The sequence below is a fragment of the Bradyrhizobium sp. genome, from assembly GCF_036735945.1.
Classification (GTDB): Bacteria; Pseudomonadota; Alphaproteobacteria; order Rhizobiales; family Xanthobacteraceae; genus Bradyrhizobium.
The window spans coordinates 1-56009 of the sequence record NZ_DAINNI010000016.1; the positions used below are offsets into that span (position 1 = coordinate 1).

59 protein-coding genes (1 of these 59 running past the window's edge) are annotated in these 56009 nt (G+C 64.1%); 40 read left to right on the forward strand and 19 right to left on the reverse strand.

All coding sequences use genetic code 11. The features are described 5' to 3' along the window. The 11 genes from narH to V7E26_RS08225 all read left to right on the forward strand — a co-directional run. Positions 1-1490 (forward strand): nitrate reductase subunit beta (gene narH, locus V7E26_RS08175; protein ID WP_324414938.1); only part of this gene is annotated, 1490 nt, incomplete at its 5' end. Further along, positions 1490-2197: a nitrate reductase molybdenum cofactor assembly chaperone gene (gene narJ, locus V7E26_RS08180; RefSeq protein WP_324414939.1), complete on the forward strand. Its 708-nt coding sequence runs from the start codon at positions 1490-1492 to the stop codon at positions 2195-2197. The genes narH and narJ, both read left to right, overlap by 1 nt. A gap of 10 nt (positions 2198-2207) precedes the next feature. Next, the gene (narI, locus tag V7E26_RS08185; protein ID WP_324414940.1) at positions 2208-2921 is read left to right on the forward strand and encodes a respiratory nitrate reductase subunit gamma; all 714 of its coding nucleotides are present in this window, start codon (positions 2208-2210) and stop codon (positions 2919-2921) included. Positions 2922-2924: 3 nt separating this feature from the next. Beyond that, on the forward strand, positions 2925-3749 hold the full coding sequence (locus V7E26_RS08190; RefSeq protein WP_324414941.1) for a peptidylprolyl isomerase: 825 nt from the start codon (positions 2925-2927) through the stop codon (positions 3747-3749). 9 nt (positions 3750-3758) lie between these two features. Then, entirely contained in the window at positions 3759-4097 is a 339-nt protein-coding gene (locus V7E26_RS08195) for a hypothetical protein (RefSeq protein WP_324414942.1), read from the forward strand. 50 nt (positions 4098-4147) lie between these two features. Continuing rightward, positions 4148-4876: a carbonic anhydrase gene (locus V7E26_RS08200; protein WP_324414943.1), complete on the forward strand. Its 729-nt coding sequence runs from the start codon at positions 4148-4150 to the stop codon at positions 4874-4876. A gap of 1 nt (position 4877) precedes the next feature. Continuing rightward, entirely contained in the window at positions 4878-5417 is a 540-nt protein-coding gene (gene mog / locus V7E26_RS08205; RefSeq protein ID WP_324414944.1) for a molybdopterin adenylyltransferase, read from the forward strand. Positions 5418-5445: 28 nt separating this feature from the next. Continuing rightward, positions 5446-5976 carry a DUF2478 domain-containing protein gene (locus V7E26_RS08210; RefSeq protein ID WP_324414945.1) on the forward strand — a complete coding sequence of 177 codons (531 nt, stop codon included), beginning with the start codon at positions 5446-5448 and terminating at the stop codon, positions 5974-5976. A gap of 38 nt (positions 5977-6014) precedes the next feature. Further along, positions 6015-7286 carry a molybdopterin molybdotransferase MoeA gene (locus V7E26_RS08215; protein ID WP_442893366.1) on the forward strand — a complete coding sequence of 424 codons (1272 nt, stop codon included), beginning with the start codon at positions 6015-6017 and terminating at the stop codon, positions 7284-7286. A 131-nt stretch (positions 7287-7417) separates the two neighbouring features. Next, entirely contained in the window at positions 7418-8350 is a 933-nt protein-coding gene (locus V7E26_RS08220) for an FkbM family methyltransferase (RefSeq protein ID WP_324414946.1), read from the forward strand. Between the two features lie 195 nt (positions 8351-8545). After that, a complete protein-coding gene (locus V7E26_RS08225; protein WP_324414947.1) occupies positions 8546-8767 on the forward strand; it encodes a hypothetical protein in 222 nt (73 codons plus the stop codon). An 11-nt stretch (positions 8768-8778) separates the two neighbouring features. On the opposite strand, the gene V7E26_RS08230 is transcribed toward V7E26_RS08225, so the two are convergent. The 3 genes from V7E26_RS08230 to V7E26_RS08240 all read right to left on the reverse strand — a co-directional run bounded on the left by V7E26_RS08230 (position 8779) and on the right by V7E26_RS08240 (position 12015). Next, positions 8779-9438, reverse strand: a complete 660-nt coding sequence (locus V7E26_RS08230) for an HAD family hydrolase (RefSeq protein WP_324414948.1) — start codon at positions 9436-9438, stop codon at positions 8779-8781. Positions 9439-9442: 4 nt separating this feature from the next. After that, positions 9443-10858 carry a hypothetical protein gene (locus V7E26_RS08235; protein ID WP_324414949.1) on the reverse strand — a complete coding sequence of 472 codons (1416 nt, stop codon included), beginning with the start codon at positions 10856-10858 and terminating at the stop codon, positions 9443-9445. Positions 10859-10956: 98 nt separating this feature from the next. Next, entirely contained in the window at positions 10957-12015 is a 1059-nt protein-coding gene (locus V7E26_RS08240; protein ID WP_324414950.1) for a GTP cyclohydrolase II, read from the reverse strand. Between the two features lie 303 nt (positions 12016-12318). Between V7E26_RS08240 and V7E26_RS08245 the strand changes: the two genes are divergently transcribed. Then, on the forward strand, positions 12319-13038 hold the full coding sequence (locus tag V7E26_RS08245) for a RibD family protein (protein ID WP_324414951.1): 720 nt from the start codon (positions 12319-12321) through the stop codon (positions 13036-13038). Here V7E26_RS08245 and V7E26_RS08250 read toward each other — a convergent pair. Genes V7E26_RS08250 through V7E26_RS08265 form a run of 4 tightly spaced genes read right to left on the reverse strand, consistent with a single transcriptional unit; the run spans position 12999 to position 16311 of the window. Beyond that, positions 12999-13808 (reverse strand): class I SAM-dependent methyltransferase, encoded by an 810-nt coding sequence (locus tag V7E26_RS08250; RefSeq protein ID WP_324414952.1) that lies wholly within the window; start codon positions 13806-13808, stop codon positions 12999-13001. The genes V7E26_RS08245 and V7E26_RS08250 overlap by 40 nt on opposite strands. Further along, positions 13805-14854, reverse strand: coding sequence for a glycosyltransferase family 4 protein (locus tag V7E26_RS08255; protein ID WP_324414953.1), 1050 nt, complete (start codon positions 14852-14854; stop codon positions 13805-13807). The genes V7E26_RS08250 and V7E26_RS08255 overlap by 4 nt, the downstream gene beginning before the upstream one ends. Then, positions 14851-15252 (reverse strand): 6-pyruvoyl trahydropterin synthase family protein, encoded by a 402-nt coding sequence (locus V7E26_RS08260; RefSeq protein ID WP_324414954.1) that lies wholly within the window; start codon positions 15250-15252, stop codon positions 14851-14853. Before V7E26_RS08260 ends, V7E26_RS08255 begins: the two co-directional genes overlap by 4 nt. Positions 15253-15261: 9 nt before the next feature. Beyond that, on the reverse strand, positions 15262-16311 hold the full coding sequence (locus V7E26_RS08265) for a zinc-dependent alcohol dehydrogenase (RefSeq protein ID WP_324414955.1): 1050 nt from the start codon (positions 16309-16311) through the stop codon (positions 15262-15264). Between the two features lie 57 nt (positions 16312-16368). On the opposite strand from V7E26_RS08265, the gene mdoH reads away from it, so the two are divergent. The 3 genes from mdoH (at position 16369) to V7E26_RS08280 (ending at position 20218) form a co-directional block, all read left to right on the forward strand. Then, positions 16369-18150, forward strand: a complete 1782-nt coding sequence (mdoH, locus tag V7E26_RS08270) for a glucans biosynthesis glucosyltransferase MdoH (protein ID WP_324414956.1) — start codon at positions 16369-16371, stop codon at positions 18148-18150. Positions 18151-18276: 126 nt separating this feature from the next. Next, a complete protein-coding gene (locus tag V7E26_RS08275) occupies positions 18277-18897 on the forward strand; it encodes an FkbM family methyltransferase (RefSeq protein WP_324414957.1) in 621 nt (206 codons plus the stop codon). Continuing rightward, positions 18881-20218 (forward strand): hypothetical protein, encoded by a 1338-nt coding sequence (locus tag V7E26_RS08280; protein ID WP_324414958.1) that lies wholly within the window; start codon positions 18881-18883, stop codon positions 20216-20218. The genes V7E26_RS08275 and V7E26_RS08280 overlap by 17 nt, the downstream gene beginning before the upstream one ends. Positions 20219-20223: 5 nt before the next feature. On the opposite strand, the gene V7E26_RS08285 is transcribed toward V7E26_RS08280, so the two are convergent. Continuing rightward, on the reverse strand, positions 20224-20745 hold the full coding sequence (locus V7E26_RS08285; protein ID WP_324414959.1) for a c-type cytochrome: 522 nt from the start codon (positions 20743-20745) through the stop codon (positions 20224-20226). 166 nt (positions 20746-20911) lie between these two features. Between V7E26_RS08285 and V7E26_RS08290 the strand changes: the two genes are divergently transcribed. Next, on the forward strand, positions 20912-22624 hold the full coding sequence (locus V7E26_RS08290) for a sulfatase-like hydrolase/transferase (protein WP_324414960.1): 1713 nt from the start codon (positions 20912-20914) through the stop codon (positions 22622-22624). 76 nt (positions 22625-22700) lie between these two features. Here V7E26_RS08290 and V7E26_RS08295 read toward each other — a convergent pair whose 3' ends face one another. Further along, on the reverse strand, positions 22701-23657 hold the full coding sequence (locus V7E26_RS08295) for a LysR family transcriptional regulator (protein ID WP_324414961.1): 957 nt from the start codon (positions 23655-23657) through the stop codon (positions 22701-22703). Positions 23658-23714: 57 nt separating this feature from the next. On the opposite strand from V7E26_RS08295, the gene V7E26_RS08300 reads away from it, so the two are divergent. The 7 genes from V7E26_RS08300 to cbbX all read left to right on the forward strand — a co-directional run bounded on the left by V7E26_RS08300 (position 23715) and on the right by cbbX (position 31818). After that, on the forward strand, positions 23715-24848 hold the full coding sequence (locus V7E26_RS08300) for a class 1 fructose-bisphosphatase (RefSeq protein WP_324414962.1): 1134 nt from the start codon (positions 23715-23717) through the stop codon (positions 24846-24848). Between the two features lie 9 nt (positions 24849-24857). After that, positions 24858-25733, forward strand: a complete 876-nt coding sequence (locus V7E26_RS08305; protein ID WP_324414963.1) for a phosphoribulokinase — start codon at positions 24858-24860, stop codon at positions 25731-25733. Further along, entirely contained in the window at positions 25730-27772 is a 2043-nt protein-coding gene (tkt, locus tag V7E26_RS08310) for a transketolase (protein WP_324414964.1), read from the forward strand. Before V7E26_RS08305 ends, tkt begins: the two co-directional genes overlap by 4 nt. Positions 27773-27784: 12 nt before the next feature. Next, positions 27785-28867, forward strand: coding sequence for a class II fructose-bisphosphate aldolase (gene fba, locus V7E26_RS08315; RefSeq protein ID WP_324414965.1), 1083 nt, complete (start codon positions 27785-27787; stop codon positions 28865-28867). Positions 28868-28895: 28 nt separating this feature from the next. Further along, positions 28896-30356: a form I ribulose bisphosphate carboxylase large subunit gene (locus tag V7E26_RS08320; protein WP_324414966.1), complete on the forward strand. Its 1461-nt coding sequence runs from the start codon at positions 28896-28898 to the stop codon at positions 30354-30356. A 22-nt stretch (positions 30357-30378) separates the two neighbouring features. Then, entirely contained in the window at positions 30379-30807 is a 429-nt protein-coding gene (locus V7E26_RS08325) for a ribulose bisphosphate carboxylase small subunit (RefSeq protein WP_324414967.1), read from the forward strand. A gap of 93 nt (positions 30808-30900) precedes the next feature. After that, positions 30901-31818: a CbbX protein gene (gene cbbX / locus V7E26_RS08330; protein WP_324414968.1), complete on the forward strand. Its 918-nt coding sequence runs from the start codon at positions 30901-30903 to the stop codon at positions 31816-31818. Positions 31819-31935: 117 nt separating this feature from the next. On the opposite strand, the gene V7E26_RS08335 is transcribed toward cbbX, so the two are convergent. The 3 genes from V7E26_RS08335 to V7E26_RS08345 are packed head-to-tail and all read right to left on the reverse strand — an operon-like array spanning position 31936 to position 34514. Then, complete coding sequence (locus V7E26_RS08335; RefSeq protein WP_324414969.1) at positions 31936-32640, reverse strand: DUF1045 domain-containing protein; 705 nt, start codon at positions 32638-32640, stop codon at positions 31936-31938. A 21-nt stretch (positions 32641-32661) separates the two neighbouring features. Continuing rightward, positions 32662-33852 carry an alpha-D-ribose 1-methylphosphonate 5-triphosphate diphosphatase gene (locus tag V7E26_RS08340; RefSeq protein WP_324414970.1) on the reverse strand — a complete coding sequence of 397 codons (1191 nt, stop codon included), beginning with the start codon at positions 33850-33852 and terminating at the stop codon, positions 32662-32664. Next, positions 33849-34514, reverse strand: coding sequence for a transferase hexapeptide repeat family protein (locus V7E26_RS08345; protein WP_324415023.1), 666 nt, complete (start codon positions 34512-34514; stop codon positions 33849-33851). The genes V7E26_RS08340 and V7E26_RS08345 overlap by 4 nt, the downstream gene beginning before the upstream one ends. Positions 34515-34690: 176 nt before the next feature. On the opposite strand from V7E26_RS08345, the gene phnC reads away from it, so the two are divergent. The 4 genes from phnC (at position 34691) to phnE (V7E26_RS08365) (ending at position 38314) form a co-directional block, all read left to right on the forward strand. After that, positions 34691-35506: a phosphonate ABC transporter ATP-binding protein gene (gene phnC / locus V7E26_RS08350; protein ID WP_324414971.1), complete on the forward strand. Its 816-nt coding sequence runs from the start codon at positions 34691-34693 to the stop codon at positions 35504-35506. Between the two features lie 72 nt (positions 35507-35578). Further along, positions 35579-36517 carry a phosphonate ABC transporter substrate-binding protein gene (gene phnD, locus V7E26_RS08355; protein WP_324414972.1) on the forward strand — a complete coding sequence of 313 codons (939 nt, stop codon included), beginning with the start codon at positions 35579-35581 and terminating at the stop codon, positions 36515-36517. 67 nt (positions 36518-36584) lie between these two features. After that, entirely contained in the window at positions 36585-37469 is an 885-nt protein-coding gene (gene phnE / locus V7E26_RS08360; RefSeq protein WP_324414973.1) for a phosphonate ABC transporter, permease protein PhnE, read from the forward strand. Beyond that, a complete protein-coding gene (gene phnE / locus V7E26_RS08365; protein WP_324414974.1) occupies positions 37466-38314 on the forward strand; it encodes a phosphonate ABC transporter, permease protein PhnE in 849 nt (282 codons plus the stop codon). Before phnE (V7E26_RS08360) ends, phnE (V7E26_RS08365) begins: the two co-directional genes overlap by 4 nt. A gap of 4 nt (positions 38315-38318) precedes the next feature. Here phnE (V7E26_RS08365) and phnF read toward each other — a convergent pair whose 3' ends face one another. Next, entirely contained in the window at positions 38319-39047 is a 729-nt protein-coding gene (gene phnF, locus V7E26_RS08370) for a phosphonate metabolism transcriptional regulator PhnF (RefSeq protein ID WP_324414975.1), read from the reverse strand. A 114-nt stretch (positions 39048-39161) separates the two neighbouring features. Between phnF and phnG the strand changes: the two genes are divergently transcribed. The 11 genes from phnG to V7E26_RS08425 all read left to right on the forward strand — a co-directional run bounded on the left by phnG (position 39162) and on the right by V7E26_RS08425 (position 47405). Continuing rightward, positions 39162-39617, forward strand: a complete 456-nt coding sequence (gene phnG, locus V7E26_RS08375; RefSeq protein ID WP_324414976.1) for a phosphonate C-P lyase system protein PhnG — start codon at positions 39162-39164, stop codon at positions 39615-39617. 3 nt (positions 39618-39620) lie between these two features. Then, positions 39621-40226, forward strand: a complete 606-nt coding sequence (gene phnH, locus V7E26_RS08380; protein ID WP_324414977.1) for a phosphonate C-P lyase system protein PhnH — start codon at positions 39621-39623, stop codon at positions 40224-40226. Between the two features lie 3 nt (positions 40227-40229). Next, the gene (locus V7E26_RS08385; protein WP_324414978.1) at positions 40230-41333 is read left to right on the forward strand and encodes a carbon-phosphorus lyase complex subunit PhnI; all 1104 of its coding nucleotides are present in this window, start codon (positions 40230-40232) and stop codon (positions 41331-41333) included. Continuing rightward, the gene (locus V7E26_RS08390) at positions 41330-42214 is read left to right on the forward strand and encodes an alpha-D-ribose 1-methylphosphonate 5-phosphate C-P-lyase PhnJ (RefSeq protein WP_324414979.1); all 885 of its coding nucleotides are present in this window, start codon (positions 41330-41332) and stop codon (positions 42212-42214) included. The genes V7E26_RS08385 and V7E26_RS08390 overlap by 4 nt, the downstream gene beginning before the upstream one ends. Beyond that, positions 42207-43001 carry a phosphonate C-P lyase system protein PhnK gene (phnK, locus tag V7E26_RS08395; RefSeq protein WP_324414980.1) on the forward strand — a complete coding sequence of 265 codons (795 nt, stop codon included), beginning with the start codon at positions 42207-42209 and terminating at the stop codon, positions 42999-43001. The genes V7E26_RS08390 and phnK overlap by 8 nt, the downstream gene beginning before the upstream one ends. Before the next feature lie 8 nt (positions 43002-43009). Continuing rightward, the gene (gene phnL / locus V7E26_RS08400; protein ID WP_324414981.1) at positions 43010-43708 is read left to right on the forward strand and encodes a phosphonate C-P lyase system protein PhnL; all 699 of its coding nucleotides are present in this window, start codon (positions 43010-43012) and stop codon (positions 43706-43708) included. A gap of 13 nt (positions 43709-43721) precedes the next feature. Continuing rightward, entirely contained in the window at positions 43722-44879 is a 1158-nt protein-coding gene (locus tag V7E26_RS08405; protein WP_324414982.1) for an alpha-D-ribose 1-methylphosphonate 5-triphosphate diphosphatase, read from the forward strand. Next, positions 44876-45457: a phosphonate metabolism protein/1,5-bisphosphokinase (PRPP-forming) PhnN gene (gene phnN / locus V7E26_RS08410; protein WP_324414983.1), complete on the forward strand. Its 582-nt coding sequence runs from the start codon at positions 44876-44878 to the stop codon at positions 45455-45457. Before V7E26_RS08405 ends, phnN begins: the two co-directional genes overlap by 4 nt. 19 nt (positions 45458-45476) lie before the next feature. Further along, positions 45477-46088, forward strand: a complete 612-nt coding sequence (locus V7E26_RS08415) for a pyridoxamine 5'-phosphate oxidase family protein (RefSeq protein WP_324414984.1) — start codon at positions 45477-45479, stop codon at positions 46086-46088. Between the two features lie 180 nt (positions 46089-46268). Continuing rightward, a complete protein-coding gene (locus V7E26_RS08420) occupies positions 46269-47036 on the forward strand; it encodes an SDR family oxidoreductase (RefSeq protein ID WP_324414985.1) in 768 nt (255 codons plus the stop codon). A gap of 150 nt (positions 47037-47186) precedes the next feature. Next, positions 47187-47405, forward strand: coding sequence for a hypothetical protein (locus tag V7E26_RS08425; RefSeq protein WP_324414986.1), 219 nt, complete (start codon positions 47187-47189; stop codon positions 47403-47405). Here V7E26_RS08425 and V7E26_RS08430 read toward each other — a convergent pair. Next, positions 47402-48310 (reverse strand): LysR family transcriptional regulator, encoded by a 909-nt coding sequence (locus V7E26_RS08430; RefSeq protein ID WP_324414987.1) that lies wholly within the window; start codon positions 48308-48310, stop codon positions 47402-47404. The two genes, V7E26_RS08425 and V7E26_RS08430, sit on opposite strands and share 4 nt — an antisense overlap. 85 nt (positions 48311-48395) lie before the next feature. On the opposite strand from V7E26_RS08430, the gene V7E26_RS08435 reads away from it, so the two are divergent. Continuing rightward, complete coding sequence (locus V7E26_RS08435) at positions 48396-49457, forward strand: YeiH family protein (protein ID WP_324414988.1); 1062 nt, start codon at positions 48396-48398, stop codon at positions 49455-49457. Between the two features lie 26 nt (positions 49458-49483). Here V7E26_RS08435 and V7E26_RS08440 read toward each other — a convergent pair whose 3' ends face one another. Next, positions 49484-50326, reverse strand: coding sequence for a nitroreductase family protein (locus tag V7E26_RS08440; protein WP_324414989.1), 843 nt, complete (start codon positions 50324-50326; stop codon positions 49484-49486). A 176-nt stretch (positions 50327-50502) separates the two neighbouring features. On the opposite strand from V7E26_RS08440, the gene acdA reads away from it, so the two are divergent. Further along, positions 50503-51714: a 3-sulfinopropanoyl-CoA desulfinase gene (gene acdA, locus V7E26_RS08445; protein WP_324414990.1), complete on the forward strand. Its 1212-nt coding sequence runs from the start codon at positions 50503-50505 to the stop codon at positions 51712-51714. A gap of 6 nt (positions 51715-51720) precedes the next feature. Here the strand turns inward: acdA and hemN are convergent, their stop codons facing one another. The 4 genes from hemN to V7E26_RS08465 form a co-directional block, all read right to left on the reverse strand. After that, complete coding sequence (gene hemN, locus V7E26_RS08450; protein ID WP_324415024.1) at positions 51721-53073, reverse strand: oxygen-independent coproporphyrinogen III oxidase; 1353 nt, start codon at positions 53071-53073, stop codon at positions 51721-51723. Positions 53074-53172: 99 nt separating this feature from the next. Next, positions 53173-54036, reverse strand: coding sequence for a formylglycine-generating enzyme family protein (locus tag V7E26_RS08455; RefSeq protein ID WP_324414991.1), 864 nt, complete (start codon positions 54034-54036; stop codon positions 53173-53175). Between the two features lie 64 nt (positions 54037-54100). Further along, on the reverse strand, positions 54101-55228 hold the full coding sequence (nirK, locus tag V7E26_RS08460) for a copper-containing nitrite reductase (RefSeq protein ID WP_324414992.1): 1128 nt from the start codon (positions 55226-55228) through the stop codon (positions 54101-54103). Between the two features lie 220 nt (positions 55229-55448). Then, positions 55449-56009: the 3' portion of a Crp/Fnr family transcriptional regulator gene (locus V7E26_RS08465; protein WP_324414993.1), read on the reverse strand. 132 nt of this gene lie beyond the right edge of the window; the window shows 561 of its 693 coding nt (coding positions 133-693); its start codon lies off the right edge, out of view; the stop codon is at positions 55449-55451.

Genomic DNA, 56009 nt, shown 5'->3' on the forward strand with positions numbered 1-56009 from the left:
TGAACCTCGACAAGTGCATCGGGTGTCACACCTGCAGCGTCACCTGCAAGAACGTGTGGACCAGCCGCGAAGGCATGGAATACGCGTGGTTCAACAATGTCGAGACCAAGCCCGGCATCGGCTATCCCAAGGATTGGGAAAACCAGGCGCGCTGGAAGGGTGGCTGGAAACGCAAGCGCAGCGGCAAGATCGAGCCGCGCATCGGCGGCAAGTGGCGGGTGCTGGCGAACATCTTCGCCAACCCTGACCTGCCTGAAATCGACGATTACTACGAGCCGTTCACCTTCGACTACGCGCATCTGCAGCAGGCCAAGGAAATGCCGGCGATGCCGACTGCGCGGCCGCGCTCGCTGGTGTCGGGCGAACGGATCGAGAAGATCGAATGGGGGCCGAACTGGGAAGAAATTCTTGGCGGCGAATTCGCCAAGCGCTCCCAGGACTATAATTTCGAGGGCGTGCAGAAGGATATCTACGGGCAGTTCGAAAATACCTTCATGATGTATCTGCCGCGGCTGTGCGAGCACTGCCTCAATCCGGCCTGTGTCGCGGCCTGCCCGTCGGGCGCGATCTACAAGCGCGAGGAGGATGGCATCGTTCTGATCGACCAGGACAAGTGCCGCGGCTGGCGCATGTGCGTCTCCGGCTGCCCCTACAAGAAAATCTATTACAACTGGTCTTCGGGCAAATCCGAGAAATGCATCTTCTGCTATCCGCGCATCGAGGCCGGCCAGCCGACGGTGTGCTCGGAGACATGCGTCGGGCGCATTCGCTATCTCGGCGTGGTGCTCTACGATGCCGATCGGATCGCGGAAGCCGCGAGCAAGCCTGACGAGCGTGATCTCTATCAGGCGCAACTCGATGTCTTCCTTGATCCAAATGATCCCAAGGTGATTGCGGAGGCAGAGCGCCAGGGCATTCCGCATGCATGGCTCGAATCCGCCAAGGCTTCGCCAATCTGGAAGATGGCGATGGAGTGGAAGGTGGCGTTCCCGCTTCATCCGGAATACCGCACGCTGCCGATGGTTTGGTACGTGCCGCCGCTGTCGCCGATCACCTCCGCCGCATCCGCCGGCAAGATCGGGCTCGACGGTGAAATGCCGGACGTCAAGTCGCTGCGCATCCCGATGAAATATCTCGCCAACCTGCTCACCGCGGGCGACGAGAAGCCGGTGACGCTGGCGCTGGAACGCATGCTGGCGATGCGCGCCTACATGCGGGCCAAGACCATCGACGGAGTGGTCGACGAGGTGATAGCCCGGCGGGTCGGCCTCAAGCCCGCGCAGATCGACGAGATGTACCAGGTCATGGCGATCGCCAATTACGAGGACCGGTTCGTCATTCCGACAGCGCACCGCGAACTCGGCGCCGACGCGTACGACCTGCGCGGCTCCTGCGGCTTCACCTTCGGCAATGGCTGCTCCGGCGGCGAAAGCGAGACCAATTTGTTCGGTTCGCCGCGCAAGGCCAAGAACCCGATGGAGATCGCGTGATGAAGACGTTCAAGGTGCTGTCGGCGCTGCTGAGCTATCCGAGCCAGGGATTGATCGATGCGGCGCCCGATTTCCTGGCGATTCTCGATGCCGAGAAGGTGGTGCCCGCGGCCTGCCGCGGGGCGCTCGACCTCCTGGTCGAGGAAATCGCGGTCGGCGAACTCTACGATCTCCAGGAACGCTATGGCCTGCTGTTCGACCGCAGCAAGACGCTGGCGCTGCATCTGTTCGAGCACGTCCATGGCGAAAGCCGCGACCGCGGCCAGGCGATGGTCGATCTCAAGGCGATGTACGAGAAGGCCGACCTGTTCATCGCGGCGAACGAATTGCCCGATTACGCGCCGCTGTTTCTCGAGTTTCTCTCGACCCGGACGCTCGCTGAGGCGCGCGAACTTCTGGGCCAGACCGCTCATATCTTCGCGGCGCTCGCCGAACGGCTCGAACGACGGAAATCGAACTACAAGGCGGTGTTCGACGCGCTCGTCGCCGTCGCGGCGGCGGCTCCGTCGCGCGAGATCGTCGAAGAGCTGTTGAAAGGCGCCGACCCCGATCCGATGGATCTCGAAGCGCTCGATGCTGCCTGGGAAGAGGAGGAGGTGCGGTTCGGTCCGGGCAGTCAGGGACAGAGCGCCTGCGGCCATGAGGGCCTGATCGCAAAACTTCGTCATGCCAGGCGCGCCGTCGATCCGGCGCCGCGCCCGCAGTGAGGAGACAGCCATGCAAACGCTCAATTCAATCGTCTTCGGCTGGTATCCCTATCTGTGCCTGACCGTATTCCTGTTTGGCAGCCTGGTGCGGTTCGACCGCGAGCAATATACGTGGCGGACCGGATCCAGCCAGTTGCTGCGGCGGCGGCAACTGGTCTGGGGCTCCAACCTGTTTCATGTTGGCATTCTCTTCATCTTCCTCGGCCATTTCGTCGGCTTGCTGACGCCGATCCGGGTGTTCGACATGCTCGGCGTTTCGCATGGCTTCAAGCAGATGCTGGCGATCGTCGCCGGCGGAACCGCGGGCCTGATGTGCCTGGTCGGCATCGCGCTGCTGACGCACCGCCGCCTGTTCGATCCGCGCATACGCGCCAATTCCTCGTTCGGCGACACCGCGATCCTGCTGTTGCTGTTCGCGCAACTGCTGCTGGGACTTGCAACCATCCCGGTGTCGATGGGCCATCTCGATGGCCATGAAATGGTGAAGTTCATGAACTGGGCGCAGGGCATCCTGACGCTGCAGCCGGGCGTCGCCGCCGATATTCTCGACGTGCATCCGATCTTCAAGGCCCACCTCGTGCTCGGCATGACGCTGTTCCTCGTCTTTCCGTTCACGCGGCTGGTCCACATCTGGAGCGCGCCGGTGTGGTATCTCGGCCGGCGGGGCTATCAGGTGGTGCGAAGCCGCGATGGCTCGCTCACGCCCATTCAACCGGCGGAGTAGATCATGGATTGCTCGCTGACCAGTACGCTGCCGAAGCCCAGGACCATCAGCGTCAACGGCAAGGTCATCCCGCGCGAGGTGATTGCCCGCGAGGTGCAGAACCATCCGGCTGAAAAGCCGATCACGGCATGGCAGGCCGCGGCCCAGGCGCTGGTGGTGCGTGAACTCCTGCTGCAGGAATCGGCGCGGCTCGGCATTGAAGCAGAGCCGCTCCGCGATGCCGAAGGGCGTTCCGAGACCGACGAGGAAGCGGCGATGCGGGCGCTGATCGAGCGCGAGGTCGCGACCCCCGAGCCGGACGACGCGGCCTGCCTCAGGTTTTACGAGCAGAACCGCCAGCGCTTCCGTTCGGGCGACCTGTACGAGGCGGCGCATATCCTGATCGCCGCGCATCCCGACGATGTCGTGGCCCGCGGCGCGGCTCGCCGGACAGCCGAGAATATTCTGGCCGCGGTCAGCGCAGATCCGGCGCTGTTTGCCGAATTCGCCCGCAGCCAATCGGCGTGCAAGACCTCGGCGCAGGAGGGGGGGCGGCTCGGTCAGTTGACGCGCGGCCAGACGGTCGCCGAGTTCGAGGCAGCCTTGCAGCGGATGCGGCCGGGCGAATTCGCCATTGTGGAGACGCGCTACGGCTTCCATGTCATCCGGCTCGATCAGCACGCGCCTGGGCAACTGCTTCCGTTCGAACTCGCGCGCGACCGTATCGCGGACTATCTCACGACCAGCGTCCAGCATCGCGCCCTGGCGCAGTATGTCTCGGTGCTGGCCGGCCGGGCCGAGATAACGGGCATTGCGCTCGCCGCCACGGCGTCGCCGCTCTTGCAATAGGGGTTGAAGATGCAACTCGGCGACATCATCCGCAGTTTCAGCGAGGACGCCGCTGCCAGCGAGGCGCTGCTCGCCTGTGACGACATCGTGCTGTTCGCGCGCGTCGGCGACGCGGCCAATCGATATCAGGAGACCGTCGGCGAATATGCGTCCGGCGCGGTCAGGCGCTTTGCCAATCTTGCCGGCAGCGAGGACTGGCTCGGGCTGATGAATGTCGTCGAGCGTACCGACGATCCCGGAACCGGTTGCCTCGTCTACATGGTCAACTGGTCGCTAAAGAAGGACGAGGCGCCCGAGCCGCCGGCCCATGCCGGCTGCACCTGCGGTGGAGGGGGAAGTTGCGCGTGAGTCTCGCTGCTGTGATTTTCGCCACCACCGGCTCCAGATCGTGACATTGAATGATCGACGAGTTGTTCGACCGCAATGTGGCCTGGGCGACGGGCAAGACCCGTAGCGACCCCGATTACTTTCGCCGTCTCGCCGAGCAGCAGGCGCCGCGCTATCTCTGGCTCGGCTGTTCCGACAGCCGCGTTCCCGCCAACGACATCGTGGGGCTCGATCCCGGCGAGGTGTTCGTGCACCGCAATGTCGGCAACGTCGTTCATACCGGTGACATGAACCTGCTGTCGGTGCTGGAATTCGCGGTCGACACGCTGCAGGTGAAGCACGTCATCGTGTGCGGCCATTATGGCTGCGGCGGCATCCGCAGGGCATTCGAGCCACCGGGGGGCGGCGGTCTGGTCGATCACTGGCTGGCGCCGGTGCGGGAGATGTGCCGGCGCTGCGCGCCGGAGCTGGCGCGACTTCCCAACGATGCAGCCAGGATGGACCGCGTCTGCGAATTGAACGTCGAGCTTCAGCTGCGGCGGATCGCGGCCACACCGATCTTGCGCAGTGCCTGGCAGCGTCAGCAATCCGTCATGGTCCACGGCTGGATCTATGGCCTGGGCGACGGGCTGCTGCGCGATCTCGGTCTGAAGCTATCATCGCTCGACGACGCGGAGGGCCTCGCCCGCGAAAACGACTACGCGGGCCTTCGCGAACCGATCACAATGGTCCGCCGCCACGCCGAGGAAGCATTCGGGAGGCTGTCGATGCTGGAACCGCAGATTCTGGAGGAGGGTTAAGGTGCCGGACGATCTGCAGGCGCGCATTGGCGTGCTGACGATATCCGACCGCGCCAGCCGCGGCGAATATGAGGATATCAGCGGCAAGGCCATCCATGATTTTCTTGGCCGGGTGGTGCGCTCGAATTGGACCGCGGTTGTCAGGCTCGTCCCTGACGGCACCGAAAGCGTGGCGCAGGCCCTGACCGGGATGGCCGATGACGAGGGATGCGACCTGATCCTGACCACCGGTGGCACCGGTCCGGCGCCGCGTGACCTGACGCCGGAAGCAACGCGGATGGTGATCGCGCGCGAACTGGAAGGCTTTGGCGAGCTGATGCGCCGCATCAGCCTCGAACAGGTGCCGACCGCGATTCTCTCGCGGCAGACCGCCGGAATCCGCGGCAAATGCCTGATCGTCAACCTGCCGGGACGTCCCTCGGCGATCGATGTCTGCCTGAACGCGGTCTTTCCGGCAATTCCCTACTGCCTCGATCTGATCGGGGCGCGACGAATAGAGGTGAATTCAGATGTATGCGCCGCATTCCGTCCCGCCGCATAGCGCAAGCCTGCGGCCTGGGCAGGCCCTGGTGGCGATCGTGTACGCCAACGAGGCCTATCCGCAATCAACCTTCGAAGCCATCGTGGAGCATTGCCGCGGGCGCGGGCTTCGGGCAGCCGGCGTGCTGCAGCACCCGGTTTGCTCGGATGCGGCAGGTCACTGCGACGTGGCGCTGGAAGAACTCACGACCGGCCGGCGGACCGATCTGTTCGAAGACCGTGGCCCGGGCGCGGGAGGATGCCGGCTTGACGTGGCGGCGCTCGCCGAGGTCAACGCGCAGGTGGCGCGTTCGCTCGATGCCGCTCCGGAATTGCTGATCCTGAACAAGTTCGGCAAGGTGGAAGCCGAAGGCCGCGGGCTGCTCGATCTGATTGCCATCGCGATCGATCGCGGTATTCCCGTCGTGATCGGGGTCCCGATCCGTAACCTGGAGGCATGGCGCAATTTTTCCGGCGGTCTGTCGGCCGAGTTCTCCAGCGATCCGTCCGAGACCATGGATTGGCTCAACAGAACGTTTCCGGTTGCGATAGCACAAAGTCCGGAGCCGGCGTCCTGCTAGAGACCAGCCAAGAGCCTGCGAGACAGCGTGGAGGCAAAATGCCGGCGCAGCTACAAGCACCACGGATCGACGATCGCGTCGCCCCTTCAATGGAAGACCTCGTTTCAGTCGAGCGGGCGCTCGCCATCGGCCTGGCTCGCGCGCGACCCATCGTGGAAACGGAACGGGTGGACCTGTGCGACGTAACCGGCCGGATTCTCGCCCAGACGATAAGGGCGGATGCACCGCTGCCACGTTTCGATTATAGCGCGATGGACGGATATGCGCTCGACACGTCAAGCCTGTCTGCCGGTATTCCGACCTTGCTGAAGGTGACTGGCAGCATCGCAGCCGGCCCAACGATCGGAAGTCCCGCGCTGCAGAGCGGATGCGCCGTTCGTATCCTGACGGGCGCGCCGATTCCCGCCGGCGCTGATGCTGTCGTCGCTCAGGAAGACGTACGTCGCGAAGGCGACAGCATCATTCTCTCTCGTGCACTGCGACCGGCCGACAATATCAGGCGGCGAGGTGAGGACGTCAGCGAAGGCGACAGCCTGATCGAAGCCGGCACGGCGATGGGGCCGTTGCAGGCGGGCGTTGCCGCCGCCTGCGGCTATCCCGGCGTTCGCGTCTTCCGCAAGCTTCGCGTGACGATGTTTACTACCGGCTCCGAACTTCGGCAGCTCGGCGAAAGCATCCGGCCCGGCGAGATCTATGACGCAAACCGCTTCATCCTGCGCAGCCTGCTCGGCAGGCCGTGGATCGAGATCGTCGACCTCGGAAGCTGCGTGGACCAGCCGTCCAAATTGCGGGCTATCTTCCAGTCGGCAGCCGCGCGTGCCGACGTGATCGTCAGCGCCGGCGGCATATCCGTCGGCGACGAGGACCACGTGGTGGAGGCGTTCCAGCGCTGCGGTGGAAAGCTGTGGGTTCGCAAGGTCGCCATCAAGCCGGGCAAACCGCTCGTTCTCGGCAAATTGGCCGATTCGACCTACATCGGACTTCCCGGCAATCCGGGCGCGCTGTTCACGACGTTCAAGGTGATTGTCGATCGCATTTTGGAAGTTTGCGCCGGGATCAGGCCTGCGGGCGATCGTGAGTGCACGGCGATCGCGAATTTCGACTGGAAAGGCCGGCCCGGCCGCACGACCTATCTGCCCGCTACTCTCTCGGGCGTCGAGAGCGGCTTGCCGCTGATCGAACTGTTGCCGGATGCCAATTCCGGGAAACTGTATCAGCTCAGCCGCGCCGGAGGATTCGTCGTCATCGCGCCGGAAATGGTATCCATCGAACGCGGCGCGAAGATACGCTGGCAGCCGTTTACAGCTTAGGAGTCGTGCCGATCACCAGGGCACCGGCTGTGTTCATTTGCTTGCCGCCTTGATGCACCAGGCGAATTAGGTAACTCTCCCATTGCACTCCAGAACGGGTGGCGTGTCGCGGCGGCCGGGAGGAAGCGCGGATGGAGCTATCCTACTCACAGAATCTCGAGGACTATCATCTTTCGCTCGCGTTTGCGGGACAGGCGACCGGGACCTATGTCGATATCGGCGCCGGGCACCCGATCGCCGACAATGTGTCTTTTTGGTTCTATGAACGCGGCTGGCGCGGCGTAGTCGTCGAGCCGCAGGCCAAACTTGCGGTGCTTTATCCTCAGCTGCGTCCCCGTGACATCGTGGTTTCCGGCCTGATCGGACGAGAGTCGGGCGAAACGGACTTTCATGTCGTCGACCGTCTGCACGGGCTTTCGACGACGATGGAAGGGGTTGCGCAAGCGGCGCAAGCGTTTGGTGTCGACTATCAGACCATTCGCACGCCAATGATGACGCTCGCGAGGCTTTGCGAAACTCATGATCTCGGCGCAATCGATTTCCTGAAAATCGATGTCGAAGGTGCCGAGGTCGACGTGCTGTTCGGCGGCGATTGGGAGCGCTTTCGGCCCAAGGTTATTGTCGCAGAAGCGGTCGCGCCGATGACGTCGGAGCCATCATGGCAGGATTGGGAACCGTTTCTGCTTGCCCAGGGATATCGCTTCGTGCTGTTCGACACGCTCAACCGCTTTTATGTAGCGGAAGAGCACCCTGACATCATCGGGCGATTCCCGACCGAGCGAGCTCCGTGGCACGCGGTTCGTCACATGTATGAGATCGGTCGTGCGCCCGAGAATGAGCAGCATCCCGATCACGCGCTGGCGCGAGATCTGGCGCGCGGCTTCTGGGCGAGCCTGCCTTACCTTGATGCAAACCTCATTGCATCCATCCTTGGGCGGGCTCGCCAGCTTGAAAAGCCCGATGACCGGGCGATGCTTGCTGCGATGGCCGAAAGCGAACAATTCCGTGCCGCGCTCGGACGCATCGCCTGCGGCTACGACGGCGGACAGATCATCGAGGAATGAAGCCGCGCGTTCCCAATCGGTCCGCTCGGGCTGCGCCGTTCAGAACTTTCGGTCCATAGGGGACATGCGCCTTTGATGGCCATAGGCCGGTGGGAGGAGAGTCCATTGGCCCAATAAAGTTTGCGGCTTCCAGAAACCGTCCCGGCCCGCTGTTCGTACATTGCGTATATCCGGCCAACCGGGACGCAGTCGACCGTGAGCAAGGCATCTCAAGCCGATCGCCTGAGCGATCAGATCAAGGCAAGTCGCGAGAAGGCGGGGCGCCTTCCCGCTGGTCCTGAAAGAGACGACCTCCTGCGCAAGGTCGAACAGGACGAATTGGCTCTGCGCGTGATTCAGTGGGTTACCTCGTCGGGTGATCTACCGCCGCCATCGGGCTTGATTCCGATGACGCGACATCCATTGCGGAGGAAATGACGGGAAATGGACTATCCGCTGAGGGTATCGCGAATGGCAGTTCTCAGATCATCCACGGTCCTCGTCACCTGACGTGCGCCAGCCGCCGTCAGGCGCTCGGCGCCGTGGTGTCCCCAACCGACGCCTATTGACCTCAGTTGTGCAGCCTCGGCCATCTGCATATCGAAGGTGGTGTCGCCAATGAAAATCGCATCTTTCGCCTGCATGCCGGTCGCGGCGAGCGCCTGAAGAAGCATCGCGGGATGCGGCTTGGAGGGCGCCGTGTCTGCCGCCTGAATGGTTCGAAAGAAATCAGCCCATCGCAGCGTCTGCAGGGCTGGCGCGATGGTGTCTGACCGGTGCCCGGTCGCGATCGCCATCACGATGTCAGTAGTTCGGCTCAATTCATGGAGAAGGTCGTCGACGCCGTCGAACGGTCGTTCGGCAAAGGCTGGATCGGCCCTCAATGTTGGCAAGAGGAGGTCATAGGCTCTGACCATATCGGGAATGGGAGCGGCCGGGCCGGCGAGTTCAGCCAAGATGACATCGAGTGATTTACCAACCAGCGACAGGCTGTGGGCCGGCGAGGGAACGGGCAGTCCAAACTCGGAAAATACGATCCGGTGGCTCTCAAGGATCAATGGGCGGCTGTCCACCAGCGTGCCGTCGAAATCGAAGATGATCAGTTTCAAGGTTTTACTTCCGACGAGTTTGTGCCGGCCGATGCAGGCATGAATAGGTCCGGATCAATTCCCGGGTGTGCGAGGGAACGACAAGCTGCCGTTCCGTGCTGTGCGTTGCGGTGGCACAGGATAGCCAGAAGTAATTGCCGGTCGGATCGATGACCAGCCTGTTCGGCCGGAAGTTCGAGAGGATCGCCGACAGATATGGAATGGTCGAGAACCATTCCAGCGGGGCAAGATCCGGCGGCCCCCGCCTTGACGAGACAAAGCGGGGATCGCCAAGCGCCGGATCGGAGTCCTGGCTCATGGCGAGGGTGGCGATCGCGTCCCGGTAGCGAGACCAGGCCGTGACGAATTTCGCGGTCTCGACGACGTGGATCAAGGTCACGGCAATCAGGATCGAGGCGAGCGCGCACATCCTGCGCGGCGTCGAGATGAGGCCTTGCCGAAACCTGGCCAGCGGATTCGCGACCAGTCCTTCCCGGGTGATGGCGGCCAAGGCAGCCATGATGCCGAGCAGAGGGGTGGCTATGACCAGGGCAGTCCGCATATAGTAGCGGCTATTGGCATGCACCGAATGGTCGAAGCGAAGCCAGTAAATGCAGAGCAAGGCGAGCAATACCGACAGCGCAAGGATGCAAGCCCGCTTCGGAAGCCAGACGGAGATCGGCCCCAGCAGTGCGGCATAGACAATGATGGCCGCCAGCAACTCGAAAACGATTTCCACCCTGAAGATGGCGGGATCGAAGAAATGCAGGGCCGCCCGCATGAAGGCGTCCGCATAGTATTCGTCCGGCGGGAAAAGGATCTTCGAGGTGACGGCCAGGATGGCAATCACGAACAGAATGGCGACCCCGCGCCGGAATGGCATGCTCCGCAAGCCGCGTGGCGCCAGCGTTGCAAGTACGGCGAGCAGCAGGACGAAGGCCCCTTCGTGGGCGAAAGCGAGTAGGAGCCATGCTGCGAATACCGATATTGCCCCAGTAATGGTCGATCTCGCGTAGTGACTGAGCGCCAGCGTGGGCCAGAATATCGCGTGGGCGAGCCACATTTCGGTGGGGAAGCCGAAGATCAGCGGGCAGAGCAGGGCCGTCGAGCCGCATGCGTAGAGGAAGATTACGCGGCCGGGCGAGCGATCGGCCGCGTAGGTCGCCGCCAGGCCAGCCAGTGGAGCGAGGTAAAACAGAAATCCATAGGCGACGATGCCGGCCCAGGGATTGCCCGTGATGGCGACGACGGTTTCGGCCGGCAAGAGTGTCAGCAGATAAACGGAGGTGCGGCCCGAAATGTTATGCCAGTGGAATGCCCAGACATCCCGGACTGCGACGGCGTAGGAAAACATCGCCCCATCGCCATAGAGTTCAAGCTGACTGGAGAGCGCGATGACAACGAATGCAAGGGACCAGCACAGGCCGGCTACGATGATCATGCGCCGAAGCGAGTCGTCCTGTCGACGCAGCGCCATACCCGGCGTCTCAGCGACTGTCTGTATCGGTGACGATGCAGCCCGATCGGAAGAGCATTGCGTCAGGACGTCTCCTTGGACGATGCCTTGAGTGTGACAAGCTTATGTCCGGAGCGTACCGCCTTCGTCGTCAGGTAACGCTTGTTGTGAGGCGTGACGGGAGCCTCGAGCGGGACGCGAGCCGTGATCTCGATGCCGGCCTGCGTCAACCCATCGAGCTTGGCCGGATTGTTGGTGAGCAGCACGATCCGTGGGTAGTTGAGGGTCCGCAACATGGACGCGGCAATGCCATAATCCCGTTCGTCATCCTCGAAGCCCAGCGTGGTGTTGGCATCGCGCGTATCGAGGCCGCCATCCTGCAGGCGGTAGGCACGCATCTTGTTCGCCAGGCCGATGCCGCGCCCTTCCTGCGCGAGGTACAAGATGACGCCGCCGCCGAGGCTTTCCAGGCGGGCAAGCGCCAGTTGAAGCTGGTCGCCGCAATCGCAGCGGCGGGAGCCGAACACGTCTCCGGTCAGGCATGCCGAGTGAAGCCGAACCGGCACGGCCTTGGATTCGTCGGGCTTGCCGACGATGATTGCCACCTGGTCCACGCCGAGCACGTCCCGAAACACGACAAATCGCGCTGACGTTCCCGACGCCAGCGGAACAGTCGCCTCGCTGGCTACGGCCAGCCTGCCCGTTGCGTCCGCGACAAACCGGTGAACAGCGTCAGCGTCGATGGCGGAAATTGACTGGATGACGTCACTGTCGATTGTCCTCGCGGGTGCTGCGAGGATCGCCGGCAAGCCGCGAACCAGCTTGATGAGCCGGATGGCCGCCGTCGCGGCATAGCTCGCAGCCTCGGCTTCCGCGGTGAAACGGCTCTTGTTGCCCGCAGCAAGCACGACAACGCCGCTCGCATCAAGGGTAGGGGCAAGCGACAGCGCCATCGGCGTCGCGGTCTCGATACCAATGGCCCGCGCCCGCTGCTGGGTGACGATCAACTTCACTGTCTCAGGACTACACAACATCGAGAATTCGCGCAGTCTCTGATCGTCGAGTTCTTCGACCGGAAGAGCAATCAGGTCTTCGCCGGGCGCGCGAACACGAACGGGCCTTCGCGCCTGCAGTTCGCCCAAGGCACGGCTTACTTCCAGATGCTCTCGGCTGCCGAATATGGCTGAAACGGCTGGCATTGGCGCGGCGCTCATTCGGGGGACCTTGATTTTCTAGACGCGTTCGTGAAACACCAAAAAGCCCCGATCATTCCGCTAGAAATCAGATGGATTTTTGGGATCGAGTGGCCGATAGTAGCATTGATATCAGGCGAACCCCTCAATTTGATTTGCTCCGTGCAGCTAGGCAATTTCCCCACCCGAAAACTCGCGCCTCCCGACGAATGGGAGAGCTTCGTCGACCTCTTTCGTAGGGGACAGCAACCCATGCCGCAAGGCTGGGCGGATTTGTTTGGCCCGTTGCGGAACGGGACGGTCGACGACCTCGTTATGGTCGGACAACTCGGCCAGTCGCTCGATGGCCGGGTGGCGACGGCGACCGGCCATTCGAAGTACATCAACTGTCCCGCGGGCATCGAGCATCTGCACCGCCTGCGTTCGCTCGTCGACATCGTCGTGGTCGGCGTGGGAACGGCGATTGCCGATAATCCGCAACTGACAGTCCGACAGGTTCCGGGACCTCAACCCGCGCGAGCCGTGATCGATCCGAAGGGACGTCTCGGCCCCGCCGCGAAATTGTTCGCCGAGGATGGCGCTCGCCGCCTGCTGATCACCACGGAAGGCACGCCGGTGACGGCGCCTGCCGGCGTGGAGATCATCACCCTGCCTTCGCAGGACGGCAACATTGCGCCGTGCGATATCGCTTCGGCGCTGAGGCGGGCGGGAATGCGCCGCATGCTGATCGAGGGCGGGGCGGACACGCTGTCGCGCTTCATCGCGGCCCGGTGTCTCGACCGCCTCCATGTAACGGTCGCACCCGTCATGCTGGGTGCCGGAGGACCGGGCATCGACCTGCCGCCGCTCGAGCGTGCGGACCAGGCTCACCGGATGCCGACCCGCGTGCACCAGATCGAGGACGATGTGCTGTTCGATTGCGACCTGTCGGGTCAGCGCATCGTGCTCGGCATGGCCAGGAAGTCGACGTGACCCACGCGCATGGTTGAAGCGCGGCGGTCTACCACCGCCTTCCGCCTCGCCAGCCAATCATCGATCTCCCGGCTCGGCAGGGATGCCATTTCGCGCGCGGCGCTGGCCCATCCATCAAGCAATTCGATCTGGATCTCCCGATCGGCTGCCCCGATCACCCAATCGGATTCGCCCTGCAGCACCGAATATCCGAGCGCCTCAAACCGGGAAATCGCGACAACCGCGCCCGAAGGGCCCAGTGCCGGCCCAAAACCCTTGTCGGTAAGCTGATGGGCATTCACGGCACCCGTAACAACTGCATCGGCCGGGTCTGACGGCGAAAGCTCGATCCGTCCGTCATAGGTGAGGCTCGCATAGACCGGCAACGCGCGCGCCGCTGCATGGCGAGCGAAACGTTCGAGCCAAGGCTCGGAGACGAGATCGAGCAGCGCCGAGATCGTCACGAGATCGCTCGGCTGCTCCAGCGCGGCTTCGAACTCCTTGTTGAGGTCAAGCTGAACGGCGTTCAGGCGGGCGTTCTCTGAAGCATTTCCACTGTAAGCGGCGTCGAGCAGGCGAGGGTCGTTGTCGACGAGGTCCCAGTGCTGCCGTGCCGGCAAATGCGGGCCGAGCGTTCGCAGCGTGGACCCCGCGCCGCAGGCGAGGTCGACGAGGCGTACCTCGCTCTTCGATTTCAGCAGCGAGATTACAGCGGCGAGCACTTGGGGATTGCGGGCACGCTGGTCGTAGCTTTCCCGCAAAGTCAGCCATTCGACGGAGAAGCCGCTCATGCCAGCCTCTCCAGCGTGGCGGCAAAGATGGCCGCGGAGTCCTGCCAGGTCGGCAGCGTCCGCGCGGCCGCCAATGCCGCTGCGGAAAGTCGGCGGCGCTCGTCGGTGTCGACGATGACTCTACGCAGGGCTGCCGCAAGCGCGGCGATATCGTCGGGTGCCACCAGCAATCCAGCGCCTTGTGGAATCGTATCCGGTATTGCTCCGGCCGTCGTCCCGATCACGGGCAGGCCGTGCGATAATGCCTCGGCGTAGGCCATGCCGTACCCTTCGAAGCGCGAGGCGAGAACGAACAGGTCGGCCTTGCCATAGAGCGTGGCGAGGTGGGAATGAGCGACGGCGCCAGTCGTTTCGATGTGGCCAGTGAGCCGGTGTCGCGAGATGAGGTCCTGGAGTTTGGCGGCTTCGCTCGGATCCCGCGTGAGGTCGCCGACGATGGTCAGCCGCCACGGGATGTCAGCGAGCATCGCAAGGGCGGAGACGAGGATATCGAACCCCTTGCGCGGCACCACCGAGCCGACCGACAGGAGATGAGGAATGTCGTTTGGCTCTCGCGCCGACAGCGGCACAGGATCGTTTCCAGGTCTTGCAACCGTAATGCGCTCGGCCGGCACGCCATAATCGGAGGCGACAAGTTTCGCCGTCGCGGGGCTCGTCACGACGACTTCGCGCACTTCGGCAAGGGCAGCCCGTTCGCTGCGGCGAAGAGCGTCGGCGCGCTCGGTCGTCAATCCGGATTCGAGCGCCAGCGGATGATGCACCAGCGCGACCAGCGGATGTCGGCTCGCGAGCTCGGCGGCAATGTCAGGCAGCACGCCGAGCGCCAGACCATCCAGCACGATCGGCCGGCCTGCCGGTATCGCAGCCAAGAGCGCTCGCGCAGCCGCGCGGGTCGCCTCGTCAGGCGCGGGAAATCCCTCGCCGATGTCGAGATAGTCGACTTCCCAGCCCAGATGCCGGAGCTCGGCGATGATCCGCCGGTCGTAAGCGTAGCCGCCTGTCGGCGTGTCGAGACTTCCCGGCACCGCGAAGACGACGCGCTTCACCACAAGGGCGCCTCATAGGACGCACGCGCGACATGCGATTCGGAGAGCGTGATCCGCAACGCCTTGAGCTCGCGTCCGGGGCGACCGAGTTCTCCGGCACGGGCGGCCCTGGCGAGGCCGTCGTAGATATGCTTGGACAGGAACTCCGTGGTGGTGTTCTGGCCCTTGAATTCGGGGATGTCGTCGAGATTGCGATAGTTCAGGGGGCCGAGCATCGCCTTCAGCGCATCGTGCGCGCGGCCGATGTCGATGACGATTCCATTGGCGTCGAGCTCATCGGCGATGAAGGCGGCATCGATGACAAAAGTTGCTCCGTGCAGGGCCTGCGCAGGCCCGAAAACCGGGCCCCGGAAGGAATGCGCGATCATGATGTGGTCTCGAACTTCGACGGTGAACAAGGCAACTCCTTAGGGATAGGCGATGGGTTGACAGAGCGTGGCGCTTTCAGGCGCAAGGATCTCCGGCAGGCGTTTCGGTACATCGCCGAAGGCAACCGCCGGCGCAAGCAATGCGTCCAGACAGGAATCGGCGAGCAAGCCAAGGGCAGCAGAGAGACGGCGATTGTAATTCCAGCGCGGACGGTGCGACGGGGCGACGCTTCCGACCTGGCTCGATATCAACCGCAGCCGACGGCTGTGAAAGGCACCACCGAGAAGCGCGGTCACCGGCCGATCGCCATACCAGCTCATCTCAAGCACGGTCGCTTCATCTCCGGCCAGTTCCAGCGCAGTGCCCAGCCCGTCGGGCGAGCCGCTGGCATGCACCACGAGATCGCAATCCCGCGCTGCTCTCGCAGGTTCTGCAAAATCAACACCGAGCGCGGCGGCTAATTCCGCCCGGGCCGGATTGATGTCGACGAGGGTAACCTCGGCGCCGGGCAACCGCCCGCTGAGATAGGCAACGAGGGAGCCGACGACGCCGCCCCCCACGATCGCGATGCGATCGGCCGGACCCGGTGCAGCGTCCCAGACACCGTTGAGCGCCGTCTCCATATTGGCCGCCAGCACGGCGCGACGAGGCGGTACCTCCTCAGGCAGCACGACCACAGAGGCTGCGGGGATGTTGAATGCGGTCTGATGCGGGTGGAGCGCGAAGACATGCCTGCCGCGCAGGGGCCCGCCGCCGTTCTCCACCAGCCCGACAGCGGCATAGCCATATTTGACAGGGAAGGGGAAATCGCCGGCCATGAACGGCGCGCGCATCCTGCCGAATTCGCTCTCGGGGACTTTTCCAGCGAAGACCAGCGATTCGGTGCCGCGGCTGATGGCGCTAAAGAGCGTTTTCACGCGCAGTTCGTCACCTTCAGGCGGAGCCAGAGCCTCCTGCCGGATTTCGGCCTTACCTGCTCCGCAATACCAAAGGGAAAAGGCAGTATCGGCGCTCGCGCTGGCGGCCATTTCCTTCAATCTCGGGCTGGAATTACCGACGGTCTGTCGTGTTATAAGGGTAATCTGCACCAGCCGGTGCTGAATGAGAAGCCGTAACCTGTCCCGCCAGCCGCACCTGCTCCGAAAATGAACGAGACTGACGCCGTCGGAAAGATCATGTTCGCGAGGTGGGCGGCGTTTGCCGTCCTGTTTGCCGTGACCATGGCCGGATCGCTGGTTCTTGCCGCGCTGGCGCTGTCGCCCGGGGGCCTTGGCTTCGCCGATATCGTAGCGCTTGTCCTGTTTGCGTTCACGCTGCCCTGGATGGTCGCCGGCTTCTGCAATGCCCTGATCGGCTTCGTCATCATGCGCTGTTCCGCCGATCCGGTCGCCGCGGTGCTGCCGGCTGTCGGGCTTATCCGCGATGATGATCCCGTGACGGCGTCGACGGCGATCCTGCTTTGCGTTCGCAACGAGCTGCCGGAGCGTACCATCCGCAACCTCGAGCCGATGCTCGAAGGCCTCAGTGCTTCCGGATATGGAGAGCGCTTCCATCTCTATATCCTCAGCGACACCAATGATGCCGAGCTTGCCGTCGGGGAAGAGGCGTTGTTCTCCGGGCTGATCGCAACATGGCGTGACCGGATCGCGATCAGTTACCGCCGGCGCACCGAGAACAGCGGCTTCAAGGCCGGCAATATCAGGGATTTCTGCGAGCGTTGGGGAAGCCGTCACGAATTCGCCGTCACGCTCGATGCCGACAGCTTCATGCCGGCAGACGCGATCATTCGGCTCGTCCGCATCATGCAGGTCGATCCGAAGCTCGGCATCCTGCAGGGGCTGATCGTGGGGCTGCCGTCGACCAGCCTGTTCGCCCGCATCTTCCAGTTCGGCATGCGTCTGGGCATGCGCTCCTACACGATCGGCAGCGCATGGTGGCAGGGCGATTGCGGTCCCTATTGGGGCCACAATGCGATCCTGCGTCTCAAGCCGTTCATCGAGCACTGCCAGCTTCCCTTGCTGACTGATAACGACGGGAAAGAACGGCATATCCTCAGTCACGACCAGATCGAGGCAGCGCTGATGCGCGCCGCCGGTTATCACGTTCGCGTGGTGCCGCGGGAGGATCTCGGCTGGGAGGACAATCCGCCGACGCTGCTGGAATTCATGCGCCGCGACCTGCGCTGGTGCCAGGGCAACATGCAGTACTGGCGGCTCGTCACGCTGCCGAATTTGACGCCGGTCAGCCGCTATCAGCTGGTTCTCGCCATCCTGATGTTCATCGGTTCGCCGGCCTGGGTCGGCCTGCTGGGCCTTGCGACCGCCGCGCTCGTTCTCTGCGACGACCCCGCCAACATCATGCGCGGCGATTTCGGAAGCGCGCTGATCGCGTGGGTGCTCTTGATGTGGTTCTCGCCGAAGATCGCGGGTGCGCTCGATGTGCTGCTGGCGCCGAAGGAGCGCCGCGCCTTCGGCGGCGCTGGCCGCTTCACCGTCAACTTCGCGATCGAAACGGTGTATTCGATCGTGCTGTGTCCGATCCTCTGGATCAGCCACACGATCTTCCTGTTCGGCCGGCTCTTCAATCGCGACATCCACTGGATGGGGCAGGTCCGCGACGACCACGTGGTGCCTTTCGGCCTTGCGATGCGCGATCTCTGGCCGCAGACCCTTGTCGGTTGGCTTTCGCTCGCCCTGGTGATGTTCAGCCAGCCATGGGCGCTGCCTTCTGTTCTGTTGCTGGCCGGCGGGCCTGCCTTTGCTGCGCCTTTCGCGGTGGTGACGGCCTGGCCCGTGCTCGGCAGTATCGCCGCGCGGATCGGGATCGGCCGGCTGCCGGAAGAGACAGCAACGCCGGAGGATCTGCTCGAGCTTGCGTTGCCCGCGATTACTCCGGAAGGCCGGCCGCCCCTGACGAACTCGGTCTAGCCGATGCTTCGCTCGATCCGGACAGCGCGCGCCACGCTCAGGTCCCTGCGCATCTATTATGGAGACCGCCAGCGCGCCGCGGCGATGGACCGCCTCCATGGAAATTTTGTTCGATCCGGAGACCTGGTGCTCGATGTCGGCGCGCATGTCGGCGACCGCGTTGCCTCTTTTCGCCGGCTGGGCGCCCGCGTCGTCGCGGTCGAACCGCAGCGGGCGATGCTGCGCGCGCTGCGGCTGCTCTATGGCCGCGACCGGCTGGTGACGATCGAACCGGTCGCGGTTGGGGGACAGCCGGGCAAGGCGCGGATGCTGATCAACTCCGACAATCCGACGGTATCGTCGGTCTCGTCGGCGTTCGTTGCGGCCGCGGAGGGCGCGCCGGGATGGGAGACCCAGCGCTGGAGCGAGTTCGCCGAGGTCGAGGTCACGACGCTGGATGCGCTGATTGCAAGGCACGGCGTTCCCACGTTCATCAAGATCGACGTGGAAGGGTTTGAGGCGGAAGCGCTGTCCGGCCTGTCGCAGGCGGTGCGCGCGCTGTCGTTCGAATTCACCACCATCCAGCCGGACATAGCGATGGCCTGCATCGAGCAATGCGCCGCGATGGGCTATGTCCGGTTCAACGCCGCGCTCGGGGAAAGCCAGGCGATGGTCGGCGAATGGGTCGGCGCGAAGGAAATCGCGCGCTGGCTCAGCGCGCTGCCGCAAGCCGCAAACTCGGGTGACATCTATGCCGTGGCAGCCTGAGGGCGCGCCGTCGCGCCCGCGTCTCCTGATGGCATCCGTTGCCATGCTGCTCGCGATCGGTTTCGCCCTGACGCTGGCGATCTTCTATCCCGGCGTGATGACCTTCGATTCCAGGTACCTTCATGAATACGCCATGAAGGGAACGATGGGCGACTGGCAGTCGCCGGTCATGGTCTGGCTGTGGGCCCTGATCGATCCGATTATCTCCGGCGCCGGCAGCATGTTCCTGCTGATCGCCACGACCTATTGGCTGGGGTTTGGGCTGCTTTCGCTCACGCTGGCGTCCCGCGGCGGGAACGTCGCGCTGCTGCTGCCGCTGCTGGCCATGACGCCGCCGTCGCTGGCGCTGGCCGGTGTGATCTGGCGCGACGTCCTTTTCGCAGCGTGCTGGCTGCTCGCGGCATCGGTCACGTTCGCGGTCGACGAGCGGCAATCATGGATCAGGTTGGCGGGGCAGGCACTCGGGCTGGCGCTGGTCGTCTTCGGCGTCCTGCTGCGGCCGAACGCCTTGCTGGCGGCGCCGATACTCGCTGCCTACACGATCTGGCTGTCGCGCACGTCGCTACGAAGGGCGACTATCCTCTATATTCCTGCGGTGCTCGTCTTCTTCGGCGCCGTGCAATTCGTCTATTACGGCATGCTGGGTGCGAAGCGCGAGCATCCGCTGCAGACGGTCATGATCTTCGATCTCGGCGGCATCAGCCATTTCGCCAAAGCGAACCAGTTTCCGGTCGAGTGGAGCGAGGCGGAAAACGCGATGCTGCTCGAAAAGTGCTACCAGCCGACGATGTGGGATATCTATTGGCGGCTCGAGCCCTGCGATTTCGTGATGCGAAAGGTCGAGCGCGAAAAAGGCCTGTTCGGCACGTCGGCGATCTCAAAAGCGTGGCTGGCGGCGATCCTGCATCACCCCGTCGCATGGCTGCAGCACCGCTCGGCCTTCATGTGGAATTTTCTCGCCGGCGATAATCTGGCGATGTGGACGGCTGATATCGAAAACCCGGGAAAGGACGTCTTTGCGGATCGCGCCGCGTTCGGCTCGCTTCGTGCGGCGCTTGATGCGCTGAAGCCGACGCCGTTGCTGCGCGCCGGCTTCTGGCTGCTGGCCTGCATCGTCCTGTGCGGTATCGGCAGGAACAGGGCGCCCCGCGAGGCCGCATTTGTGTTTGCCGCCTGCGGCTCGGCAGCCGTCTATGTCCTCACCTTCTACGGCGTCGGCGTGGCGTCCGATTTTCGCTATGGCTACTGGGCCGTACTGGCGGCAATGGCAGGAGGCGTCGTGCTGCTGGCCGGTGAGGGCGGCAGGTCCAAGAAAGGCTAGCCGTCTTACTGCTTCGGTTCCGCCCCGGCGGTCCAGCTCTTGTAGTCGGCTTCGGAAACCGTGGGCAGCTTCTTGACGAAGGCCGCGATCGACCAGATCTCGTCGTCCTTGACGCCGGCCAGTTCGAAGCTCGGCATGCCCGTCATGTTGATGCCGTTCTTGATGATCCAGAACACCTCGGCAGGGGAAAGATCGCCGACGACCTTTTTCAGGTCAGGCGGATCGGGGTGCAGTCCTTCCGAAAATTTCAGCCACATCACCCCGGGCGCGCCGTGGCAGTTGGCGCAGCCGTTGCTGGCATAGGCCCTGGCGCCGGCCTGTACCAGGGTGTTGTCGCCGAATGAAGCGGGCGGACTGTCGGTGGCGTGGCGATTGACGGATGCGGTCCTGACCTTGGTCAGGGCCCAGGTCACCGCGGCGGGATCTTCCGCCGTCCCCGCGACGCTGTAGTAGCCGCCAAAGAAAAACACGGCACAGCCGATGCCGAACACGATCGCGAGTGCACCGATCGTTGCAAGGAAGCGCATGCGAGCCCTCCGTCCGTCTGCGTCCGCCGCCGGATCAGAATTTACGACCCGGAAGTGGAATAGCAACCCGCCAGAAAGGTTGCATAATTCAGACGATAGTGGACCAAATGACGCGCGACCTTGTGATCAAAATTCAATGATTGAAGCCGGGGGCCGGTGGCGCTCGATGACCATGTTTCGCACTGCACCAAGCGTCACGCTTGGCGGCGGCTTCACGAAGATTTGGGGCACCCGGCTCGCCGCGCTTGCCCCGGCAATTGTGCTGCATGCGGCAGGGCTGATCCTTCTGGTCACGACCGAGCGAAGCGTTATCGGCGCGGCTGTCTTCCTGCTCGCCTGGATCATGCTGAATTGCCTATGCCTGGCGCTGATACGCCGGCCGACCGTCGCGGCACTGATCTCGCTCGAACTGCTGCTCACGCTGACGCTGCTGTCCCGCTTCAAGTTCGACAAGCTCTGGATGACGGTCGATTTCGTCGACGTGATGATCATCGATCGCGACACCACGGCCTTTCTACTCGCGATATTCCCCTCGCTGCGCTGGTGGATCGCACTGGCGGCAGCGGTGACCGTCGTCGCGATCGCTATCGGCTGGCGGCTCGACCGCCATCGCATCGGCCTGCGCCAGAGCCTCGCCGGCTTCGCGGCATCGGCCACGGCGCTGGTGGCCGTCTCGCTGCTCTGGCCGACCGGCCTGACCGAAGATTTTGAGGATCGCAGCTACGTCTCCAAATTTGCTCGCACGGGCGCTGAAGCTGTTCATGAACTGATGACGCGCGGATATCTCGACGCCGCTGCGGGCCCGGCCGAGCATCCCGCAGCCGCGGCCGTCACGGCCTGCCGTCCGGCGCGGAAGCTGCCGCACATCATCCTGCTGCATGACGAATCGAGCTTCGATCTTTCCGCGGTATCCGCGGTCAAGGTGCCGGCCGGCTATAGCAGGCATTTCGAGTCGTTCGACGGCAAGTCGCGCAAGCTGCGCGTGGAGGGCGTTGGAGGCCCAAGCTGGTTCACCGAATTCAACGTGCTCACCGGCCTCTCGGTCCGTTCCTTCGGCCGTTTCGCGACGTCGGTCACGCGGATCGCCGCAGGGCACGTCTATCGCGGATTGCCGCGAAGGCTGTCGGACTGCGGCTACCAGACCTTCAGCCTCTATCCGTTCTACGGCTCCTTCATCGGATCGCGCGCCTTCCAGATCACGGCAGGCATCGCGCATTACCTTGACATGCACGACCTCGGCACGGCCGACTTCGAACCCGATATTTTCTACTACGACCGTGCCATCGACCTGATCGCCCGCGAGCGCAACAGCGGCCCGCTCTTCCTCTATGTCTACACGGTCGCCAATCATTTCCCGTGGGACAAGCGGCTGCGTCCGGAACTGACGCCCGACTGGCGCGCGCTCGGCAACCCGCCCGACGTCGAGGAATATATTCGCCGCCAGTCGATGTCCGCACAGGACTACAGGCAGTTGCTGGAGCGATTGGCGAAGGAATTCCCGACGGAAGCCTTCCTCATCATCCGCTACGGCGATCACCAGCCTCAGTTTGCGCCGCGACTGCTCGACCCTTCATTGAAAATGGCAGCGCCTGCCAAACGCACGGAAGGCGCCGATCCGCGCTATCTCACGACATACTACGCGATCGATGCCGTAAACTTCACGCCTGTTGACGTGACCCCGGCCATCGACGGTCTCGATGCATCCTATCTACCGCTGGTGGCGCTTCAGGCTGCAGGAGTTCCGCTTGACGCAAGCTTTTCCGCGCAACGCGCGATCATGCAGAGGTGCGGCGGATATTTTCATGGCTGCCAGGAGGGCACGGAAGCAAGACGTTTCAACCGGCTGCTGATCGATGCTGGATTGATAAGGGGGCTGTAGCTGTCCGATTGAAATCAGATTGTATCCAACAATGCTCCGGCAAGGACGTCGCGACATAGATTACGCAGGGTCGATCTCAATGGCGCGGCGCAACTTGTCGCCGCCGCGTGCCCCTTGCCGGCAAATATCTGGAACCTTCGGATCCAAGAAATTCCAGCATCGCCTGGGCAGCCGGCAGCAGAACTTTGTCGGATCGCCGGATCGCATGCCAGTGCCGCATCACGGGCAGCCCTTCCAGCCTGATGGCAACGAGTCTTCCCTCGTCCAGTTCGTGCGACACGGTGTGTTGGGAGATGAACGCAATACCGAGGCCGGCAATCACCGACTGCTTGATGGTCTCGTTGCTGTCTGCTTCCAGGCCGATCTTGGGCTGCAGCCCGTGCTTCTCGAAGAAGCGCTCCATCAACATGCGCGTACCTGATCCGCTTTCGCGGCTGATGAAGGTCTCGTTGCTCAAGTCCGGCGCTGAGCATCTGCGCCGCTTCGACAAGGGATGGCTCGCGGGAGCCACGATGATGTGAGGATGCTCGCCGAGCGGTCGCATCTCCACCTCCAGGTCGACGGGCGGCTGCCCCATGATCGCGATGTCCAGATCATATCCGCGCAGCGCTGCGTGGATATCCTGGCGGTTTCCGATCTTCAACGAAACATCGATCTTCGGGAAGCGCTGCGAGAATGCCGCGATGACGAACGGCACGAAATATTTCGCCGTGCTGACCGCGCCGATCGACACCCGCCCGCCGGTGCGGCCGGCGATCATGTCGAGCGCCTGCTCGCAGTCGAGCAACGCAAGCTCGACGCGTTCGGCGAGCGCCAGCACGGTTCGACCGACGTCGGTCAGCGCCATTCCATTGCCGGTCCGCTGAATCAGCGGCAGGCCGGCCAGCGCCTGCAAGTTGCGGAGCTGGAGGGTTACCGCAGGTTGGGTGAGGGCGAGGCGGTTGGCGGCTGAAGTGATTGACCCGGTTGCCTGAACCGTGGCGAGCGCGCGCAACTGGCGGATCGTCAGATCCCGCGCAAAGCGGCCTGTCATCGGGATCTCCCATAAATTTTACTTTGGTGAGATCAAAGATATTGAAATTTCCCTTATTTGGCAATTCGCGTGTTGATGTCGGCGCGGCGGGTTTTCGCCGCTTCGAGCGGTCGGCTCCGTCAAGAGAGCGTCGACCGTCAAGGGAGGACCCGCGTGGAGCTACGCTCGACCTTGCACGCCTGCCTTGACCGAGATGCGGCCGACGATGTGCATCGTGCGGCAACCACCGCTGTGATCCTCGCACTCGCCAACGCCGCCATCGAGTTGTCCGATGTGATCGCGGCCGGACCGCTGATGCAAGTCGCCGGTCGCGACGCGGGCATCAATGCGGACGGTGACCGGCAGACCAAGATAGATGTGTTCGCCGACGCGCTGTTTTTGGCAGCTTTGCGGAATGCGCCCGTCGCCGCCGTATTGTCCGAGGAAGGCGACCTGCCGGTTGCTCTGACCAATGACGCGCCGCTCTGTGTTGCCATCGATCCGCTCGACGGATCGGCCAATATCGAGAACAACATTCCCGTCGGCACGATCTTCTCGCTCCGACCCCGCGGCTGCGACGCACTTTCGACGTTCTTCGAGCCTGGCACGGCGCAATGCGCCGCCGGATTCTTCATTTACGGTCCGCAGACGCTGCTTGTGCTGGCCATCGACCGTCGCGTCGACGTCTACGGGCTCGACCGGAAACGCAGGGAATTCGTGCGGATCCGGCAGGGTGTCGGTGTGCCGGTGGATGCGACGGAGTACGCCATCAACGCCTCCAACCGCCGGCACTGGAGCAGCGCCGTTCGCACCTATGTCGACGATTGCGTAGCCGGTTCGACCGGCGAACGCGGGCGCGACTTCAACATGCGCTGGATCGGCTCGCTGGTTGCTGAAGCCTACCGGATCCTGATGCGCGGCGGCGTCTTCCTTTATCCGGCGGACGTTCGGCCCGGCTGCCGGGAAGGACGCCTTCGTCTGCTCTACGAAGCGCATCCGATCGCCCTGATCATGGAGTGGGCAAGTGGATCGGCCAGCAGCGGCCGGGCGCGAATTCTCGAACTGTCGGCGCGCATGCCGCATCAGCGGGTGCCGCTGATCATGGGATCGCCTCGCCTGGTGCGGGACATCGAAGCCGTCCACGAGGGTGTCGAGCCATTGTTCGAAAGCGGTGACGCGCCCCTGTTCGCGCGCCGCGGCCTGTTCCGCTGAGAGGTCGATATGTCGCGCCGGCATCCCATCATATCGATCACCGGCTCGTCCGGCGCCGGAACGACCTCGGTGAAGAAGACGTTCGAGACCATCTTCCGCCGCGAGAATGTGTCAGCCGCCTTCGTCGAAGGCGACGCTTTCCATCGATACGACCGGGCGGAAATGCGCGGCCAGATGGTCGAGGAAGCCGAGCGCGGCAACAGGCACTTCAGCCATTTCAGCCCCGAGACCAATTTGTTCGAAGAACTGGAAAGGCTGTTCCGTGACTACAGCGAGTCCGGCACCGGCACCACGCGACACTATGTGCACGACGAGGAAGAGGCGGCGCTGTATGGCGGCCCGCCCGGAACCTTTACCGCATGGATGCCGCTGCCGGAGAACTCCGACCTCCTGTTCTATGAAGGCCTGCACGGCGCCGTCGTTACCGACAGGGTCAACGTCGCAAAATACGCCGATCTGAAGATCGGCGTCGTGCCCGTGATCAATCTGGAATGGATTCAAAAGCTGCACCGGGACCGCAAGGACCGCGGCTATTCGACCGAGGCGGTTACCGACACGATCCTGCGCCGAATGCCAGATTATGTGAACTACATCTGCCCGCAATTCGCCGAGACCGACATCAACTTCCAGCGCGTGCCGACGGTCGACACCTCGAATCCCTTTATCGCGCGCTGGATTCCGACGCCCGACGAATCGATGGTGGTGATCCGCCTGAAGAATCCGCGCGGCATCGATTTCCCCTACCTGCTGTCGATGATTCCACACAGTTTCATGTCGCGGCCGAATTCGATCGTGATCCACGGCGCGAAGCTCGATCTCGCGATGCAGCTCATTCTCACTCCACTGATCCTGCAACTCATGGAAAGAAAGAGGCGCACGATATGAATGCATTGGCATTTCCTTCCGTTGCCGATCCCGAGGTCTCTCACACGGAGATGGCCAATGCGATTCGCTTCCTGGCGATCGATGCCGTGGAGCGCGCCAGGTCCGGACATCCGGGCATGCCGATGGGCATGGCCGACGTGGCAACCGTGCTGTTCTCCCGGTTCCTGAAATTCGATGCGGCTGATCCCAACTGGCCCGACCGCGATCGCTTCGTCCTGTCGGCGGGCCACGGCTCGATGCTGCTCTATGCGCTGCTCCATCTGACCGGCCACGAGGGCGTCACGATCGAGCAGCTCAAGGCGTTCAGGCAATGGGGCTCGAAGACACCAGGTCATCCCGAATACGGCCATACGCCCGGCGTCGAGACGACCACCGGACCGCTCGGGCAGGGGGTAGCGACCGCCGTCGGCATGGCGCTTGCCGAACGGCTGATGAATGCGCGATTCGGCGACGACCTGGTGGATCATTTCACTTACGTCATCGCCGGGGATGGCTGCCTGATGGAGGGCGTCAGCCACGAAGCGATCTCGCTAGCCGGACATCTCGGTCTTGGCCGGCTGATCGTGCTGTTTGACGACAACCAGATTTCGATCGACGGCGCCACGTCGCTGTCGTGCTCGGACGACCAGCTTGCGCGATTCAAGGCCTCGGGCTGGGATGTCTGCCGTATCGATGGCCACGATCCGCAGGCCGTCGAGGAAGCGATCGCACAGGCGCGCGCCAGTGCGCGTCCGTCGCTGATCGCCTGCCGCACGGTGATCGGCTTTGGCGCCCCCAACCGGCAGGGCAGCGAAAAGGCGCATGGCGCGCCGCTCGGAGCGGAGGAGGTCGCTGCAACCCGATCGGCGCTCGGCTGGTCGCACGAGCCGTTCCACGTGCCAGCGCCGGTTCTTGCGAAATGGCTGTCAGCGGGATCGCGCGGCGGCGCAGCACGCCGGGCCTGGATCGCTCGCTCGCGTCATGCCTGCACCAACGGTCGCTCGCCGTTTCACGACGCACTGAACAGGAAGCTGCCGTGCAGCTATTCGGATGCGATCGAGGCGTTACGCGTTCGCCTGGCCGACGAGCGTCCGAATATTGCGACGCGACAGGCGTCGCAACGGGTCGTGGATGTCATCGCGCAAGTGCTGCCCAACCTGCTCGGAGGCTCCGCGGACTTGACTCACTCCAACCTGACCAAGGCCAAATCGCAAACGGAGATCGGCCCGGGGAGGTTTGGCGGCAGTTACGTGCATTACGGCGTTCGGGAGCATGGCATGGCTGCGGCGATGAACGGGATCGCGCTGCATGGCGGCTTCATACCCTATGGCGGCACATTCCTCACGTTTGCCGACTACAGCCGGCCGGCAATTCGCCTGGCAGCATTGATGGGCGTGCGCGTCGTTCACGTGATGACCCACGATTCGATCGGCCTTGGCGAGGACGGGCCGACGCATCAGCCGGTCGAGCATCTGGCGGCGCTTCGTGCCATTCCCAACCTCCTGGTGTTCCGGCCGGCTGACCCGATCGAGACGGCGGAAGCATGGGACTGCGCGCTGCGCTCCGAAACGTCGCCGTCGGTGCTCTGTCTATCGCGGCAGGCGGTGCCGGTGTTTCGCGAACATGCCGCCGGGGTAAATCGCGTCGCAAGGGGCGCCTATGTCGCGGCAGAACCCATGGGCTCGCGGGACGTTACGCTGATAGCCACCGGAACGGAGGTGTCGATCGCGCTCGAAGCTGCGAAGTTGCTGATGGAGCGTGGTATCGCCACCGCGGTCGTCTCCGCGCCCTGCTTCGAACTGTTCCGTCAACAGTCGCGCGACTATCAACTCGACGTCTTGGGCAAGGCGCCGCGCATCGGCATCGAAGCCGCAGTCGAAGGCGATTGGGCGAGATGGCTCGGTGATACCGGCGAATTCGTCGGCATGAAGGGGTTCGGTGCCTCGGCCCCTGCCGAGACGCTGTACCGGGAGTTCGGCATTACGCCCACGGCGGTTGCGGAGGTTGCCAAACGAGCGGTCGAACGGGCGCAGCATTCGCGCGCCATGCGTGCTTGCTGAACGGAGGCAGCGATGGCGAAGATTACACTGCGGCAGTTGCTCGATGATGCAGCCGAACGAGGTTACGGCGTGCCTGCATTCAACATCAACAACATGGAACAGGGACTTGCGATCATGGAGGCAGCCGCGGCGGTCGACGCTCCTGTCATCATGCAGGCCTCGCGCGGCGCGAGGGGCTATGCGGGCGACATCATGCTGAGCCGGATGATTGACGCGTTGACTGAAATGTACCCACAGATCCCGCTCTGCCTGCATCAGGATCACGGCAACGAAGAGGCCACTTGTGCAACCGCGATCCAGCACGGCTTTACATCGGTGATGATGGACGGCTCGCTGAAGGCCGACGCCATGACGGTCGCCGATTACGACTACAACGTCGGCATCACGCGCAGCGTCGCAACGATGGCGCACTGGATCGGCGCATCCGTCGAAGGGGAGCTTGGCGTGCTGGGCTCGCTCGAACATGGAGCAGGCGAGAAGGAAGACGGGCACGGCGCGGAAGGCGAGATCGGCCATGACCAGTTGCTGACCGATCCGGACCAGGCGGTCGACTTCGTGCGCGCCACCAAGGTGGACGCGCTGGCGATCGCGATGGGCACGTCGCACGGCGCCTACAAGTTCACCCGCAAACCGGACGGTGAAATCCTGGCGATGCGGGTGGTCGAGGAAATACATCGCAGATTACCCGACACGCACCTCGTCATGCACGGCTCGTCGTCGGTGCCACAGGCCTTGCAAGACATGTTCAACGCGTTTGGCGGTGAGATGCCGCAGACCTGGGGTGTTCCCGTCGAGGAAATAGCGCGCGGCATCAAGCACGGTGTTCGCAAGGTCAATATCGACACCGACTGCCGGCTGGCCATGACGGCCGTGTTCCGCAAGGTCTCGACGCAAGCTCGAGGCGAGTTCGATCCGCGCAAATTCCTCAAACCGGCCATGGATGCGATGCGCGAGCTTTGTCGCGAGCGCTTCGAGCAGTTCGGTACGGCGGGCAATGCTTCGCGGATCAAGGTGATACCGCTCGCCGAAATGGCCAAGCGTTACCGCTCCGGTGCGCTGGACCCCGAATTCAAGAACATGACCGCAGCAGCCTGACGGGCCGCCACACCGAAAGGAGACCGCAATGAACGACCAGTCGATTACCGTACGTGGCAAGGATCGCTACAAATCCGGCGTCATGGAATACAAGCGCATGGGCTATTGGGAGCCGGACTACACGCCGAAGGATACGGATGTCATTGCCTTGTTTCGTGTGACGCCGCAGGACGGCGTCGATCCGACCGAGGCCTGCGCTGCGGTCGCCGGCGAATCCTCCACGGCGACCTGGACGGTGGTGTGGACCGACCGCTTGACGGCGGCGGAAAAATACCGGGCGAAATGCTACCGCGTCGAGCCGGTTCCGAACTCGCCAGGCAGCTACTTCGCCTACATTGCCTATGATCTTGACCTGTTCGAGCCAGGCTCGATCGCCAATCTTACGGCATCGATCATCGGCAACGTGTTCGGCTTCAAGCCGCTCAAGGCGTTGCGCCTTGAAGACATGCGATTGCCGATCGCCTATGTGAAGACGTTCCAGGGACCGGCGACCGGTATCGTGGTCGAGCGCGAACGTCTCGACAAGTTCGGCCGGCCATTGCTCGGCGCAACGGTGAAGCCAAAGCTCGGCCTGTCCGGCCGGAACTATGGTCGTGTGGTGTACGAAGCGCTGAAGGGTGGGCTCGATTTCTGCAAGGACGACGAGAACATCAACTCGCAGCCTTTCATGCACTGGCGCGATCGCTTCCTGTACTGCATGGAAGGCGTCAACCGCGCGCAGGCCGCGACCGGAGAGATCAAGGGCACTTATCTGAACGTGACCGCAGCGACCATGGAGGATATGTACGAACGTGCCGATCTTGCCAAGCAGCTCGGTTCGGTCATCATCATGATCGATCTGGTGATCGGCTACACCGCCATCCAGTCGATGGCCAAGTGGGCGCGGCGCAACGACATGATCCTGCATCTGCATCGTGCGGGCCACTCGACCTACACGCGTCAGCGCCTGCACGGCGTTTCGTTCCGCGTCATCGCCAAATGGATGCGCCTCGCCGGCGTCGACCACATCCACGCCGGCACCGTGGTCGGCAAGCTCGAGGGCGACCCGGCAACCACGCGGGGCTACTACGACATCTGCCGCGAGGACTTCAATCCCATGACGCTCGAACACGGTGTGTTCTTCGATCAGCAGTGGGCGAGCATCAACAGGCTGATGCCGGTGGCCTCGGGCGGCATCCACGCCGGCCAGATGCACCAATTGCTCGATCATCTCGGCGAGGACGTCGTGCTGCAGTTCGGCGGCGGAACCATCGGTCATCCCGGGGGAATCCAGGCCGGCGCCACCGCCAACCGCGTCGCGCTGGAGGCGATGATCCTCGCGCGCAACGAAGGCCGCGACTACGTCCACGAGGGGCCCGAAATTCTCGCCAAGGCCGCCCAGACCTGCACGCCATTGCGCGACGCGCTGGAGGTCTGGAAGGACGTGACGTTCAATTACGAGTCGACCGACTCGCCTGACTTTGTCCCGACCGCAACGCCTGCGATGTGACGAAAGCAAGAGGAGAACCACGATGCGAGTGACCCAGGGTTGCTTTTCCTTCCTTCCCGATCTGACCGACGACCAGATCACCGCACAAGTCCAGTATTGCCTGGAGAAGGGGTGGGCGGTGAATATCGAGTTCACGGACGACCCGCACCCGCGCAACACCTACTGGGAGATGTGGGGGTTGCCGATGTTCGACCTGCGCGATGCCGCCGGTATCATGAACGAACTGGCCGAGTGTCGGCGGGTTTATGGCGACCGTTATATCCGCATGAGCGGATTCGATTCCTCGCCTGGCTGGGAGTCGGTGCGCATCTCCTTCATCGTCAACCGGCCGAAGGACGAACCCGGATTCCGGCTCGAGCGGCAGGAAACGGACGGCCGCAGCATTCGCTATACGACGAAAGCCTATTCGGTCGATCGGCCGGAAGGATCGCGTTATGCGGAGGAGGCGTGATCGGGGCGATCCCGCGCACAGGACCGATGTAACGGGCAGGCTCTGACGGGTGGGCTTATGAATCAAGTTTCGCGACAGCAAACGGCGAGCATGATGGAAGCCACGGCCGAGCCGCCGATTTCATCCATCGACTTGCGCAAGGAGTTCGAGTCGGTTGCGATTGCGCCGGTGCTGGAGCAACTCGACAGGGAACTGATCGGCCTTGTGCCGGTGAAGACCCGGATTCGCGAGATTGCATCGCTGCTGCTGGTTGAGCGCATTCGGCAGAAGATGGCTCTGGCGACCACGTTTCCGACGCTGCACATGTCATTCACGGGCAATCCCGGAACCGGCAAGACCACCGTTGCGATGCGGATGGCCGGAATCCTGCACAAGCTCGGCTTCGTTCGCCGCGGTCACGTCATCAACGTCACCCGCGACGATCTCGTCGGTCAATACATCGGCCACACCGCACCCAAGACCAAGGAGATCCTGAAGAAGGCGATGGGCGGCGTACTGTTCATCGACGAGGCCTATTATCTCTATCGTCCGGAGAACGAGCGGGACTATGGGCAGGAGTCGATCGAAATTCTTCTGCAAATCATGGAATCGCAGCGCGAAGACCTGGTCGTCATCCTTGCCGGCTATGGCGACCGGATGGAGAAATTCTTCCAGAGCAATCCGGGCTTTCGCTCCCGGATCGCGCATCACATCGACTTCCCGGACTATTCCGATCCCGAATTGCTGGCGATTGCCGAGTTGATGCTGCAGGAGCAGAACTACCGTTTCTCCGCGGAGGCGCGCGACGCCTTTGTCCGATACATCGCCATGCGCAAGACGCAACCGCTGTTCTCGAATGCCCGTTCGATCCGCAATGCGCTGGACCGCATCCGGCTTCGCCAGGCCAACCGGCTGGTGTCGAACCTCGACCGCATTCTCACCGGCGACGACGTCATGTCGATCGAGGCAGGCGATGTGCTGGCGAGCCGGGTATTTTCCGGCGGCGCGGATGGTGGGGCGAAGGCGACATGAACTTGAGCGTGCCGGCAGTGCGACTTGATCGCACCAAAGCCGTCCCGTTGCGGACAGCCACGCTCATCTTCGATGTCGGCGGCACGCCGGTGGAACGGAGGAAGTGTCACCCGGAGCTCACGGAGCCGCGCTCTTGAGCGGCCAATCGCCGATGACACGAAATCGCCGCTCGGGTCCGTCCTGGCGAAACAGCGCGATGCGATCGACAGCCAAATCACGCACGCCGCTGTCCCGGAAGCGGTCCCGCAACATTTCGAGAACGTCGGGCGCGTGTCCGGCATCGAGCCGGCCGGTGAGCGTCATGTGAAAGCGAAACTCCTCGAAGACGTAGGGATAGCCCCAGCGTTCGAGGTAGTCGCGCTGGCGCGGCGTCAGCTTCGATGGATTGCGCCGGGCGCGACCGTGTTCGGTGAGTGGGGCGCGGAACAGATCGAAATCGCTGACACAGTCTGCTGCAAGGCGTTCGAGGTCGGCCGACACGGCGGCAGGCACGAGCGCGATAAAGCCGCTGATGATGTCGACGACGGGCTTGATCACCGGAATTGCGCGTGGCGTGGCGGCGAACGTCGCGCAGGCCGCGATCAGTTCGTCCTCGCTCTTGCCCGGCGCCAGCGCCATCGGCGGCTTCAAGGTGGCATGGAAGCCGTATTTGCGCGGATCGGCCGTCATCTCGCGCCATTCGCCCGGCAGCTTCATCCCGGAGGGGAAGGGCACATCGACGCCGCGATAGGCGTCGTAGCCGATCAGCTCTGAGCCAAAGCGGTCGAGAACGCTGCCGGGTTCGGCTGCGAAGTAAATCGCGTAGCGGGGATAGTTCGTCATCGGCCGGACTTTAGAGGGGCCTCAGGCCGCTGCAACCGCCCTGCGCGACGCCGGGGCATGCATCAGACGGCTGCCGTCCGCCAGGTGCGCGAGCTTGCCACCGGCGATGACAGCGACAATGCGCGGGCGCAGCGGTACTTCGTCGTCCACCAGGATGAGGTCGGCGCGACGTTCGGCGGCCAGCCTGCCGCGATCGGCAAGGCCCGCGGCCTGTGCCGGCGCCGCTGAAATCAACTGCCAGGCCTGCGCCAGCGGCAGGACGCCGTCGGCCGCCAGGCGGAAGGCCGCAAGCAGGGGCGCGGGATAGTAATAGTCGGACGCCAGCACGCTGCAGAGGCCCTTCTCGATCATTTCGGAGGCCCTGGTCCAGCCGGTATGGCTGCCGCCGCGCACGACGTTGGGTGCGCCAAATACGATGAAGTCGCCGGCTGCGGCCGCTTCGCGCGCGGTCGCCTCGTTGACGGGAAACTCGGCGATCGCGACGCCCTGCGCACGGTAGGCCTTTCGCATCTCGGGGCTCTCGTCGTCATGGGAGAGCATTTTCGTGCCGGCCGCCCGCGCCACTTCGGCCAGCCGCGAAATAGAGGCAGGCACCTCGTGGCCGCGCGCAACGACGCGCTGAACCAGGTCATCGAATGCCACGCTGGTCAGCCCGGTGCGCTCGACCATGCGGTTTCGCTTCAGCGGCTTGGCCAGGCTCGCCACCGTCGACTCCATGTGATCATTGAAGGCGAACAGGTCGATGCGGCCGTCCGACAGCCATTGCCCGATTTCGCCTTCCGCATCGAGATTGTAGGTCTCTTGGCGGAGGTGGAAGCGGGTGTCCGCCGCGAGCTTCGGCCTCAAGCTCTCGATTGCCTCGAGCAGCAGCCGCGCATTCTCGCCGCTGCGCAGTCCCGGCTCCCACGACCAGGTCGTGGCGTGAAAGACGGTGGTGATGCCGTTCATGATGGCCTGGCGGTCACTGTCGGCGAGCGCGACATCGACCGGGAAGTCGACGCCGGGGCGGGGCATCATCTGCCGCTCGAAGGCATCGCCATGGATATCGACGATACCAGGCAATACCAGCAACCCGCGCGCGTCGATGCCGACGGCGCTGCGTCCCTGGTTGCTGCCGATGGTGCCGATGTCGCGGCCCGCGATCGGCAGCGAGGTTTCGACGAATTCTTCGCCCAGCAGGGCCTGGCCACCTTCAACGAGAATGTCGGTCACGATGTCGCACTTTGCGGTTTGCTGTGAATAAGTCCGGCGGAGGCCGGCTCGTACTTGTCGAGGAAATCCTCGACGGCGAGCGTTCTGAAGTCGGGCAATGCCCGGCGCAGCGTCTCGTGGTCCCAGTCCCACCAGGCGAGGGCGGTGAGACGGTCCGCGATGGCTTCCGGAAACCGGCGCCTGATCGGGCGCGCCGGATTGCCGCCGACGATGGTGTAGGCCGGCACATTCCTGGTGACGATCGCGCCGGCTGCGACAACCGCGCCGGTGCCGATGCCGCGGCCCGGCAGCACGACCGCGCCGTGGCCGATCCAGACGTCATGGCCGATATCGACGTGATGGCTGCGCCGCCATGCGAAGAATTCGGCCTCGTCGTCTTCGCCGGGGAAATACGCGCTCGCACGATAGGTGAAGTGCGCCTGCGAGGCGCGATGCATCGGGTGATTGCCGGGATTGATCCGCGTCATGGCGGCGATCGAGCAGAATTTTCCAATCGTCGTGTAGGTGATCTGGGCGTCGTTCACGACGTAGGAGTAATCCCCCATCGTGACCTCGAGCAGGACGGTGCGCGGCTCGACTTCGGTGTAAGCGCCGAGCTTGCAGTCGCGCAACGACGCGGTGGGATTGATGGTCGGTTGAACTGAAAGCTGCTTGCCGGCCATCCAGAGTTCCAATGCGGTAGGGCAGGGCCACGTCATCAGCGCGCTTGATGACGTGGTCATGACGCTTTGATGACAGCGAGGCGCAGCGTGGATGGACACCGTAGCGCAGCGCCGCCGTCACACAACTGTAAAATCCCTCGATTAGCGATCGAGCTACAACGACGCTGGAGCCGTGCATGCTGGTGGTAGAAAATCTGACGTGCCGTTTCGGCGCAAAGGCTGCGGTCGACAGCGCGTCATTTTCGATTGCGCCCGGCAGTTTCGTCGGCGTGATCGGCCGCTCCGGCGCCGGCAAGTCCACGCTGCTGCGCATGATCAACCGGCTGGCCGATCCCTCCGAGGGCCGCATCCTGTTCGATGGCGTCGATATCACCGCGCTGCGCGGCCGCGAGCTCCGGCAATGGCGGGCGCGTTCGGCCATGATCTTCCAGCAGTTCAATCTGGTCGGCCGGCTCGACGTGCTCACCAATGTGCTGATGGGGCGGCTCGCCGAAGTGCCGACCTGGCGCTCGCTGGCCCAGCTCTGGCCCGAGGCCGACCGGGCACTGGCGCTGTCGGCACTCGAGCAGTTCGACATGGCGGCGCTCGCCGCCCAGCGCGCCGACCAGCTTTCCGGCGGCCAGCAGCAGCGCGTGGCCATCGCCCGCGCACTGGTACAGGAGCCGGACATCATCCTGGCCGACGAGCCGATCGCCTCGCTGGATCCGCGCAACACGCGCATCGTCATGGACGCGCTGCTGCGCATCAACAAGCATTTCGGCATCACCGTGCTCTGCAACCTGCATTCGCTCGATCTCGCCCGCAGCTATTGCGACCGGCTGATCGGCATGGCGGCGGGGCGCGTCGTATTCGATGGCGCGCCGGAGACACTGACAGACCACATCGCGCGTGAGCTCTACGATCTCGAGGCCAATGACGTGATGGGCGGGGCACCGGCGGAGGCGCCTGATGCCGCGGCCATCCCGGCGCTGAACACCGCCGCCGCGGCCTAGGCCGCTACATCAAGAAAGGTGGCCGGTTCAATGCAGCCGGCCGAAAGCGTAACCCCAACGAAAGGCAGACCAATGTTCAACCGTCGTACCGTGCTTGCCGGCGCAGCCGCGCTGGTCTTCAGCGCAGCAACCGCTTCGGCGCAGGACTGGAAAGGAAAATATCCGGAACTGACCTTTGCCGTCGTGCCGGCCGAGAACGCCTCCGGTGTGACCGAGCGCTGGACCCCGTTCGTCAACTATCTGTCCAAGGAACTCGGCGTGAAGGTCACTTTGCGCATCGCCAATGACTACGCCGCCGTCATCGAGGGGCAGCGCGCCGGCAACATCCATATCGCCAGCTACGGCTCGGCCTCGTTCGCGCGCGCCCGGCTGACCGGCGTGAAGAGCGATGCGTTCGCCAACGACATCAACGCCGACGGCTCGACCGGCTACTTCTCGGTGTTCTTCGTCAAGGCGTCGAGTCCCTACAAGACCATCGACGATGTGAAGGCCAAGAACCTTGGCCTCGTCGATCCGAACTCGACCTCCGGCAACAACGTGCCGCGCTTCGAGCTCAACAAGCTGGGTATCCCCGACGCCGAGCAGTATTTCGGCAAGGTCGTCTTCACCGGCAGCCACGAGAACGCGATGCTGGCGCTGGCGCAGGGCACGGTCGACATCGCCGCCAACCAGTGGACGTCCGAGGACGACTCGACGCTTGCCCAGATGCTGCACAAGGGCATGCTGAAGAACACGGACGGATCGCCGATGAAGAAGGACGATTTCCGCATCGTCCACAAGTCGGCGCCGATCATCAACGGCCCCTATGCCTATAATTCAGACCTGCCGGACGGCCTGAAGGCTGCGATCGCCAAGGCGTTCTTCGATGCGCCGGCCAAGGACAAGGCAGCGTTCGATCGTCTCTCGGACGGCCAGAAGAAGGGTTTCCATCCCGCCACGACCAAGGATTGGGACGGCACCATCGAGCTGATCAAGTTTGTCGACGCCCTGCGTAAGAAGAAGGCGTCGTGATCGTAGGACGATAAGGACTGGGCCGGGCGGCAACGACCCGGCCATTTCCTTGAAATCCTGACCCGACATGACCAGCGCCGTTTCCATCCTCCCGGAGCAGCAGCTCGCGAGCCTCAACGAGGCCTATCGCATGGCGGTGCGGCGCAAGCGCCTGCGCGGGTTGTTTTCGGCGGCATTGTTCGCGGCGGCGCTGACGCTGGCGGCAATCGGCTCCGAAGTGAACCTGCGGACGTTGTTCACCCACTTCGGCAATTTCATCAGCTATTTCGATCGCATCCTGACGCTGGATGACCACACGCGGGTCTGGACCAACTTCGGCGAATGGTTCTGGGGCTGGCAGAAATGGTTGAAGCTGCTTGGTGAAACGATCCTGATCAGCTATGTCGGCACGCTGACTGGCGCGGTGCTGGCGTTCGCGTTGAACTTCCTCGCTGCTGAAAACACCTCGCCCGCGCCGTGGCTGCGCTTCGTAGTCCGCCGCGCGCTGGAATTTGCCCGCACGGTGCCGGGCATCGTGTTTGCGCTGATCTTCGTGATTGCTTTCGGTCTCGGACCGATGGCCGGCGTGCTGGCGATCGCCATCCATTCCACCGGCGCGCTCGGCAAGCTGTTCTCCGAGATCGTGGAAAATGCCGACATGAAGCCGGTCGAGGGTGTGCGCTCCACCGGCGCAAGCTGGCTCTCCTGCATGCGCTTTGCCGTGCTGCCGCAGGTCACCGCGGGCTATGCGAGCTATGCGCTGCTGCGCTTCGAGATCAATGTCCGCGAGGCCTCGGTGATGGGCTTCGTCGGCGCCGGCGGCATCGGACAGGAACTCGTGGTCGCCATCCGGAAGTTCTACTATTCCGACGTCAGCGCGATCCTGGTCACCATCATCATCACGGTGTTCCTGATCGACATCGCGACGGGCTGGCTGCGCGCAAGACTGTTCGGCGGCGAGGCGCGGGCATGACGCGGCTGCCTTCCGAAGATCACGCAAGGCTGCGGGCGCGCTATCCCGAGGTGTTCAATCGTCCGGCGTCATCGCGGCTGGCGACGCCGCTGATGCTGGTGGTGGCGCTTGCAATCTTCATCTTCGGCATGGTCGATCTCGACTTCTCGCCATCGCGGCTGATCGCGGGGATCAGCCAGCTTGGCTGGATCAGCCTGATGATGCTGCCGCCCGATCCCGGCGCGTCGCTGCCGGCCTATCTCGCCGCCCTCGGCGAGACGCTGTCGATCGCGCTGCTCGGCACCACCATCGCGGCGATTGCCGCGCTGCCGGTCAGCCTGCTCGCGGCCAGGAACGTGGTTCCGTCAGCCATCTTCCGTTTCCCCGTGCGCCGCTTCCTCGATTCCATCCGCGGCGTCGATACGCTGATCTGGGCGCTGGTCTGGATCAACGTCGTCGGGCTTGGACCGTTTGCCGGCGTGCTCGCGATAGCCGTCGCCGATTTCGGCGCATTCGGAAAACTGTTCTCGGAGGCGATCGAGGCTGCCGACCGCAAGGAAGTGGAGGGCATCCGTGCTTCCGGTGGCGGCAAGCTGCACGAGATCCGCTTCGGGCTGATGCCGCAGGTGCTGCCCGTGATTGCAGGGCAGGTGCTGTATTTCATCGAATCCAATACGCGATCGGCAACGATTATCGGCATCGTCGGCGCCGGCGGCATCGGGCTGCAGCTCGCCGAGCAGATCCGCGTGCTGGAATGGCAAAAGGTCTCGTTCCTGATCCTGATGATCCTGGTGGCGGTCGCCGCGATCGACTGGATCTCGAATCGCCTGCGCTTTGCCATCATCGGCCGGCGGGCCATCGCCTGAACCCTTAGCCGTTCTCGACCAGGAACTGCACTCGCTCGGCGGCAAAGCGCACATGCTTTGTGACCAGCGGCCGTCCCTCAATATCGACGTCGGTGGAATCGACGATGAGGATCGGGCGGCCGAGCGCGAGGTCGAGCCGCGCGGCATCGGTGGCGTCGACAATGCCGGCGGTGATCCGGGTTGAATCGCGGCGATAGTCGCGAATGCCGTAGTGGGCCAGCAGTTTCGTCATGGAGCGCGCTCCGGCGTAGACGCGCCCGGCCTCAGGGAACCGCTCGGCGGATAGCCAATGGGTGCCGACGCAGATCGGCGCGCGGTCGGCCAGGCGCAACGCCTCGATGCGGATCAGCGGCGCGCCGGCCTTGAGGCCAAGCTCGCGCGCCAGCTCGCGGCTTGCGGTCTCCTCCGAGGCCTCGACCATTTGTCCGCGCGGCTCGCGTCCGCCGGCGCCGACAATTTCGGAAAACCGCGTGCGCGAGCGCAGGGGATAGGCCAGGCGCGGCGCCTCGACATAGGTGCCGCTGCCGCGTTCGGCACGCACCAGCCCGCGTTCGGCCAGCGCCGCCAGCGCCCGGCGCACGGTGTGGCGGTTGACGCGGTAGGTTTCAGCAATCTCCATCTCGCCCGGCAGCTTCTCGCCGGACGGAAAGCGGCCGTCGGCGATGCCGCGCTCGATACCGTCGGCGACCTGGCGCCACAGCGCCACGCCGGAAGCGCCGTCCTGCAAGCTCATGTCGCCTCGAGGGCTGGAAAAATCATCACGGCGTCATGAAACAGTCATTTGCGTTCTCTATCAAGTTGTCTACTATCATAGACAACTTGAATCAGGCAAGGCCGGGAAGTGGCGATGGCGGCGGAAAGCGAAATGGCGGCGCGGCGCAAGGCGGCAATGACGGTGCTGGCGCATGCGGAAGCCGCCGACATCGCCGAGCGCCTTGGCGCGATCGATGTTCCCGCGCACCAGGCGCTGCGCGAGGCGGAGAACGGCCTTGTCATGGTGCGTGGCCGGATCGGCGGCGACGGCGCCGCGTTCAATCTCGGCGAAGCCACGGTGTCGCGCGCCGCGGTGCGGCTTGCCACCGGCGAGGTGGGCTTCGGCTATACGCTCGGCCGCGATTTCGACAAGGCGCGGATGATCGCGCTGTGCGATGCCATGGTGCAGTCGCGGGAACTCGCCGAAGCGGTCGAGATGAAGGTGCTGTCCCCGCTGCGCGGCTCGATGCAGGGTCGGCGCCGCCAGAGGTCCGCGGAAGCGGCGGCGACCCGCGTCGATTTTTACACAATGGTGCGCGGTGAGGGCTGACCGATGGTGACAATCGCCGAATTGCCGGCAGGGTTTGCAGACAAGGTATTGTCGGCGCAGTCCACGTTCCGCTCCGTGATGGACGCCATCGCGCGCCCCGGCAGCGTGCAGCGTGTCCGTGCCGCGGCGGGGACGCCGCCGCCGCTGATGCACGGCACGGCGGCCATTGCGCTAACTCTCTTTGACCATGATACGCCGATCTGGCTTGACCGCACGATATCGACAACGTTGGACGTCGGAAAATGGCTCAAGTTCCATACCGGCGCGCCTTTGATTGCGGACTCTTCCGCGAGCGGCTTTGCCGTGGTCGCCGGCGCCATGGATCTTCCGCCGCTTGATCGCTTCGCGCTCGGCAGCAGCGAATATCCTGACAGGTCCACCACGCTGATCCTGCAGGTCGATAGTCTTTCGTCGGGGCCCGCGTACGAACTCACCGGTCCCGGCATCGACGGAGTGACGGTGCTGCAGGCCACCGTGCCGGCAAACCTGTTCGAGCAGCTTTCCGTCAATGCCACGCTGTTTCCGCGCGGCCTCGACGTCGTGCTGGTGCATGATGACGCCATCGTCGCGATCCCTCGAACCACGCGGATTGCCGCGCACGGAGCCTGACCGATGTATGTGGCCGTCAAGGGCGGGGAGCGCGCGATCGACAACGCCCATCGCCTGCTGGCGCACGAGCGGCGCGGCGACCGCGATGTTCCCGAGATGTCGCTGTCGCAGATTTCCGAACAGCTGAGCCTCGGCGTCGATCGCGTCATGACCGAGGGATCGCTATACGACCGCGAGCTCGCGGCGCTCGCCATCAAGCAGGCGCGCGGCGATCTGATCGAGGCGATCTTCCTGGTGCGTGCCTTCCGCGCCACCCTGCCGCGCTTCGGCGCGACCGAGCCGGTCGACACCGGCGCCATGCAGGTCCGCCGCCGCATTTCCTCGACCTTCAAGGACATGCCGGGCGGGCAGGTGCTGGGGCCGACGTTCGACTACACCCACCGCCTGCTCGACCCGCAGTTGGCGGAAGGCAGCGCACCGGAGGCGCCGGCTATTGCCGAGCCGCTGGCGGCAATGCCGCGCGTGACCGACATCCTGGGCCGTGACGGGCTGATCGAGTCCTCCCCGGAAGCCGACGCCGATACGCCGGTCGGCGATCTCACCCGTGAGCCGCTGAATTTCCCCGCTGACCGCGATCTGCGCCTGCAGAATCTCGCGCGCGCCGATGAAGGCTTTCTGCTCGCGCTCGGCTATTCGACCCAGCGCGGTTATGGCCGCAGCCATCCCTTTGCCGGCGAAATCCGCTTCGGCGAGGTCGAGGTCGAGTTCTTCGCCGAGGACGTCGGCTTTGCCGTGCCGCTCGGCGCGATCCCGATGACCGAATGCCAGATGGTCAACCAGTTCAAGGGCTCGGCGACAGAAGCGCCATGCTTCACCCGCGGCTATGGCCTCGCCTTCGGCCAGAGCGAGCGCAAGACGATGTCGATGGCGCTGGTCGACCGTTCCTTGCGCGCTCGCGAGTTGTCTGAGGAGGTCAAGGCCCCGGCGCAGGACGAGGAGTTCGTCATGTCGCATTCCGACAATGTGCAGTCGACCGGCTTTGTCGAGCACCTCAAGCTGCCACATTACGTCGACTTCCAGTCCGAGCTCGGCCTGCTGCGCAAATTGCGCGCGGAGTTCTTTGAAGCTGCCGCGCAGGCGGAGCCCTTGCAGGAGGCCGCGGAGTGAACGCCACTACCTATAATTTCGCCTATCTGGACGAGCAGACCAAACGGATGATCCGCCGCGCCATCCTGAAGGCGATCGCGATCCCCGGCTACCAGGTGCCGTTCGCCAGCCGGGAGATGCCGATGCCGTACGGCTGGGGTACCGGCGGCGTGCAGGTGACCGCGGCGATTCTTGGCCCGGACGACGTACTCAAGGTGATCGATCAGGGATCGGACGATACGACGAATGCGATCTCGATCCGGAAATTCTTCGCCAGGACGGCAGGCGTGGCGACGACGACCTCGACGGAAGCGGCGAGCGTGATCCAGACCCGGCATCGCATTCCGGAGGCGCCGCTGCATGCGGGCCAGGTGCTGGTCTATCAGGTGCCAATCCCGGAACCGCTGCGCTTCCTGGAGCCGCGCGAAACCGAGACGCGGCGCATGCATGCGCTCGGCGAATATGGGTTGATGCACGTCAAGCTGTACGAGGACATTGCGCGCTTCGGCCATATCGCGACTTCCTACGCTTACCCGGTGAAGGTCAACGCGCGCTATGTGATGGACCCGTCGCCGACGCCGAAGTTCGATAATCCGAAGATGGACGATTGCGCGGCGCTGCAACTGTTCGGCGCCGGCCGCGAAAAGCGCATCTACGCCATTCCGCCACATACCAGGGTGGTGTCGCTGGATTTCGAGGACCATCCGTTCTCGCGCTACCGCTTCGACGCGCCCTGCGCTCTGTGCGGCGCCGACGATTCCTATCTTGACGAGATCGTCACCGACGACCAGGGCAGCCGAATGTTCGTCTGTTCGGATACCGATTTTTGCGAGGGCCGGCAGGCAGCCGGCCATCGCGGCACGGAGAGCGCCGCGCCTCACAAGGAGCGGGTGCATGGCTGAGCGGTTGACCGGGAATGACGAACCGTTGCTGGTTGCCGAAAGCCTGGGCAGGAATTACGGCCGGCTGACGGCGTGCCGCGACGTCTCCTTTGCGCTGTATCCTGGCGAGGTGCTGGCCGTCGTCGGCGAATCCGGCTCCGGCAAGTCGACGCTGCTGCAGCTGCTTTCGGCGCAGCTCGCGCCGAGCGCCGGCCGCGTTTCCTATCGCATGCGTGACGGCGTGCTGCGCGATCTCGCCTCCCTCGGCGAGGCCGAGCGGCGCTTCCTGTTCCGCACCGACTGGGGCTTTGTGCACCAGGATCCCGCGCAGGGCCTGCGCATGGCGGTCTCGGCCGGCGCCAATGTCGGCGAGCGGCTGATGGCGGTCGGCTGGAATCACTACGGCCGGATCCGCAAGACCGCCTCGAACTGGCTCGAGCGGGTGGAGATCGAGGTTTCCCGCATCGACGACGCGCCGCGCACCTATTCCGGCGGCATGCGCCAGCGCCTGCAGATCGCGCGCAATCTCGTCACCGAGCCGCGGCTGGTGTTCATGGACGAGCCGACCGGCGGGCTCGACGTCTCGGTGCAGGCGCGCCTGCTCGACCTCCTGCGCAACCTCGTCAGCGAACTGGGCCTTGCGGCCATCATCGTCACCCACGACCTCGCGGTGGCGCGGCTGCTGTCGCATCGCGTGATGGTGATGAAGGGCGGGCAGGTGATCGAGACCGGCCTGACCGACCAGGTGCTTGACGATCCGCGCGAGCCGTATACCCAACTGCTGGTATCCTCGATCCTGCCGCCATGAGAACCCGGATGACTGCGATGATCGAACTTAATAACGCCGAAAAGACCTTCACCATGCACCTGCAGGGGGGCGTCGAGCTGCCGGTGGTGCGCGGCGTGTCCTTTCATGTCGATGCCGGCGAATGCGTCGTGCTGTCGGGTCCATCGGGCGCGGGGAAGTCGTCGATCCTGAAGATGATCTACGGCAATTACCGCTGTGATTCCGGGCGCATCGACATCCGTCACGATGGCGCCGTGATCGACCTTGCGAAAGCCGAGCCGCGACGGGTGCTCAACGTGCGCCGCTCCACCATCGGCTATGTCAGCCAGTTCCTGCGCGCGGTGCCAAGGGTGGCGACGATCGACGTGGTTGCTGAGCCGCTGATCGCAAAGGGCGTGATCCGGGAGGCGGCGCGCGAGCGTGCCGGTCACCTGCTGCGTCGCCTCAACATCCCGGAGCGGCTGTGGCAGTTGCCGCCCTCGACCTTCTCCGGCGGCGAGCAGCAGCGCGTCAATATCGCCCATGGTTTTGTCTCGGACTATCCGATCCTGCTGCTGGACGAGCCGACGGCTTCGCTCGATGCCGCCAACCGCGCCGTTGTCGTCGAGCTGGTCGCGGACAAGAAGCGCAACGGCGTCGCCATGGTCGCGATCGTCCATGATGATGAAATTCGAGAAGCGATCGCCGACCGCGTCGTCGACGTGACGACGTTCGCGGCGGCGGCATGAGGGAAGACTTGAGATGACGTCGACGAAGTCCGACACCGTTCTCGGCAACGCACGCCTGGTTCTCGCCGACCGCGTTATCGAGCAGGGCTGGATCGCTTTTGCCGATGGCCGGATCGCCGACTTCGGCGAGGGCAAGGCGCCCGCCGGAGGCGAGGACGCCAGGGGCGACCTTGTCATGCCCGGCCTGATCGAGCTGCACACCGACCATCTCGAGGCGCACTACGTGCCGCGGCCCAAGGTATTTTGGGACGCGACCGCCGCGGTCGTGTCCTATGACGGCCAGCTGGCCACCTGCGGCATCACGACGGTGCTGGATTCCCTGCGCGTCTGGCGCGAGGACGGCGCGGAGGATGTCGACGGCCGCGCCGGCGTGCTCGCCGCCGCGATCACCTCCGCCCGTGAGGCCGACCTCCTGCGTGCCGATCACTTCCTGCATCTGCGCTGCGAAATCCCGATGCCCGACGTGGTCGAGGAGGCCAGGGAACTGATCGGCCGCCCCGACGTGCGGCTGATGTCACTGATGGATCATACCCCCGGCCAGCGCCAGTTCCGCGACGAAGTAAAGCTGCGCGACTATTATCGCGGCAAGGGCGGCGGCATGACCGATGCCCAGCTCGACGTGCTGTTCGCGCGGCGTTTCGCCTACCAGCAGGCCTATGCCGCGACCAACATGCGCGCCATCGTGGCGCTTGCGCACGAATACAATATTCCGCTCGCGAGCCACGACGACACCACGGAAGAGAACGTGGCCGATGCCGTAAGCGACCGCGTGTCGGTGGCGGAGTTTCCGACCACCATGGAGGCCGCGCGCGGCCTGCACGAAGCCGGCATCGACATCCTGATGGGCGCGCCGAACGTGGTGCGCGGCGGCTCCCATTCCGGCAATATCGCCGCGGTCGATCTCGCGCGCGAGGGCCTGCTGGACATCCTGTCCTCGGACTACATTCCCTCGAGCCTTTTGATGGCGGCGTTGCAATTGCCGCGCGACGTGCCCGTGATCGATCTCGCCTCCGCCGTGCGCACGGTGACCAAATCGCCGGCCGAGGCAGTGGGCCTTTCGGATCGCGGCGAGATTGCAGTCGGCAAACGCGCAGACATCATCCGCGTCCATGTCGGGCGCGGTATTCCGGTGGTGCGGAGTGTATGGCGGGAAGGGCAGCGTGTGGCATGAGCGAGGCGCTGACAATTCCGGAGACGAACACGGGCGCGATCGGGCCGGGAAAACTGGTGCTCGTAGTCGGGCCGAGCGGCGCCGGCAAGGATACGCTACTGGGCCTTGCGCGCGCGGCGTGCGCCGATGACCCAAAGATCGTGTTCGCCCGGCGCATGGTGACACGGGAAGCTTCCGAAGCGGAAGACAACGAGCAGATAAGCGCTGAAGGCTTTCGCGAAGCGCAGGCGCGGGGGTCGTTCGCGGTGCACTGGGAAGCGCATGGCCATGCCTATGGACTACCGCGAAGCGTCGAGGACGATATCCGCGCCGGCCGCACCGTCGTCGCCAATGTCTCCCGCACGGTGATACCGGCGCTGCGCCGTTCCTATGCCAACGTTGTCGTCGTCTCGATCACCGCGCCAGCGGATGTGCTTGCTGAACGCCTTGCGATGCGCAGGCGCGGCAGTGACGGCAACATCGCGCAGCGGCTTGCGCGCGCGGTCGAGGACGCCGAGCCTGATACGACCATCGTCAACGTGTCGAGCGCGGAATATCACGCCCGCCAACTGCTTCGCGTCATTGGCGGCACCGCGTGAAGGGGGCAGGAGCGGGCGAATGACGGTAATCTCGACGATCGAGCAGCTCGAAGCGATCTACGGCTTCCCGAATGACGCTTCCACGGTGAAGGTCGCCGACCGCGTCACGCCGGCCTATCGCGTGTTGATCGAGACCTCGCCATTTGCAGCGCTGGCGACCTGCGGGCCGGAGGGGCTTGATTGCTCGCCGCGCGGCGACCTAGCAGGCTTCGTGCGGATCCATGACGAGACGACGCTGATGATGCCGGACCGTCGCGGCAACAACCGCGTCGATTCCCTGCGCAACGTCGTGCGCGATCCCCGCGTGGCACTGCTGTTCCTGATCCCCGGCTCCGGCACCACGCTGCGCGTCAATGGCCGCGCTTATCTCTCCGCCGATCCCGGCCTGCTCGCATCCTTCGCGATGGACGGCAAGGCGCCGCGCACCGTCATCGTCATGAAGATCGAGGAACTGTACTTCCAGTGTGCCCGCGCCATCGTGCGCTCCGATCTCTGGAATCCCGACAAGCGCGTCGATCCCAGGACGCTGCCGACGCCGGGCGAAATTCTCGCAGGGATGAGCGACAGCACCGTCGGCGGTGAAAAATACGACAGGGAATGGCCTGAGCGGGCGGCGCAGACACTCTGGTGATTTGCGGCCAGTCGAGAAACGATCCCGGTCCCCCCTGTGCATCGATGATGCGTTTCGGGGAATATTCCAATTGGTGCGCGGCAGCGGCAATCGGTTGCCATCCTTGCCCGGGCATGGTGTACGGTAGTCTTGCGTCGTTGATCGGTGCCTTCGACACCGCACGCATGGGGAATATCGGCCGTGGCATTTGAACTGTTCAATCTCGCCGGCAAACGTGCGCTGGTTACGGGATCCTCCCAGGGGATCGGCCTCGCCATCGCGCGCGGGCTCGCCGGGCATGGGGCGTCGGTGGTGCTGAACGGACGCGAGCGCGGCAAGCTCGACGCTGCCGCCGCGAGCCTCTCCGCGGCCGGGCACACCGTCGCGGTGGCCGGTTTCGACGTGACTGTCGCAGGCGACGTTCGCGAGGGCGTTGCCATGATCGAGCGGACCGTCGGTGCGATCGACATTCTCGTCAACAACGCCGGCGTGCAGTTTCGCAGCCCCCTGGAGGAGTTTCCCGTCGAGAAGTGGGAGCTGCTGCTCAGGACCAATGTGTCGAGCGCCTTTTACGTCGGCCAGGCCGTGGCAAGGCACATGATCCCGCGCGGCAAGGGCAAGATCATCAACATCGCGTCGGTGCAGAGCGAACTCGCCCGCCCCGGCATCGCGCCCTACACCGCGACCAAGGGCGCGATCAGGAACCTGACGCGGGGCATGTGCACCGACTGGGCGAAATACGGCCTGCAGGTCAACGCCATCGCACCGGGCTATTTCAAGACACCGCTGAACCAGGCGCTGGTCGACGACGCCACGTTCTCGGCCTGGCTGGAAAAGCGGACCCCGGCCGGTCGCTGGGGCAATGTGGACGAACTGATCGGCGCTGCCGTGTTTCTGTCGGGCGACGCTTCGTCGTTCGTGAACGGCCATACGCTGTATGTCGACGGCGGTATCACGACCAGTTTGTAGTCGTTTTGTTCAGGGCAGGACAAAGCCATCCAGCCGCGGGTTCTTGCGGAAATATGCTTTCCTTCGGAGGCCCGAAAAAGCAAATCACTACCATTGCGCTGAAGGGCTGAACGGACGACATTTGCCGGGAAATCTGCAGATTGGCCGCAAATGGAACGCTTGCGATATGAGCCGTTTGGCGAGCGCCTGGCCCCCGAAGGGGAGGCGCGGCCGGCTTCGCGCGCGTCCAGATACCTGCTGTGGACGGGTACCGGCCTGTTCTGGTCGCTGGTCGGAGCCATTGTATTGGCCCGCGCCGTCTTCTTCGAGCCCGGCGTTTTTGACGGTCTCAGCCGCGTCGCCGCCTACGCCAAGGCGCTGGTGTTTTAGGCCACTTCCGCTACCGCCTTATCCTGCCAGATCATCCGCTCGAACGCGGTCGCCGCCGGGATTTCTATGCGCCCGGGCACCTTCAGTTGCCATAGCGTTCGTTCGATCTGCAGGTCGCGCATCTGCACGATCTTGAGCTTGCCGAGCGTCACCTGATCGGACACCGCGGCACTGGAGACGATGGCGATGCCGAGGCCGGCCGCGACCGCCTGCTTGATCGCCTCGGTGCTGCCGATTTCCAGCGTACGCCGTGGCTCGATTCCGCCGGCCGCCAAGGCCTGCGCCACCACCTCGCGCGACCCGGAGCCGGGCTCCCGCACGATCAGGGTCTCGTCGCGCAACGCCGCGCCCTCGATGCCGCGTGGGGCGCCTGCAAGGCGATGCCGCGCATCGACGATCAGGCTCATCACATCGGTGCGCCAGGCACGGCTTTCCAGCTCGTCGTCTTCGACCGGGCCTTCGACCAGCGCGATCTCGATATCATGCGCCAGCATGAGGTCGGCGATATCCCGGGTGTTGGCGATGACGAGATGCAGGTCGATGCCGGGATACCGCCGGTGAAACGCGCCCAGATAGTCCGATATCATATAGGTCGCGATCGTCGTGGAGGCGCCGATCCGCAACGAACCGCTGTCGAGGCTGCGCAGCGACAATAACTCGTCCTCCGCCGCGCGCTCGGCCGCAAACAGCGTCTCGGCATGCCGCACCAGCGCGGTTCCCTCGCGGGTCGGCCGCACGCCTTTCGGGGTCCGGTCGAGCAGGCGGCAGCCGACCTGAAGCTCGAAGTCCCGCACGCCCTTGGAGATCGCCGGCTGGCTGATATGGAGTACGTCGGCCGCCCGGGAGAAGCTTCCGGTTTTCACCACCGTGGCGAACAGGCGCAGCAGGTGCAGGTTCAGGGACATAACTTTCCTCTATCGGGCAAGATCGAAAATATATTACCCATTTATCCCATTGTGACGCATAGATTTTCTCCCACAGGAGCAACTAGTGCCGCAAGACGAGGAATCTTCCGCCTCCCGGAATAGCCTGGCGACCGGGGTGGCCGGCCTTGCGGCGCTGGCTCCCGGCATCCTCCTCGCCACCGCCGTTGCCGGCGTCTCGACGGCGCTGGAAGCCGGGGAGCGGCGCCTGTTCGGCCACCCCTATGTGGAGGCGCTGGTCCTGGCGATCCTGCTCGGCATGGCCCTGCGCAGCTTCTGGAAGCCGTCGGAGCGGTGGCAGGCCGGCATCGCCTTCAGTGCCAAGCAACTGCTCGAGGTGGCCGTGATGCTGCTGGGCGCCTCCGTCAGCTTTGCCGCCATCGCCGCCTCCGGCTTTGCCCTGCTCGGGGCGATCGCCGCCGTTGTCATCGTGACGCTGGGCCTCAGCTTCGGTCTCAGCCGCATGCTCGGCCTGTCGACGCGGCTCTCGATCCTGATCGCCTGCGGTAATTCCATCTGCGGCAACTCGGCGATTGCCGCGGTCGCGCCAATCATCGGCGCCGATGGCGACGATATCGCATCGTCGATCTCCTTCACCGCGATCCTCGGCGTGACCATGGTGCTGGGTCTTCCGCTGCTTATTCCGCTCCTGCACTTGTCGGCGACGCAGTATGGAATTCTCGCCGGCCTCACTGTCTATGCCGTGCCGCAAGTGCTCGCCGCCACCGTGCCCGCCGGGCTCGTGAGCACGCAGATCGGGACGCTGGTGAAGTTGATGCGCGTGCTGATGCTGGGGCCGATCGTGATCGGACTTTCGCTGCTTGCTCCCCATTTGCGAGGAGGCGAGCGGGGCGGAACGGCGGTCGGTTTCTTCCGGCTGGTGCCCTGGTTCATCCTTGGCTTTCTGGCGCTCGCGGCGCTGCGCTCGCTCGATCTCGTGCCGGCGATGGCGCTCGGCCCGCTGACCACGATCACCGTCTTCCTCACGGTCGTATCAATGGCGGCGCTGGGCCTCGGCGTCGACGTTCGGGTGCTCGCGACCGTCGGGAGCAGGGTGACGGCGGCGGTGACGCTGTCGCTGATGCTGTTGCTCGCCATTAGCATCGGACTGATTCACTGGTTCAAGTGATACGAGCGCTGCGCTCGCTCGTTCGGTCAATCCAGCTTGAAACCGATGCGCTTCACATAGGCGCCAAAATCGGCGCGTTCGGGATGGGCGTATTGACGGGCCTTGTCCTCCGACCAGCCGTAGCTTTCGGCACGTCCGAACTCCCTGACATAGCGCTGCGCCGCGTAAGGCTGGGCGGCTTCACGGCGCCGGTCATAGGCCTCGATGGCGGTATCGAGGCCATCCTCTTCAAATGCATTGCGATGGACGGTCATGGACAGCGGCAACCGCATGCTGATCCTCGGCGTTTCGGCGGGATATCCGACCGCGAGGCCGGCCACCGGGAAAACATGGTCGGGAAGCTTCAACAGGCGCGACAGCGTGTCGGCGTGATTGCGTACCGCGCTGACCGGACAGACGCCCAATCCCTCAGCCTCGGCCGCGATCACGAACGCGGACAGCGCGACCCCCGCATCGACCGCTGCATTGAAGAAGGCGTCAAGGTGATCGTTGGCAAACGGCACGGCGCGCAATGTGTGGATCCGGCGCTGCCGCCGGTTGTTGCCGCAGAAGACGAGGAGGGTCGGTACGTCAGCAAGCCATTTCTGGCCCAGCGGTCCTTCAGTGAGAGGAGCCGTGATCTCCGATTTCAGGGACGGCTCGTCGACGATGATGATGTCGCGCTGCTGAAGGTCGCTCTTGGTCGGCGCACTCAGCGCCAGCGCGCACAGCCGTCGCAACGTCGGATAGGGGACGGGATCGGATCTGAATTTTCGGACCGATCCCCGTGCGGCCAACTGGCCGAAGATCGCGGGGGCGTCGCTATCGATCTCGATATCGGCGGCATCGGGACCGAAGCGGTCGACGAACGGCGTTCTCGAATTGGACATCTCGAAGATCTCCAGTGGCGCTGCTGCTTCATGTCAGGTTTGCACGAAACAGGCAAAGCCCGGCATCGTGCGATGATATCAATTGACGCGGGGCTCGCATTATTCGATTGCCTTTTGGCCGGCTTCGGAGCCGAATGATCGAAAAGACGTGCCGTTTCCCGGGAGGATGATTGCAGATGGATATGAAGCTGTCAGCCGAGCAACAAAAGCTCCGCAGCGCCGCGCGTGAACTGGCCGAAGCCGAATTCGCCCCCAAGGCGGCGGAGATCGACCGCACCGAGGCCTATCCTTTCGACAACGTGGCCGCGCTGAAGGCCGCGGGCTTCATGGGCTACACCATTCCAAAATCTCATGGCGGCCGGGGCGGCAGCTATTTTGAAGCCGCCTTGATCATCGAGGAAATGGCGCGGGTCTGCGGCGCGACGGGACGCATCACGGTCGAAGCCAATATGGGGGCGATTTCGGCGGTCATGCAGTATGGTGCCGAGAAGCAGAAGCGGCTGGCCGCCGACCTCGTTCTGTCCGGCGACAAGCCCGCGATCTGCATCACCGAGCCGGAGGCCGGATCGGCCGCCACCGAAATGACGACGCGGGCGGACAAGCGCGGCAGCACCTACGTTATCAGAGGCAAGAAGCACTGGATCACAGGAGGCGGCGTCTCAAAGTTGCATCTGATCTTTGCCCGGGTGTTCGACGAGCGCGGCGAAGAGCAGGGGATTGGCGGCTTTCTCGCGCTCAGGGGAACGCCGGGCCTGATCATCGGCAAGCGTGAGCCCGCCATGGGGCTGCGCGGCATTCCCGAAACGGAGATCATCTTCGAAGACCTCGAGATTCCGGAGGACATGCTGGTGCTGCCGCCGCGCGGGCTGCGGCGCGGCTTTGCCGATCTCATCGATGCCTATAACAGCCAGCGGGTGGGTGCTGGAACGGTCGCGCTCGGGCTCGCGCAGGGCGCTTTCGAGAAGGCGCTGTCCTTCGTGAAGGAGCGCAGGCAGTTCGGACGTCCGATCGCCGAGTTTCAGGGGTTGCAATGGATGCTGGCCGACATGGCGATAGCGCTCAACGCGGCCAGGCTGTCGCTGCACCAGGCTGCGCTCAGCGCCGATCCCTTTCCCGATCCGCTTCTCGCCGCGCAGGCCAAGATCATCGCGTCGGAGACGGCCAATAATGTCACCAACCAGGCGCTGCAATTGTTCGGCGCCCGCGGCTATTCGCGCGACTATCCGCTCGAACGGATGGTTCGCGACGCCCGCATGTTCACGATCGCGGGCGGCACGGCGCAGGTGTTGCGGACGCTGGTGGCGTCCAGGATTCTCGACACGAAGATCCCGCAGACCCGCGATGGATATCTGGAGGCGGTCCGAACTCCCTCGCTTGCAGCGAAGTGAACCTGATCAGACCGCCCGGCTGTGCGTCGCCGCGGAATTGGCGAGATGGGCGTCGAATGCCGACGCGACGCTCCGAACCAGGAATTCCGCGCCGTCGCTGATCGAGAGCCGATTGTCGATCATCGTCACGGCGCCGTCAGCGATGAGGCTCTCGATCCGCGGCCGATCGACGATGGCCGACCTGATGTCGCGGCCGTGCACCTTGGATATGAAGGGCAGATCGACGGCAAGGTCGCACATGATCCGCTCGATGATGTCGGCGCGGAAGCGGTCTTCCGGCGTGAAGCGATAGCCCTTGGCGGTGGCGAGCCGCCCCTCGGCGACACGCGCCAGATAGTCGCGCGTCGGAACGACGTTCTGAATGAAGCCTTGCGGCATGCGGCCGATCGCACTGGCGCCGAGGCCGATCAGCGTGTCGGCGGAATCGTCGGTGTAGCCCTGGAAGTTGCGCCTCAGCCGGCCGTCCTGCCGCGCGATGGCCAAATTGTCGTCCGGAAGAGCGAAATGGTCGAGGCCGATGCGGACATAGCCGGCGTCCAGCAAGGCTTCCGCGATCGTCTCGGACTGCAGGTGACGCTCGATGCTGTCGGGAAGGGCGTCTTCATCGATCTTGCGCTGGTGCTTCTTGAACGATGGAATATGCGCGTAGCCGAACACCGAAAAGCGATCGGGGCGGTGCTCGACGCACTTGGCGACGGTATCGAGACAGGAATCCACCGTTTGCAGGGGAAGACCATAGAGCAGGTCGAAATTGATCCGCTTGACGCCTGCATGGCGCAGGCGCTCGACCGACGCTGCGGTTTGCTCGAAGCTCTGCATGCGATTGATGGCGCGCTGCACGGCGGGATCGAAGCTCTGGACGCCGAGGCTTGCGCGGTTGACACCGCAATAGCCGAGCGCCTCCGTCATCTGTTCGGTCAGGGTACGCGGATCGATTTCGACCGCGATCTCCGCATCAGGAACGACGAAATAGGCATGGCGTAACGCGCCGACCAGGTCGGCAAATTGTTCGGGCGACATGATCGTCGGCGTGCCGCCGCCGAAGTGGATGTGGGAGATCGGCATTCGCTGGCCGATCGTCTCGGCGACAAGCTGGGCTTCGGCGCGCAGGCCCGCTGCATAGGTCGCGATCGGCTCGTCGCGCTTGGTGACCGAGGTGTGGCAGCCGCAATACCAGCACATCGACCGGCAGAACGGCACATGCAGGTAGATCGATGCCGGCTGCTTGACCGATATCGACCTCAGCCAGCGCCGGTAGTCTTCCTCGCCGATCGCCGGCGAGAAGTGCGGGGCCGTGGGGTAGCTGGTGTAGCGCGGCAGCCTGTCCTGCCCATAGGATTGCGCCAAGTCCGATCGCAAGTCCGATCGCATCTGCATTTCTCCTTCACCGGGATCATGTACCGGAACCGGGGCGAAGCGACTTTGTCCTGGCTCAACCTGCGGATCTGTTGCCGGCGACTAGGTGCGCCGCAGCAGCTTCGCGATGCTGCGGGCAGCTACGGTTACGACCGGCTGGGAATGTTCGGCGACGAGCCTGAAACCGAGATTGGCCGGCGGGACGCCCGCGGCGCAGCCGCCGGACCTGGGATCGCGGATGAAGTCGGTCATGTAGGAGCGATGCGCCCCCTGAACGACGCGGACGCCGCAATTGGTGTTGGTAATCTTCTCCTGACCGCCATCCATCGAAACGCGAATGAAGCAGCTGTTCGTCCATTCCCAGACGTTACCGGCCAGATCGTCCAGCCCGTTGCTGTTGGTACCGAACGTGCCGCCGGGCTGCGCGGCTACCTCGGCGGGCCTTGCACGGGCGGATTCGGCTTCGTAGCGGGCGATCCAGGCCTGCGCGGGATCGGTGGGGTCGACCAGCGGCATGGCTTCGTCGCGCGCCTTCTCGGCGGCAGCGAAGGTCCACTCCTGGTCCGTCGGCAGACGATGGGTGATGCCGGTCTTGCGTGTCAGCCAGGCGGCGTAGGCCGTGGCATCGTGCCAGCTGACGCCAACGACGGGGAGGTCCGGCGAGCGTGCGGCAACACCGATCCGCAGGCAAACGCCGTCGTCGACACAGCGCTGATATTCGGCGCCGGTGACCTGCCGCTTCATGACGACGAGATCGGCCGGAAGGCGGAGTTCGCGCAGCGGTCCTTCGACCGGGCGGCCGTGTCGGGAAAAATCGCCGGCAGCGCGGTAGCTGAAGGAGGTGGATTTCAGCCGCAGGGCTCCGTCCGGTTCGGACTGAGGCGTCGGCGTGCACAAGGTTGCCACGATCGGCGCCGCCAAGGCGCCTGCGAGCATCGCCGCTTTCACTTTCATCACGATGAGCATGACGTCGCTTCCTCTTCGTGCAACGGCCCGCGGCGATAACCGCGGGCCGTTGTTTCGGCGCACCCTAGCGGATGACGGCCACCGGGTCGGCGGCGCCAACTTTTTCAGGCGGGATCGGGCCGGGAGGGGTGACCTGCTTCATCAGGTCCTCGTTCCACTTGCCTTCCACCTTGATGTGGGCCGTGGCGCCGAGCTCGACGGCCTCGATCAGGTTGTGGTTGACGTAGGCGTAGACGCCGGGCTCACGGAAGGTATAGAGCGCTGCGCCGGCCGAACCGCCACGGACGAACCAGGTCTCGAGATCCTTCTGCGGCGGGTTGTTGAACTTGCCGGCCTCCCAGACGTAGTCGCCGTGCCCACCGATCAGGTGCGGACGGGTATCGCGGTTGGCCTGCGAATGCACCAGCATCACGGTCTCGCCGACCTTGGCGGTCAGGGCGTTCTTGCCGGTCAGCGATCCGACGCGCCCGTTGAACACCACGTGGGTCGGGATCAGCTTGCGCATGACCTCGGTCGTATCGGCGTAGGATTCGCCGATGGTCTCGTAGGTCTTGTACTTGCCGTTCTCGTCCTTCGGCACATAGAGATCGTTCTCGCCGATGTAGAAGATCTTGTCGTAACGCAGCGCCTTGCCTTCGGCGTCCTTGAGGCCGTCGCGCGGCAGAACCATCACGGTGCCGTGCATGCCTGATACGACGTGCCAGGGGATCATGCCTTCCGGCGCGCAATGATAGACGAAGACGCCGGGCCGCGTCGCCTTCCAGCGCAGCACCACCTGTTCGCCGGGATTGACATGGGTCAGGGCGCCGCCGCCCAGGGCACCGGTTGCCGAGTGCAGGTCGATGTTGTGCGGCATGCTGTTGCTCGCGGGATTGACCAGCGTGAGCTCCATGTAGTCGCCCTCGTGGAGCACCATCATCGGTCCCGGCATCGATCCGTCGAACGTCATCGCGTGGAATTTCGTGCCGGCGGGATCGATGACGACTTCCTTTTCCCGGATCGTCATCTTGAACTCGACGATCTTCGGTCCCGCCTTGGTCGCCTGTTCGTGAGGGTGGACGAAAGGCGGGGCAACCAGTTCGACCTTCTGGCGCGGCAGCTTCAGATCGTCTGCCGGTCCGGCGAGCGCCGGTACGCTCATCATCATCGCCGCAACAGCGGCGCCCATCAAAGCAGTCCTTCTCGTGAGCATGATGCTCTCCATCGCGTTGTGCGTCCCAAATTCGATGGCGGCATCATGAGCGAGGTGGCGCAAGACTCTTTGCGCTGGAACAAAGGAGACGCGCTTTGTCTTCGACGAAGTGGATCGTTCGTTTGCGCAGGATCAAAAACGTCGAGCGGTTAACGATTGGTGCATGAGAATGCCGGTCGAGTCTTCTCGCGGATGAAGACTGCGGCTTTGGCCTGTGCGCCTATCGGCCGTCGGCGAGGTTATGCAATCTCTTCTCATCGCACAGCACGATGCGCTGCCTGCCGCCCTCGACGAGGCCCTGCTGCTCCCAGGCGCTGAGAATCCGGCTGACCGTATGCAGCGTCGTCCCCGTCATCTCGGCGACGTCCTGGCGGCTGATCGGAAAGTCGATCTCGGTGCCGGCATCGACTTTCCTGCCCGCCTGTTTGGCCAGGCGCAGCAGGACGTGGGCGACGCGCTGCTCGACCTGCTCGTTCGACATCTCCATGACGCGCGCCTGGGTGTCCTGCAGGCGGCTGCCGACGGTCTGTAGTGCGCTTGCGGCAAGGCTCGGATATTTGCCGATCAGGCGGTTCCACGACGACGAGGGCCAGGCGAGGGCGATGCTGTCCACGGCGGCGACCGCTGTTGCCGGATAGTGCGTCAGGTTCATCGCCTGGGCGACACCGAACAGTTCGCCCGCCGAAACGTAGCGCACAACGGATTGATTTCCCTGCGGAGTGACCTTTTCGACGCGAAGGTGGCCGTGAAGCAGGAGATAGAAATGTTTGGCTTCTGCGCC

Bases quoted from the DNA above. Each gene is read 5' to 3' on its own strand.
- phnK (WP_324414980.1), top strand. From the start codon at position 42,207: ATGGCTGAGCGGTTGACCGGGAATGACGAACCGTTGCTGGTTGCCGAA.
- V7E26_RS08215 (WP_442893366.1), top strand. From the start codon at position 6,015: ATGCCGGCGCAGCTACAAGCACCACGGATCGACGATCGCGTCGCCCCT.
- phnD (WP_324414972.1), top strand. From the start codon at position 35,579: ATGTTCAACCGTCGTACCGTGCTTGCCGGCGCAGCCGCGCTGGTCTTC.
- V7E26_RS08285 (WP_324414959.1), bottom strand. From the start codon at position 20,745: ATGCGCTTCCTTGCAACGATCGGTGCACTCGCGATCGTGTTCGGCATC.
- V7E26_RS08425 (WP_324414986.1), top strand. From the start codon at position 47,187: ATGGAACGCTTGCGATATGAGCCGTTTGGCGAGCGCCTGGCCCCCGAA.
- phnC (WP_324414971.1), top strand. From the start codon at position 34,691: ATGCTGGTGGTAGAAAATCTGACGTGCCGTTTCGGCGCAAAGGCTGCG.
- fba (WP_324414965.1), top strand. From the start codon at position 27,785: ATGGCGAAGATTACACTGCGGCAGTTGCTCGATGATGCAGCCGAACGA.
- phnG (WP_324414976.1), top strand. From the start codon at position 39,162: ATGGCGGCGGAAAGCGAAATGGCGGCGCGGCGCAAGGCGGCAATGACG.
- V7E26_RS08345 (WP_324415023.1), bottom strand. From the start codon at position 34,514: ATGGCCGGCAAGCAGCTTTCAGTTCAACCGACCATCAATCCCACCGCG.
- V7E26_RS08200 (WP_324414943.1), top strand. From the start codon at position 4,148: ATGATCGACGAGTTGTTCGACCGCAATGTGGCCTGGGCGACGGGCAAG.
- phnH (WP_324414977.1), top strand. From the start codon at position 39,621: ATGGTGACAATCGCCGAATTGCCGGCAGGGTTTGCAGACAAGGTATTG.
- phnL (WP_324414981.1), top strand. From the start codon at position 43,010: ATGACTGCGATGATCGAACTTAATAACGCCGAAAAGACCTTCACCATG.
- V7E26_RS08405 (WP_324414982.1), top strand. From the start codon at position 43,722: ATGACGTCGACGAAGTCCGACACCGTTCTCGGCAACGCACGCCTGGTT.
- V7E26_RS08455 (WP_324414991.1), bottom strand. From the start codon at position 54,036: ATGCTCATCGTGATGAAAGTGAAAGCGGCGATGCTCGCAGGCGCCTTG.
- V7E26_RS08415 (WP_324414984.1), top strand. From the start codon at position 45,477: ATGACGGTAATCTCGACGATCGAGCAGCTCGAAGCGATCTACGGCTTC.
- tkt (WP_324414964.1), top strand. From the start codon at position 25,730: ATGAATGCATTGGCATTTCCTTCCGTTGCCGATCCCGAGGTCTCTCAC.
- narJ (WP_324414939.1), top strand. From the start codon at position 1,490: ATGAAGACGTTCAAGGTGCTGTCGGCGCTGCTGAGCTATCCGAGCCAG.
- V7E26_RS08295 (WP_324414961.1), bottom strand. From the start codon at position 23,657: ATGACAGGCCGCTTTGCGCGGGATCTGACGATCCGCCAGTTGCGCGCG.
- V7E26_RS08325 (WP_324414967.1), top strand. From the start codon at position 30,379: ATGCGAGTGACCCAGGGTTGCTTTTCCTTCCTTCCCGATCTGACCGAC.
- V7E26_RS08290 (WP_324414960.1), top strand. From the start codon at position 20,912: ATGACCATGTTTCGCACTGCACCAAGCGTCACGCTTGGCGGCGGCTTC.
- narI (WP_324414940.1), top strand. From the start codon at position 2,208: ATGCAAACGCTCAATTCAATCGTCTTCGGCTGGTATCCCTATCTGTGC.
- V7E26_RS08320 (WP_324414966.1), top strand. From the start codon at position 28,896: ATGAACGACCAGTCGATTACCGTACGTGGCAAGGATCGCTACAAATCC.
- phnF (WP_324414975.1), bottom strand. From the start codon at position 39,047: ATGAGCTTGCAGGACGGCGCTTCCGGCGTGGCGCTGTGGCGCCAGGTC.
- V7E26_RS08305 (WP_324414963.1), top strand. From the start codon at position 24,858: ATGTCGCGCCGGCATCCCATCATATCGATCACCGGCTCGTCCGGCGCC.
- phnE (WP_324414974.1), top strand. From the start codon at position 37,466: ATGACGCGGCTGCCTTCCGAAGATCACGCAAGGCTGCGGGCGCGCTAT.
- phnE (WP_324414973.1), top strand. From the start codon at position 36,585: ATGACCAGCGCCGTTTCCATCCTCCCGGAGCAGCAGCTCGCGAGCCTC.
- V7E26_RS08250 (WP_324414952.1), bottom strand. From the start codon at position 13,808: ATGAGCGGCTTCTCCGTCGAATGGCTGACTTTGCGGGAAAGCTACGAC.
- V7E26_RS08220 (WP_324414946.1), top strand. From the start codon at position 7,418: ATGGAGCTATCCTACTCACAGAATCTCGAGGACTATCATCTTTCGCTC.
- V7E26_RS08195 (WP_324414942.1), top strand. From the start codon at position 3,759: ATGCAACTCGGCGACATCATCCGCAGTTTCAGCGAGGACGCCGCTGCC.
- V7E26_RS08235 (WP_324414949.1), bottom strand. From the start codon at position 10,858: ATGATCATCGTAGCCGGCCTGTGCTGGTCCCTTGCATTCGTTGTCATC.
- nirK (WP_324414992.1), bottom strand. From the start codon at position 55,228: ATGCTCACGAGAAGGACTGCTTTGATGGGCGCCGCTGTTGCGGCGATG.
- V7E26_RS08385 (WP_324414978.1), top strand. From the start codon at position 40,230: ATGTATGTGGCCGTCAAGGGCGGGGAGCGCGCGATCGACAACGCCCAT.
- V7E26_RS08440 (WP_324414989.1), bottom strand. From the start codon at position 50,326: ATGTCCAATTCGAGAACGCCGTTCGTCGACCGCTTCGGTCCCGATGCC.
- cbbX (WP_324414968.1), top strand. From the start codon at position 30,901: ATGGAAGCCACGGCCGAGCCGCCGATTTCATCCATCGACTTGCGCAAG.
- V7E26_RS08335 (WP_324414969.1), bottom strand. From the start codon at position 32,640: ATGACGAACTATCCCCGCTACGCGATTTACTTCGCAGCCGAACCCGGC.
- acdA (WP_324414990.1), top strand. From the start codon at position 50,503: ATGGATATGAAGCTGTCAGCCGAGCAACAAAAGCTCCGCAGCGCCGCG.
- V7E26_RS08245 (WP_324414951.1), top strand. From the start codon at position 12,319: ATGCCGCAAGGCTGGGCGGATTTGTTTGGCCCGTTGCGGAACGGGACG.
- V7E26_RS08430 (WP_324414987.1), bottom strand. From the start codon at position 48,310: ATGTCCCTGAACCTGCACCTGCTGCGCCTGTTCGCCACGGTGGTGAAA.
- mdoH (WP_324414956.1), top strand. From the start codon at position 16,369: ATGAACGAGACTGACGCCGTCGGAAAGATCATGTTCGCGAGGTGGGCG.
- phnN (WP_324414983.1), top strand. From the start codon at position 44,876: ATGAGCGAGGCGCTGACAATTCCGGAGACGAACACGGGCGCGATCGGG.
- V7E26_RS08190 (WP_324414941.1), top strand. From the start codon at position 2,925: ATGGATTGCTCGCTGACCAGTACGCTGCCGAAGCCCAGGACCATCAGC.
- V7E26_RS08280 (WP_324414958.1), top strand. From the start codon at position 18,881: ATGCCGTGGCAGCCTGAGGGCGCGCCGTCGCGCCCGCGTCTCCTGATG.